The organism is Pseudomonas sp. UBA1879 (assembly GCF_002338065.1).
Taxonomy (GTDB): domain Bacteria; phylum Pseudomonadota; class Gammaproteobacteria; order Pseudomonadales; family Pseudomonadaceae; genus Aquipseudomonas.
In genome coordinates, this window is sequence record NZ_DDHJ01000004.1 from 813,073 (window position 1) to 870,743 (window position 57,671).

Genomic DNA, 57,671 nt, shown 5'->3' on the forward strand with positions numbered 1-57,671 from the left:
GTTGATTTGGCTGACGCCTTCGCTGATGCGCTCCAGCGCAAGACCGGCTTCCGTGGCGAGTGTCTGAGTGCTGGTCGCGATGGCCTGGCTCTTGCCCATGGCCCGCACCGCTTCATCGGCGCCGTTGCGCACCAGCGTGATCATCGACTCGATCTCACCCGTGGAGGCTTGGGTGCGGGCAGCGAGGGCGCGGACTTCGTCGGCGACCACGGCAAACCCGCGGCCCTGCTCACCGGCGCGAGCTGCTTCGATGGCCGCGTTCAACGCCAGCAGGTTGGTCTGTTCGGCGATGCCACGGATCACGTCCAGCACTTTGGTGATGTCGCGGATCTGCCCGGCCAGTGCTTCGACGCGTTGAGTCGAATCGTTGATCTCGACGGTCATGGTGTTCATCGCCGTCACCGCTTGCTGCACTTGCTGTTGCCCTTTGACGGCGTCGTCGGCGGTCTGCGTCGACACTTGCGACGCGCTGGCGGCGTTGCGCGCGACCTCTTCGACCGCCGCCGTCATCTGGTTCACCGCCGTCGCCGCCTGTTGGATTTCATCGTTCTGGCGCTGCAAACCCCGGGTGCTGTCGTCGGTGACCGCCGTCAGTTCTTCGGCCGCTGAGGCGAGTTGATCCGACGCGCTGGCGATCTGCTGCACCGTGCCTTTCAGGCTGCCTTGCATGTCGCCCAAGGCCTTGAGCAGTTGCCCGGTTTCGTCCTTGCTGCCAGAAACGATGGCGTGAGTCAGGTCACCACCGGCGACGCGAGACGCACTTTCCACGGACTGATAAATCGGCCGGGTGATCATGCGGGTCACGGCCAGCCCGAGCAAAATGGCGCAAATGACGGCGATGATCGAGCCGCCGATCAGCAACCCGGTCACCTGGCGATCGGCGTCGACGCCTTCCTGGGTCGATTCGGCGGCTTGCCGTGCGTTGGACTCGATGATGACTTTCAGCTCACCCATGGTTTTGCGGTAGGTCGGGGTCACGCTGGTGGCCGACAACTTGGACGCTTGTTCGATATCACCGCTCTGGACCACGCTCAGCACGTTTTGAACGGCCGCCATGTAGGCCGGCCAGTCGCGCATGAATTCATCGCCCGCCGCCTTTTCGTCCGGTTCCATTGGCGTTGTGCGGTAGATCGCGAAGTCGCTGTCTGCCTGCGCCTGATTGTCTTTGAGCGATTGCAGCGCAGCATTGATTTCATCGGCAGGAGCCTTCAGCGCGCTCAAACCGAGGATTTTGAAAAAATCCCGATTGGTCGCGATGACGTTAGCCTTTACTGAATCGACTTTGGTAATGGACAGCATGTTGTTGGTGACCGTGTCCTGAAACAGGTCATACAGTCGGGATATACCGTTCTGTCCCAAAACGCCCACCACAATTGTGATGACGGCGCACAGGCCAAACGCGAGTAACAGCTTGGACTTCAATTTCAGATCAGTCAGCCAGGACATGGAGAGGCACTCGGGCGAAAAAGGGAGTTGCGGTTGGGTCACCGTCTGTAATAGCTATCGGCTAACGCGCGAGGGACTTTACATATCTTGTAACAGGTAACCGTCTGTTTATATTCGTCGGCGTTCGCAGTTGCCGGATCCATTATGGGCTTGAATGCACCTCGAAAAGGCCACGTCGTCCCAGCAGACCCGCGTCACAAAATGAGGGCTCCGACGCGACGAAGCCCGGCTGAAACGCGCTTTTTATCGCTGCATCCGCCTAAGCTTTGAGCGTGCACCGCCGATAACCCGAACGAACGGCAGATTGCCCCCCGATACGTTGTCATTGCGTGTGCGAGATAGATTGATGGCAAAATGATGTTGGCTATCATCGGCTTCCCGGGACGGGTGCTCCAATGTTGATCGCTGTGTCATTGTCTTTAAGCTCATTTCTCCCGCTACAGGAATCTCGATGCTGGCCTGGAACCAAAAAACCTTTCTGATCGTCGATGATTTCTCCGATTTTCGCAGCTCGGTCCGCTCGATGTTGCGCGAGTTGGGCGTCAAGGAAGTGGACACCGCTGATACCGGCGAACAGGCGATCAAGGCCTGTTCGCAAAAGCGCTATGACTTCATCCTGCACGACTTCAACCTGGGCGATGGCAAGAAAAACGGCCAGCAGGTGCTCGAAGATCTGATGACGGACCGGCTGATCAGCCACGAAAGCGTGTTCGTCATGGTCACTGCCGAGAACAGTCAGGCGATGGTCATGAGCGCGCTGGAATGGGAGCCCGATGCTTACCTGACGAAGCCGTTCAACCGGGCGAGCCTGGCGCAGCGGCTGGAAAAGATCGTCCAGCGCAAAAACCTGCTCAAGCCGATTCTCCAAGCCTTGGATCGTGGCAAGCCCGCCGAAGTGCTGGCCGCTTGCGTGAACCTGACCCAACAGGACCCGCGTTTCGCGCCGCTCTGCTTGCGCTACAAGGCCGACGCGCTGCGCGATCTGAACCAGCACGAACCACTGGAAGCGTTTCTCAAATCCATCCTCGCCGACCGCCCGCAACCTTGGGCGTATTCGGCGCTGGGCAAGTTGCTGTTCAAGCGCAATCGCAATGCCGAAGCGCAAACGGTCTATGAAGAAGCGATTCGTGCCTTTAATGCGATGCCGGTGCTGTTCGACGGGCTGGCCGACGTGTTGATTGCCACGGGTGACAACCGTCGGGCGCAAAAAATGCTCGAAGAAGCGGTGCGCCTGTCGCCCTATGCCGTGCGCCGCCAGCGGCTGTTGGGCAAGCTTTCGCTGGAAAACCAGGACTTCGATGGCGCCTCCCGCGCGTTCCGCCAGGCGGTGTCTCAAGGCCAGTTTTCTCGCTTCAAAGACCCGGAAACCAATCTGGGGTTGGCGCAGGCACTGATCAGCAAAGGCGGCGATCGCGGTCTGGACGCGCGAACCCGCGTGGAAATCAACCAGACGCTGGGCGACGTCGCCAAGGAGCATGCCAACGACGCTGGTTTGCAGGTGCGCGCGCGTTTGATGAAAGCCACCAGTGTCGCCAGTTCCGACCCGGAAATGGCCGCCAAACTGACCGAACAGGCCATGGCGCGCCTGGACGGCATGGAGCAGTTTTTGAGCGCCGATGCCGCTCTGGCCGTGGCATCCCAGCTCAAGCAGCTGGGTCAGGAAGCGGCCGGCGCTGGCATTCTGAAAAGCTGCGCGGAAATCTATGGCGACGATCCGGCCGTCATGCAGAACATCGCCAGACAGACCGACGACCCGGAAATCCTTGGCGCGGGCAAAGCCGCCATTGACCTGAACCTGCAAGGCATTCGCAGTTATCGCGCGGGCAAGCTGGGCGAGGCTCAAGACCTGTTCCGTCAGGGGCTGGCGCTGCAGCCCAAAAACATCAGTATCGCGCTGAACATGGCGCAATCGTTGCTGCACATGGGCGTGCAAAACCTCGATGCGGCAAGCCTCAAGGAGTGCCAGAACAGTCTGAAAATGGTGGGCAAGATGCCCGAGACCGACCCGCGATACGAGCGGTATCAGAAACTGCGACTCAAGGCGTTTGGTGAATGACGGACGAGGATTCGGGGCTGGATTTTTCCATGGTGATCGCCTCCACCGTGCACGACATGAAGAACTCGCTGGCCTCGCTGATCCAGGCCCACGGGCAATGGGTCAAGCAATTGCCCGAGGCTCATCGCGACACGCCGGAACAAGGCGTGATCGATTACGAATTTGCCCACCTCAACGGCATGCTCGTGCAACTGCTGGGGCTCTACAAACTGGGCGTGAATCAGCTGCCCTTGCGACCGGATTATCACGAGCTGGATGACTTCATCGAGGCGCAGTTGGCGTTCCATCAGGAAGTGCTCGACAGCCGTGGCATCGAGGCGCGGTATGAGATTGAAGACTTTGGCCTGCCCGGTTTTTTCGACCGCGAGCTGATCGGCTCGGTGGTGTCGAACGTGGTGATCAATGCCATTCGCTTTGCCCGCAAGGAGGTGCTGATCACCGCGGCGCAGGTGGGCGAGCAACTGGTCATCAGCGTCAACGACGACGGCCCGGGGTTCCCTGAACACATGGTGGAAAAGCAGACGGATTATGTCCTCGGTATCAATCAGAACAGCGGCAGCACCGGCCTCGGTCTTTATTTCGCCGCCAACATCGCTCGCCAGCATCAACGCCAGGGCGTGCCGGGGCATATCGAAATTGCCAACGGTGGGGCGTTGGGCGGTGGGGTGTTCAGGATTTATTTGCCCTGATTGAACGCCAGACGTTCTGTTGTCGATGCTGGCCGTAGGAGCGTCGCTTGCGAACGGCTGCGTAGCCGTCGTGAAACCTGACGGCTCGGACAATCTGATACACCGCATGTCCAGAGTGTGCCGCCGCTTCGGTCGGACGCGACCCCAGGCCGATCGCGAGCCAGCAACGCGCCTTCGGCATAAGCCGCTGTTTGCCTACAGCTTCACGCCTTTCCCCAACACCACATTCAGCGCGTTGCGCGCATCGTCCAATTGCACCAGCGTCGCGTGATGGGCGCCGAGGGCGTCGCGGTTTTCGATGGCGGTGAGGATGGCCTTGTGTCGTGGCAGCGCCAGTTCATGCAAGTTCGGGCGTTTGTTGGAGTGTTTCAACGCTTCGCGCAACGCCAGCGACAGCATGTTACACAGGTGCGCGAGCAGATCGTTGTGGGTGGCGTCGGCGATGCGGCTGTGAAAATCCAGGTCCGGCTGCAGCACGTCTTCCACCGTAGGCGCGGCGGCCATGCGTTCGTAAGCCTCGCCGATGCTGGCGAGCTCATCCGGCGTAGCGTGTTGTGCGGCAAGGGCCGCGGCGGCGGGTTCGATGATGCTGCGCACGCTGGTCAGCAGCGCGAAGAATTCATTCTGCGGCGAGCTCTGCATCAGCCAGTGCAGCACGTCCGGGTCGAGCATGTGCCACTCGCGACGGGGCTTCACCACGGTGCCCACGCGTGGCCGCGAATACACCAGACCCTTGGCCACCAACACCCGGGTTGCCTCCCGGAGCACCGGTCGGCTGACCGCATATTCTTCACAGAGCAGCGCTTCGGCGGGGAGTTTGTCGTCAGGCTTGAAACGGCCCGAAACGATCTGCATGCCGATGTCCTGGACAATGCGCGAATGCATGCTTTTGCGGTCGGAGGGCTTACGGTAATCCATGGGGCGCGGGGCGATCCTGAGCGATGAATGCGGCGCATCATAGCATTGGCAGGAAGGAGGGCGCGGGTGCGAAAGTCAGGTAGTTTCACGGACACAGGTGACGGCACGCGTTCTCGCGATCCTGTGGGAGCCGGCTCGCTGGCGAAAGCGGAAGGTCAGGCAATATCTCTGTCACTGATCCATCGCCTTCGCCAGCAAGCCGGCTCCCACAGTTCATCCGATCAATGCGAATGCCGCGGCACTTCGGAGCCGCGCATGCCTACCAGAAAATCGAAATCGCAGCCTTGATCCGCCTGCATCACATGGTCGATGTACAACTGACGATAGCCACCGATCAGCGTGTTTTGCGGCGCTTGCCAGTCAGCCAGGCGCGCGTCGAGTTCTGCCTGGGGAATGTCCAGGTGCAAGCGCCCGGTCGCGCAGTCCAGCTCGATGAAATCGCCTTCCTGCACCACTGCCAGTGGCCCGCCCGCTGCCGCTTCCGGCGCCACGTGCAAGACCACCGTGCCGTACGCCGTGCCGCTCATGCGCGCATCGGAAATCCGCACCATGTCGGTGACGCCTTGGGCCAACAATTTGGCCGGCAGACCCATGTTGCCGACCTCGGCCATGCCCGGATAACCCTTCGGCCCGCAATTTTTCATCACCAGGATGCTGTTGGCATCGACGTCCAGATCGGGATCGTTGATCCGCGCCTTGTACATGTCGAAGTTCTCGAAAACCACTGCACGGCCGCGATGCTTCATCAGCGCAGGCGTGGCGGCAGAGGGCTTGAGTACGGCACCCAATGGCGCGAGATTGCCGCGCAGCACGCAGATCCCGCCGTCGGCCACCAGTGGGTTGTCGATGGCTCGGATGACTTCGTCATCGCCATAGATCGGCGAATGCTTCACGTTTTCCCACAATGACTTGCCGTTCACCGTCAACGCTTCCGGGTTGGGAATCAGGTTGTTCTCGCCCAGACGACGCAGCACCGCAGGCAGGCCGCCCGCGTAATAAAACTCTTCCATCAGAAAGCGCCCGGATGGTTGGAGGTCCACCAGCGTGGGCGTGCCGCGGCCGATGCGCGTCCAGTCGTCCAGTTCCAGATCGACGCCGATGCGACCGGCGATGGCCTTCAGGTGAATCACCGCGTTGGTCGAACCACCAATTGCAGCGTTGACGCGAATGGCGTTCTCGAAGGCCTCCCGAGTGAGAATTTTCGACAGGCGCAGGTCTTCATTGACCATCTGCACCGCGCGCATGCCGGACATGTGCGCCAACACGTAACGGCGTGAGTCAACGGCCGGAATCGCCGCGTTGTGCGGCAGCGAGGTGCCCAGTGCTTCAGCCATGCAGGCCATGGTCGACGCCGTGCCCATGGTGTTGCACGTACCCGCCGAGCGGGACATGCCGGCTTCGGCGGAGAGAAATTCGTCGAGGCTGATCTGGCCCGCCTTATACGACTCGTGCATCTGCCAGACGATGGTTCCGGCGCCGATGTCCTTGCCCTTGTGCTTGCCGTTCAACATCGGCCCGCCGGTGACGACGATCGCCGGCACGTCACAACTCGCTGCGCCCATCAGCAGGGCAGGGGTGGTCTTGTCGCAACCGGTCAGCAGCACCACGCCGTCGATAGGGTTGCCGCGAATCGCCTCCTCCACATCCATGCTCGCCAGGTTGCGCGTGAGCATTGCCGTCGGACGCAGGTTCGATTCGCCATTGGAGAACACCGGGAACTCAACCGGGAAACCACCGGCCTCGATGACGCCCCGTTTGACGTGCTCGGCGATGGTACGAAAGTGGGCGTTGCAGGGGGTGAGTTCAGACCAAGTGTTGCAGATGCCAATGATTGGCTTGCCCTGAAACTGATGGTCGGCAATGCCCTGGTTCTTCATCCAGCTGCGGTACATGAAGCCGTTCTTGTCAGCGGTCCCGAACCATTGGGCCGAACGCAGGGTAGGTTTTTTCTGGGTATTGGACGGGGAATCAGACATAAATCAGCACTCTTATTGTAAGACTTAAAACGTCATGTGCTGATTAAAATAGGCCTAAAAACCCCTGAGTGGAAGTGTTGTAACGCTAAATAGTAATACTATATAGTCAGCGTCATCCGAGGGACGACCCTGCCTGCCGCGTACTCAACCACCTGGCACACACGAAGGCAGAGGCGATCTCCGTTGCTTCCATAACAAAAACAATCGTGGAGACCGCATACATGAGCCAGGAACTCAGGCTTATCCGTCGCATCACCTTGAAACTCATCCCGTTTCTGATCCTCCTGTACCTGATCGCCTATGTGGACCGCTCCGCCGTGGGCTTCGCCAAACTGCACATGGGTGCCGACGTTGGTATCGGTGATGCGGCGTATGGTCTGGGTGCCGGGCTGTTCTTCATCGGCTACTTCCTGCTGGAAATCCCCAGCAACCTCATGCTCGAACGCTTCGGCGCTCGGCGCTGGTTCGCGCGGATCATGATCACGTGGGGCGTGATCACCATGGGCATGGCGTTCATTCAGGGCCCGACCAGCTTCTACGTGATGCGTTTTCTCCTCGGCGCGGCAGAAGCGGGTTTCTTCCCCGGCGTTCTCTACTACATCACCCAATGGTTCCCGGTGCGCCATCGCGGCAAGATCCTCGGCCTGTTCATCCTCTCGCAACCTATCGCCATGATGATCACTGGCCCGATTTCCGGCGGCCTGCTGGGCATGGAAGGCGTGGGCGGTCTACACGGCTGGCAATGGCTGTTCCTGTGCATCGGTGCTCCGGCGATCCTGCTGACCTGGCCGGTGCTGCGCTGGTTGCCGGACGGACCGAAAGACGTGAAGTGGATGGACCCGGTCGAAAAAGAATGGTTGACCGGCGAGCTGAAAAAAGACCTCGAAGCCTACGGCCAGACTCGCCACGGCAATCCGCTGCACGCGCTCAAGGACAAACGGGTCCTGCTCCTGGCGCTGTTCTATCTGCCCGTGACGTTGAGCATTTACGGTTTGGGACTGTGGTTGCCTACGTTGATCAAACAATTCGGTGGCAGCGATTTGGTCACCGGGTTCGTGTCGGCCGTCCCGTATATTTTCGGCATCGTCGGTTTGCTCATCGTCCCGCGCAGTTCGGACCGTTTGAATGACCGCTACGGCCACCTGGCGGTTCTGTATGTGATCGGTGCGATCGGTCTGTTCCTGAGCGCCTTCCTCAGCGTGCCGGTGCTGCAATTGGCCGCGCTGTGTCTGGTGGCGTTCTCCCTGTTTTCCTGCACCGCGGTGTTCTGGACCTTGCCCGGCCGTTTCTTCGCCGGAGCCAGCGCGGCAGCCGGTATTGCGTTGATCAACTCGGTGGGCAACCTCGGCGGCTACATCGGTCCGTTCGTCATTGGCTGGTTGAAAGAACTCACCGGCAATCTCGCCAGCGGTCTGTACTTTCTCTCGGGGGTGATGATTGTCGGCTTGATTCTGACCGGCGTGGTGTATCGCGTGCTCGAACGCAAACATGTGTTGCCGACGTCCGAGTTTGCGGCCAGCGCCCGCGGTTCTCGTTAATGACGCGCTTGTATTTCTGACGTACGCCGCACCTGTAGGCGTGTGGCTTGTCCCGCGATCGACTGCGAAGCGCTCGCAAAGTCTGCGACCTCGGTGGACCCGAAACACCGCATGCATTGGTGTTACGACGACTGCGTCGTCGATCGCGGGACAAGCCACGCTCCTACAAGGGGCGGCTGCGCTCAACGTAAAGGAGAAACTCATGCATTTGGTTCAATTCGAATTGGGTAACGGTCAGCGTCGAGTCGGTCTGGTGGACGGCGGCCTGGTGCGGGAAGTGCAGGGTGCGACCAGCACCCGTGAACTCGCGCTGGCGGCCATTGACAAGCACATTTCCCTTGCCGAACAGGTCGACAGCCACGGCCTCGGCGACAGCCACGACTACTCGCAACTGCGCGCCGATCTGCGCATTCTGCCGCCGCTGGATCATCCGGACCCCGCGCACTTGCTGGTTAGCGGCACTGGCCTCACGCATCTGGGCAGCGCCTCGGCGCGGGACAAAATGCACCAGCATGGCAATGACGAAGCGGCCATGACCGACACCATGCGCATCTTCAAATGGGGCATCGAAGGTGGCAAACCCGATGCTGGTCAGGCGGGGGTGCAACCAGAGTGGTTCTACAAGGGCGACGGCAGCATCGTCATCCGCCCAGGCGAAGCGTTTCCGCAGCCGCCGTTCTCCGAGGACGCGGGCGAGGAGCCCGAATTGAGCGGTCTCTACGTAATCGGCAACGACGGCAAGCCATACCGACTCGGGTTTGCCATCGGCAACGAATTCTCCGACCACGTCATGGAGCGCAAGAATTACCTGTACCTCGCCCATTCGAAACTGCGCGCCTGTTCGTTCGGCCCCGAGCTGCGCGTCGGCGATTTGCCGCAGCACCTGTCAGGCACCAGCCGTATCCTGCGCGACGGCCAGGTGTTGTGGGAGAAGGAGTTCCTGAGCGGCGAGGCCAACATGTGCCATAGCCTGGAAAACCTCGAATACCACCACTTCAAATACCGTCAGTTTCTGCGTCCGGGAGACGTGCACGTGCACTTCTTCGGCACCGCGACCCTGTCCTTCGCCGATGGCATCGAGACCCAACCGGGCGACCATTTCGAGATCAGCCAACGCGAATTTGGCGCGCCATTGATCAACGGCATTGCGCCGACGGACGCAGTGTTTCAGCCGGGTGGCATCAAGCAGCTCTAAAGAACAACGCAATGTCGCTTCTGCCCGAAGGACGTGGGAGCCGGCTTGCTGGCGAATGCGGTTTACCCGTCACCCCTGTGGTGTCTGAAAGGACGCCTTCGCCAGCAAGCCGGCTCCCACAGGAATGCGGTTTACCTGACAGACCCGATTAACAGGACCCGACTCATGCCCCAGATTCTCGGCCACAACTTCATCGGCGGTAGCCGCAGCGCCGCCGGCGCCATCGTCGTCCACAGCGTCGATGCCAGCACGGGCGAAAACCTGCCCTACGACTTCTATCAGGCCACGGTCGAAGAAGTCGACGCCGCCGCCAACGCCGCTGCGTCCGCCTATCCCGTTTATCGCACCCTGAGCGCAGAGCGGCGGGCGCAATTTCTCGATGCCATCGCCGAGGAAATCGACGCACTGGACGACGACTTCATCGCCACCGTTTGCTGCGAAACGGCGCTGCCGACCGCGCGCATTCAAGGCGAACGTGGACGAGTGACAGGCCAGATGCGTCTGTTTGCCAAGGTCCTGCGCCGCGGCGATTTCTACGGCGCGCGCATCGACCTGCCGCGGCCGGAGCGCAAACCCGCGCCGCGTCCGGACCTGCGTCAGTATCGCATCGGCGTCGGCCCGGTGGGCGTGTTCGGCGCCAGCAATTTTCCGCTGGCCTTCTCCACGGCGGGCGGCGACACCGCCTCCGCGCTGGCTGCCGGTTGCCCGGTGGTGTTCAAGGCCCACAGCGGCCACATGGCCACCGCCGAACTCGTTGCCGAAGCCATCCTGCGCGCTGCCGACAAGACCGACATGCCCAAGGGTGTGTTCAACATGATCTATGGCGGCGGAGTCGGCGAGTGGCTGGTCAAGCACCCGGCGATTCAGGCTGTCGGCTTCACTGGCTCCCTCAAAGGGGGGCGCGCGCTGTGCAACATGGCAGCCGCACGCCCGCAACCGATCCCGGTGTTCGCCGAAATGTCGAGCATCAATCCGGTGATTGTGCTGCCCCAAGCGTTGGGCCTGCGCGGCGAACGCATCGCCTCGGAATTGGCCGCCTCTATCGTTCAGGGTTGCGGCCAATTCTGCACCAACCCGGGCTTGATCATCGGTCTGAGCTCGCCGACGTTCACTGAGTTTCAGAAACGTCTAGCGGGGCAAATCAACGATCAGCCGCCCCAGACCATGCTCAATATCGGCACGCTGGGCAGCTACGGCCGTGGCCTGAAAGCCCTGCACGCCCACGCCGGCATCACTCACCTGGCGGGCAGTGAGCAACAGGGCGATCAAGCTCATCCGCAGCTGTTCAAGGCGGACGTCAGCCTGTTGCTCGACGGCGATGAGCTGCTGCAAGAAGAGGTGTTCGGGCCGACGTCAATCGTGGTCGAAGTCGCTGATCAGTCGCAGCTCGACCAGGCCCTGCGCAGCCTTCACGGCCAACTCACCGCCACCCTGCTAGTGGACGGCGACGACCTTCAGCGCTTCAGCGAACTGACGGCGTTGCTGGAACAGAAAGTCGGACGGATTCTTATCAATGGCTATCCGACCGGCGTGGAAGTGGTGGACTCGATGGTCCATGGCGGGCCGTACCCCGCGACGTCCGATGCACGCGGCACTTCGGTCGGCACCCTGGCGATCGATCGCTACCTGCGCCCGGTGTGCTTCCAGAACTACCCCGACAGCGCCTTGCCCGACGCTCTGAAAAACGCCAATCCGCTGGGCATTCAGCGCTTGGTGGATGGAGTGGCCACGACCTCCGCCATCACCGCATAACCCCTGTAGGCCTGCGCATGCTCGCGCTGCGTCAGATCACACGCTGCTGTGGTGCCAGTAAAAATGGCATCGCGAGCAAGCTCACGCCTACAGGGCCTGTGCAGGACCGAGTGCCTGTTCAGGCGCAGCACTCTGTAGGAGCGCGCTTGCTCGCGCTGCGTCAGATCACACGCTGCTGTGGTGCCAGTAAAAATGGCATCGCGTGCATGCTCACGCCCACAGGGTCTGTGCAGGACCGAGTGCCTGTTCAGGCGCAGCACTCTGTAGGAGTGAGCTTGCTCGCGATGACGGTATGTCTGCGAAGTCTTTGGTGGCGGGTACATGCAGTCGTTCAGATACGGCCCGGACCCAGCACCCTTCTGGAACAGAATTGTGCAACGCAGGATCAACGCAACACACCCGACACCCTATAAAAACAAACGAGGTGCGCCCCATGACCGCTAACGCTATCCCGCTGGACCAACTCGACACTGACGCGCTGGAGGACAGTATTTATCGCAAAGTCAGTTGGCGCATCGTGCCGCTGTTCATCTGCTGCTTTCTGTTCGCCTATCTGGACCGGGTCAATATCAGCTTCGCCAAGCTACAGATGGCCAGCGACCTCGGGTTCAGCGAAACTGTCTACGGCTTGGGGGCGAGTCTGTTTTTCGTTGGCTATTTCCTGTTTGAAGTCCCCAGTAACGTGCTGCTGCATAAAATCGGCGCGCGCATCTGGATTGCCCGGATCATGGTGTCCTGGGGCATCGCCTCGGCCTGCATGATGTTCGTGCAGACCGAATTCTGGTTCTACACCCTGCGTTTTCTGATTGGCGTAATGGAAGCCGGCTTCGTCCCTGGCGTGCTGTATTTCTTTACCCAGTGGTACCCCGGCACGCGACGGGCACGGGTCAATTCCTACTTCAAAAGCTCCATTTGCTTATGCGGCATTGTCGGCGGTCCGATTGCAGGACTGATCCTCGGCCACTTCGACGGCGTCATGGGGCTGGCCGGCTGGCGCTGGCTCTTCCTGCTGGAAGGCATTCCGTCAGTGATCCTCGGCGGCGTGGTGTTCTGGCTGGTCAAGGATCGCATCGAAGATGCGCCCTGGCTGACTGCGCAGGAGAAAGACGTTGTCTTGTCGCGCATGGCCAAAGAGCCTAAGCCTGCGGTGTCGCAGAAGGTCAAGGACATCTGGAAACACCCGACCACCTATGTCATGTCGGCGATCTACCTGTGCCTGGTCATGGCCCTGACCGGTCTGCTGTTCTGGATGCCCCAGCTGATCAAAAGCGCGGGCGTGCTGGACACGATGAACATCGGATGGCTAACGGTCATCCCGTACGTCGTGGCGGTTGTCGGCAATTTGCTGATCGGCGCCAGCTCGGACCGTCATCGCGAACGTCGTTGGCACATGGCTGGCTGCGCGACCCTGACCGCTGTGGGCTATCTGGTCTGCGCGCTGTTTCCCGGTCAACTGCTGCCGCTGATGATCGGCATGAGCCTGATCATGACCGGCATCATCGCCTGGATGCCGATCTTCTGGACCCTTCCGCCGCGCTTCCTGAGCGGCATTGCGGCCGCGGCGGGGATCGCCCTCATCAACTCCATTGGCCAGCTGGGCGGCGTTATTGCGCCATTCATGGTCGGCCGGATCAAAGACCTCACCGGCACCGCCACGCCGGCCTTGTTCGCACTGTTTGCCGTGAGCGTGCTGGCCATCGCGCTGATCGTCTGGGGCATTCCGGCGCGGTATTACACCAAGGACGCAGCGCAGGACTGATTGCCCGGTCGACCTTAGAGGCGGCGTTTGCTCCCGGACGTCGCCTTTTGGCCTATCATTCGCGCTTTAATCCGATGCGAACGCTGCCATGACCACCACACCGCAAACCCTTCGTGCCGCTCTGCAATCAGCCCTCACGTCCCACGCCATGCTCGAAATCGACGGCCTGCACGCTTTTGAATTCACGCTCGATGAAATGCTGCAGATCGAAAGCATGGATGGCCGCGAGCGCAAGGTCTGGCGCTTTTCCCTTGCTCAGGTCGACGCCGCCGAATTCGACGCCGCCCTGCAAAGCTGGGTGATCAACGACGGCAACGCCGACCACCGCATGTTGGTGCTCGAAGCGTTCGCGGCCAGCGATGACGATGAAGAAGACGTCGAGTAAACGTCCCCCCAGCAGAAGCACGCTTGCCCGCGCTGGGGAGTAGACCTGTGCCGGTAAATTTATCTGACCCGACGCATTCGCGGGCAAGCGCGCTCCTACCGTGATCAGCGGCCTGCCATAAAGCAACTACCCCCATCGAACCGCTGTCATAGAGCTGATTCTCGCGTAAACCACGCGCCAATAACGCCAACAAGAGATCAGCCCAAATGACACCCAGAATCCTGCCCTGGCTGGCCCTCGCCAGCAGCCTCACCGTTTTTTCCGCTCAGGCCAAATCCGTGACCGACTATGACGTGCTGGTCGGGGCCTACACCGCCGGTGCCAGTGAAGGCATCTATCGTTACGGCTTCAACACCCAGACCGGTCAATTCGAAGCCAAGCCTCGGCAGGTGATCACCAGCGAAAACCCTTCTTGGCTGACCCTTTCCAAAAACCAGCGTCACCTGTTCGCCGTGAACGAAAACGGCCCCGGCCAGACCGACGTGGTCGGCAAGGTCAGCAGTTTCGCCATCGACCCGAAGACCCACGCGGTGTCATTCATCAATCAGATCGACAGCAAAGGCGACGAGCCGACTCACTCCAACCTCAGCGCCGATGGCCGCTTCCTGTTCGTTGCCAATTACGCCGTGCACCCTGATCCGGGCGGCTCCCTTGCGGTCGTTCCGGTCGGCAAAGACGGCACGTTGTCCCCCGTGGTGCAGACCGCTACCCATGCCGCCAGCAAGGTCAACCCCGAGCGTCAGGCTTCATCCCACGTTCACTCGGCGGTGCCGTCCCCTGATGGCAAATACCTGATCGCGATGGACCTGGGCGCCGACAAAATCTTCGTCTTCAACTACGACGGTAAGCAGACCCAACCACTGAAACCTGCCAAAACCCCTTCCGTCGATCTGCCACCCGGCAGCGGCCCGCGTCACTTGCTGTTCAGCAAAGACGGCAAACACGCTTGGCTGACCCTCGAAATGAGCGGGCAGGTCGCGGCGTTCGATTATCACGACGGCGTCTTCAAACGTACCCAACTGGTTGACCTTGCCAACAAGGACGGCCAGCAATACCGCGCCGCTGGCGGCCTGCACACATCGCCGGACGGCAAGTTTCTTTACGTAGCCAACCGGGGCGACGCCAATGAATTGTTGGTCTTCTCCGTCAACGCCGGTAATGGCCAGCTCAAGGAGGTGCAACGTCGGTCCGTGGAAGGCAAAGAACCCCGCGAGTTCGCCTTCGATCCCAGCGGCCACTTCGTGTTGATCGCCAACCAGAAAAGCAACCAGATCGTCACCGTGCGTGTCGACCCGAAAACCGGTGTTCTGGGTGACACCGTCCAGAAAGTTGACTTCGATTCCCCCTCTGATTTTCGCTTTCTAACTCATTGACCTTGCGCAAGTGACACCTTGACGCACCCTCCAGCCCTTTGAAATCAAGGGCTGGGGCTATCTATTAATTGAATTGATAAGGGCTAGTGGCAGAAAAGATTTTTTCTGAAAGGTCCTCGGGCGTAACTTTCATTCCACGGCCACGACGGTCAAGACTTGAAACGAAACATCAACACCGAGGTACCTATCATGAACTTCAATCTCTTCTCCATCATCGCCGCGTCTGCCATCTCCGCCACCGTTGCATTGCCAGCCAGTGCCAGTGCCGAAGTGGCAGAAAAAAAGATCAGCGCCACCCAGAGCTACACCCCGAAATACCTGCAACAAAGCGCCAACTTCTATGCGGCTCTGGATCATAAGACCCAGCAATGAATAGAAAACATGCAGTGAATCCATTCCCCGTTAACGAAACGAATGTTCAATAACGGGGAATGGATTTTTAACAAGCCACGCGCTATTGCTTCTAAAGCTCCGAACATCAAAGAACGCTTTCGCGAGCAACTTCGCCGTTACCAGGTTGAGGCGACCCACTGACCATCGCGTGTCAGACCCTGCTTCAAATGCCGGCGAGCTTGTTCGCGAAAGCGTTTAATTCCCTCCCTTGTTCCCCGTCTGCTGGATAAGCGATGGGGATTTTTTTATGCGTGAGCGTTATCAGAAGTCCAGTGCATAACTGATTCCTACGGTTCGGCCCTGTGCGTACGAAAAAGGCGCGCGTGCGGTGGCCTGGCTGAACAGTGCGTGGTACTGACGATTGTTCACGTTATAGATGCCGCCCTCCATACGTCCCACGGACAGTCGTCTCGAGCCCAGAAGATCAAACAATGTGTAGCCCTTGATAGGACGACCATTATTGTCTTTGGCCGCGGCATCGTAGCTGGCGAGATGTAATGCCTGGAGACGGATGGAGTAACTATCGGGTGCATATTCGGCAAAAACGGTGGTTTTGGCCGGCGACACGCGCGTTGCAGGCAGGTCGATCCATTTGCCGGCCTGGCGTGTTTCCCCTTTTACCCAAGAATAGGTCCCTCCCGCGCTCCAGACGTCACTCAGGCGATAGGCCACATCGGTTTCGAATCCTCGCGCCCGTTCTTTCTGGTTGATCAGCCGCAGCACGCGGTCTTGTGCGTCGTAGAACTGGGTCACGTCAGAAGTGTTTTCATAAACCGCTATCTGGCCCTGCCAGTTATTCCCATTCACCCGCCAACCCAGTTCATGGCTGTCGACCTTCAACGCTTGGGCATTGAGCTGACTAATGTCATAGGTGCTGCTGACGTCGCGCAAATAACGCTGAATGTCGGGCAATGAAAAGCCTTGGCTGAAGTTGGCAAAGATCTCATGGGTCTCGCTCAAACGGTAAACAGCGCCCAAGTTGTAGAGCGTGGCATCGTACTTAAGCGTTTCACCCGGCAAGGGCGACCAGCGCCCGGTCCGAACGATCTCGCCATAGGCGATGCTGTCACTGACCTCGCTTTCGATCCACGCTCGGCGCGTGCCTCCTCGCACGGTCCAGTCGCCCAGATCGAAGGACACTTGGCCGAACAGCGCCTTGGTGGTGGTTTCGAGATCGGGCCCCAGTTCAAAAGTGGTGCCGGTCTTGCGGTAGGTCAGACCCTCGACGTTGTACTGGTCACCCCGCTGTCGGGACCGTTCGTGATCGTAGTCAGCGCCCCACACCAGATTGCCGGTAGCGTTGCCGATGGAGGGCAGGGGAGTTTGAATAGCGGCACGCAAACCGTACACATTCTGCACGCTGTTGTTGTTGGAAACGCCAGCCTTGCCACGGCGCAGGTCAGGGAAGAACAGGGCATCGGCGCGCCGCCAGTAGCTTTCCAGCTGCAGACTCTGTTCGAAAAAGTCGCTATCGCTGTAGTCCAGATTGATCGCTTGATTGCGCGTATGAGGTTGATCTCCCAGGATCAGCGCTCTGATCGCCACGGCCTCGTCCCGGGTTTTTGGGTCCTTGCTATAACGGCTTTTTTGTTGGTCCTTATAGTCCTGCAGCGACAGCCTCAACGCGCGTTCGGCATCCAGCTCATAGCCAAATCTGGCCTGCAGATCATAGGTTTCGGTGTCCATATTGCTGCCCTGCGACGTGTCCTGCGCAATGCGCTTGCCGTTGCCGTCGAACTGATCGTTGCGCTGCGTCAGTGCAGCCGAGAGATACCCGTCCCACGGGCCGGTACGGGCTGTCACGCTCTGAAAGGCCTCGTAGGCAAAACCCTGAGACTGCATGTTATTGGCTGCGCTGATACCCACCTTGCTGCGCAATCCGAGCGTCTCGCCCTGATTGCGTTTGGTAATGATGTTGATGATCCCGCCCGACGCCCCTGCACCGTAGATGCTGCTGGCGCCAGAGATCACCTCGATTCGTTCGATGCTTTCGGGAGAAATGCTGTTCAGTTGCCGGAAATTGTCCCGCGTCGCGTTTTGCGACACCCCATCGATCAGTAACAGCAGGCTGCGACCCCGTAATGTTTGACCGAAATTGCTCATGCCTCCAGTGCCTGGCGCAAGCCCTGGCACCAATTGCCCGACGATGTCCGACACCCGACGCCCGGCAATGCTCTGCTTGCGAATCTGTGCAGCATCGATGACCTGTATGGACCCTGGAATCGACGCGATGCTTTCCCGGGTCCGCGTCGCGGAAACCACGACGTCGGAAAGATTCAAGGTGCCCGATGGCTCGGTGTTTTCGTTTTGCTCGGCAGCCGCAGGCAGGGTCACAGAGCCAAATAAAGGCAGCAGAAAGGTGAGTCGGGGTTTTGTCATTGTTGGGTTTGTCCAGGTGTTGAAGAATAAGAAGAGCAGATACCAACGGTGTGGGTGGCGCGAATGGCTCGGACCACCAAGGCGGCGATCACGTAGGTCGATGCAACGAGCCAGAAGCTGTTGGGCAGGCCTATGAAGCTCATGCCTATGCCGCCGATGAGCACACCTGCAAGAGCGCCGGCCTTGGCAGCGCTGTTTCCCAGGCCCAAGGCAAAGCCATGGCGTGGTTGTGGCAGGACGTCATCTAGGACAGCTAGCCCTCACGCCAGAAGTTCTGAAGGCAGGGTGATGGGGGAGGCAGGCTGCCCCTCGTGATGAATGAGTACCCTGCCGCCTAATGACCAGGCACTCATTCGGTGCTCAGTCAGATCTTCGAATATAAGTTTGCTAGTAGAACTTAGCCGCAGTGAGCGATTGCCATCTGACAGCAGGTTGAGTGCAGTCGCCGGAATTATTTCTTCCCTTAACAAAGCCTGCGTCAAACGTTGCAAGGCCCGTTGCGATGACTTTTGCATCGCGTGAGTTACGTTATTTTCGTTGATGTGGTGTTTCGTGAAATTGTAAGAGTTGAGCGCATCCCTCAACTGGGGCGTTATGTTATTAAGCATTAAAGCGTGTGCCGTGCTCACATCCGAGTCCTTCGGTGATCACAATCAATACCTCCTAATGTTACCAAGGACGATAATGATTATTGTTGCCTCTGAGAGCGCGCAATTTATGCCGATGAGTAGTAATTTTCTGTCATCTCTGTCCACTCAGGTTTGAAGGGCATTTCTGACAAGGTTGTGGGATATGATCAGGCCGATATCTGACGGGTATCAATCGCCTGTTAGTAACGCGCTATCGCTGTTATTGAGGAACTCAATAATCAACCTAATTGATCTTCTGAATCGCTTCACATCGTTTTCCTTAGATAGTCGGCCCGGGCATTCTGAGCGCCAGAAAAGAAACATCCCGGAGCTTACTGTCATGGCCACTGCCATTCTTCATTCACTTAAACTAGGCGCTTATACCGCCATCGCGTTGTATGTCGTATTCATCGCAGTGGTCACTATTGTCAGCCTGAATCATCAACTGAGCGCGTCCACCTCGGCGTCCGCACACACGTCTGTCGTTGCGCTTGACCGTGCGGCGGATCAGGCGAAGGGGCGTGCGTCGTGAGAGGGGCGAACTTCTGGGTGATCGTGTTCTTCGCCGTGATCAACAACGGCTGCTCGTTGCTGGGGTTCGGCGACGGGTCGGTGGGCGGCGTCGCACGGAGCATCGAGTTCAGGACCGAAGTCGCGCAGGACATCGAAATGCTGCGCTCGCAAAAGCTCAACGCAGGCAACCCGCCGCCAAAGCAGGGTGAGTTGTTTTCGACGATTTTCGAGTGGTCGGTGGTGTGATTCGCCGTACCACACATTTCTGTGCGAGTGGCTGGCTCACAAAGGCTGACGTTCTGCCGCACATCAGAGTAGGGCGAACCTGCCTCTTCGTGAGCAAGCTCACTCCCACAGGTCTAGCAAAACACGTTTATTTGCGCATGACTCGTTCGAACAACGCCGAATCCAAAAACCGCTTCAACCACCCCTGCAGCTTCGGATACGGGCTTTGCCAGAACCAGTCCGGGTCGACAAAGCAGAACTGCCGCACGAACGGCGCGAGAGCGGTGTCGGCCAAGGTCAGGCGGTCGATGATCAGAAAGTCCCGCGCACTCAATAACCCTTCTAGCTTCGCCAAAAACACTTGCCCCCGCGCGCGGTATTCGGCCTGAGTGAATTCGGGATGACGCACCGCATATTTGTAGCGGTCCAGATCGGTCTTGAAGGGCCCGTCGTTTTCCGCGATCAGCTCGGCGATCTGTCGCTGCGCCGCGGGATTGGACGCCATGGACCAGTCGTCCGGGTCATGCTGCGCCAGCGCCCAGCGCATGATGTCCAGGCTCTGTTCCAGTACCTGATCGTCCAGCACCAGAACCGGCACGGTGCCTTTTGGCGAGCGTTCGAGCATTTCCGGTGGCTTGGCCTTGAGGCTGACTTCCACAATGTCGATCTTCACCCCCGCATACGCCACGGCCATGCGCGCTCGCATGGCGTAGGGGCAGCGGCGGAAGGAGTAGAGCAGCGCGGCCATCAGGTGACTTCCAGGGTGCTGAGGCCGTTGCCTTGGCGACGCACTTGAATCTGCACCGGAATCCGCTCGTGCATTTCCTGAACGTGGGAAATCACCCCGACCTTGCGGCCCTGCGCTTGTAGGCCGTCAAGGGCGTCCATCGCCAGTTGCAGCGATTCCGGGTCCAGGCTGCCGAAGCCTTCGTCGATGAACAATGATTCGATCTTCAATGTACTCGACGCCATGGACGCCAGCCCCAGGGCCAGCGCCAGTGAGACCAGGAACGTTTCGCCTCCCGACAACGAATGCACGGAGCGCAGTTCGTCCCCCATTTCCGTGTCCATCACCAGCAGGCCGAGCATGCTGCCGCCGCGCTTGAGGCGGTAGCGGCGCACCAGTTGTTTGAGCTGGGCGTTGGCGTGATGGACCAGCAAATCGAGGTTGTAGGCCTGGGCAATCTTGCGGAATTTGTCGCCTTCGGCCGAGCCGATCAGCGCCGCCAGACGTCCCCAGCGCAGGTATTCGTCGTGAGCAGCCTTGATGCGTGCCTGCAATTCACTGTTGGCAGTACGGCGGCGCTCGTCTTCGCTGATCTGCGCACGAAGGTCGGCGCACAGTTGGTCATGGGTCGCGGCTTGAGACTGCGCTTCAGCGAGTGCCGACGCCAGTTGCTCGGCATCGCTGATGTCGCTGTGCTGCGCCTGATGTTGCTGCCACTGCGTTTCGCGCTCCTGCACCAGCACCTTACCCTGTTCCAGCGCTTTCTCGCTCTGCTGCATGCGTTGGCGTAATTGGCTGACCGCCTCGTCGCTCAGCCCCAGCAGGCTGTCGAGCGCTGCATCGTCGAGTTCGCTGTGCTGATTGCGCCACTCGCCGATCTGCCGATCGAGGTCGCCCACTTCCTGCTCCAATCCCTGCAAACGCTGACGCTCGCCCTCCAGTTCGGCCGTCAGCTTGATCAGACCAGCGCGCGCCTGCTGCAAGGCGTCAGCGGTGGTCGCTTGGGCCTGGCGCGCCTGTTCGACGGCCTGTTCCAGATGCTGTTGCCACGCGTCGGCGCTGGTCTGTTCACCGAGGAGGTCCTGCAAACGTTGCTGGATGGCCTGCTGTTGCTGCTGGCTGGCGTCGAGCCGTTGTTGCAGCTGTTGATGCTGTTGCAGCCGGCCCTGTTGCGCGAACTGTTCGCGCTCGATTTTCTGCGTGCGTTCGCTGTGTTCCTGCTGCTCGTCCTTTTGCTGGTCGAGTTGCTGGACGCGCAAGGCGATGTCGTTGTCCAGCTGCATGAAGGATTCGGTCGCGGATTCACGCCACAGCGGCAGACTTTCGGCGGGCAGCAGCGGTTCGAACTCCTGCAATGCGGTTTCGAAGGTCTGGTTGTCCAGCGAGAGATTCCGTTGTTGATCGTCCAGCAGTTTCATCGCTTGTTGGCTGGCCTCCCGCGCTTCCTGCACCTGACGTTGAAGGGATTCGGCGTCGCGCTGCACTTTCAGCAACCGTGCCTGGCGCTGCTCGGCGGCGAGGATGTCCTGTGCCAGTTGATGCAACCGCTCACTGAGCCAATCGCTGCGCTGGTCCTCGGGTTGCTCAAGCAGACGCGGATACAGCGGGTGGGCTTCCAGCTCGGGTGCCAGTTTTTGAAGTTGCTCGCCGAGCTGATCCAGCTGGGGCTTGGACTGCTTGAGCTGGTTGTTCAGCGCCAGCACTTCGGCGCGCAGTTCGGCCAGGGTTTCACTGAGCTGGCTGACCTTCAGACGCGCCGCCGCTTCTTCGCCATCGTCATGACCGGACAGCGCTTGCAGCAAGGCATCGGATTGGTGATACGGGTGATCTTCGCTGCCGCACACCGGGCAGGGCTGCTGATCGACCAGTTGATCGCGCAGTTGTTCGACGCTGGCACTGCGGGCCAAACGCTGCCGCTGCAACAGCTCGACCGTGACGTTCAACGCCTGTTGCGCGGCTTCGTGTTCGCCCTTCAGTTCCAGGCCTTTGGCGATGCTCTGCGCGCGACGTTCGGTGGCGTGCTGCTGTTGGGTCTGCACGTCCCGCAGGCGACTGGCGATGTCCTGATGCCGCTGCCACAGGCGTTCCAATGAATCGCTGGCGCTGTGCTGCTGGCGGTTGTCCTGCAACAGTTGCCCGAGGCGTTCGATCTCTTGGCCCACCGCGTCAGCCTTGACCTCGGCGTCGTCATACAGCGCCTGCAACGCACTTCGGCGCTCGCTCAATGCTTGCTCGGCACGGGTCGAGGCTTGTTCCAGCGCGGGCAATTCCTCGCGGCCTTTGCTCAGACGAGAACTGACCAACACCAGCTGTTGCAGTCGCGGACGATAGGCCGTCCACGACTGGCTCAACGCATCCAGCACTGCGCTGTTTTGCAGTTGCTCGGCGATGGATTGCAAGCGGGTTTCGCCTTGGCGCTGCTGTTCAATCCATTGATCCAGCGCTGCCTGACCTTCGTTGCTGGCCAGTCGGGCGACCTGCGCCTGTTCGCTGATCTGTTGCAACTCGGTATTCAGATGGTTGAGCTGTACCTGTTGCTGGAAGGCCTCGTTGAGGGCGGGTTTGGCATTCTGTTGCGCATCTTGTGCCTGTTGCAGAGCCGCTTGCGCAGTGGTCAGTTGCGCGTCCAGATCCGTCAACGTCGCTTGCGTCTGATTCAGCTGCTCGGTCTGCGTCTGAATGCGCGTCGCCAGCGGCGCCAGTTGGCCGTCGAGTTTTTTGCGCTGAGCGAACAGGTGCCGCTGCGGCGCCAATCGCTCCAGTTGGCCCATTTGCAGACGTTCGCTGGCGCGTTGATCCCATGCCTGTTGTGCGCTGGCCAACTGTTCGCTTGCGGCCAGGTGACTGTCGCGCAGGCGGTTCAACTCGGTGAACCACTGCTGTTTGAGTTCCAGCTGACGCAACTGCGCCTGGGCCAGCTTCAGCGCTTGCTGCGCGTCGGCGAAACGCTGTTCCAGATCGGCGCGCGGCTCGGGTTCGAGGGGCGTCAGGTTCCCGGCTTGGGCGTTGAGGGTTTTCAGCGCCTCTTCGGCCTCTTTGCTTTTGGCGTAGGCGCGACGGCCCAACTGGCTGTAAATCGCCGTGTCGGTGAGTTTTTCCAGCAGCTCACTGCGCTCTTTGTCGTCGGCTTTGAGGAAGGCACTGAACTCGCTTTGCGCCAGCATCACGGCGCGGGTGAACTGTTCGAAATTCAGGCCCAGTCGGGCTTCGAGCAGGGTCTTGTATTCGGTCTTGTTCTGGCTGCTGAGAATCTGTTCGCTGTCCAGATCGGTCAGGGTCTGACGGCTGTGTTGCAGCTTTTTCGTGGCGTTGTCGCGGGCGCGGTTGGTCTCCCAGCGGGCGCGATAGCGGCGCTTGTCGATGCCGACGAAGTCCACCTCGGCGTAACCGCTGCCGGTGCCACGGCGCAGCAGATTGCGCGGGTCACCGGTGCTGATATCGCCGTCGACTTCCGGAACACGCGACTGGCCGACATTGTTCAGCCGGGGAATCGCGCCGAACAGCGCCAGGCACAGCGCGTCCAGTAGCGTGCTTTTGCCTGCGCCGGTAGGCCCGGTGATTGCGAACAGGCCTGCGCTGGCCAGCGGTTCAGCGGTGAAATCCAGCTCGAACGGGCCGGCCAGCGAGGCGAGATTTTTCAGGCGAATGGCGAGAATTTTCACGGATGTTCGCTCTCCAGTTGCACGTCCTGAAGCAGGGTGGCGAAGTCCTGCAACGTTTGTTCATCGACCTCGCTGCCATAGCTGTCACGCCACGCACGGCTGAACAATTCCTGTGGGCTCAGTTGGTCCAGCTCGATCAGGTCGCGCTCTTCTTCGTCGTCTCGCGCACCTTTACCCGCGTATTCGGCAGCGATACGCACCAGTCGCACAGCCTTATTTTCCAGCGCCGATTCGATCTGGTTGCGCAGGTCCGGCTGCGGCTCGTCGAGCTTCACCCGTACTTCCAGCCAGGGCTGGCGGTCGACATCGGCCAACAGGTCAACGTCCGGCAAGTCCCTGAGTTGCAGCAGCAGTTCGGCCAACGGCGCCGGGCCCACACGTTGCAGATTGACGGCGCGCGGGATCAGCAGCGGCGTGACGCTGACCAACTGGCTGCCTTCGCACTCGATTTCGAGGATTTGATGCTGATAGCCGATTTCCGAGAAAGACAGCGGGATGGGTGAGCCGCTGTAGCGAATGCGGTTTTCCCCGTTGACCTTCTGCGGCTTGTGCAGATGGCCGAGGGCAACGTAGGTGATGCTTTCTCCGAAGAGGCTGGCGGGCAGGGCTTCGGCGTTGCCGATGATCAGGCTGCGCTCGGAGTCTTCAGAGACCGAGCCCCCGGCCATGTGCGCGTGGCTGATGGCGATCAGTGCCTGGCCCTTCTTGCGTTTCTGGTTGGCGGCGGCGATGAGCATTTCATGCACCTGACCGATGCCGCGCAGGTAGTTGTCGCCCAGTGCCAGGCCGGTGACTTCGGCGGGGCGCAGGAACGGCAGCGCCAGGCACCAGCCCAGGACTTTGCCTTTGGCGTTGGTCAGGGGCAGCAACAGGCGGTCGACGTCGAGCACGCCGTCGTCAAGCCACAACACGCGGCCCAGCGCGTGGGTGCGCAAACGCCGCATCAGCGGCGCGGGGAGTTCGATGCGCGAGCCGGAGTCGTGGTTGCCGGCGATCATCACGATGGTCAGTTGCGGGCTTTGATCGTGGGCGCTGACGATGAAATCGTAGAGCTGCTCCTGGGCTTTGACCGACGGGTTGACGGTGTCGAAGATATCGCCGGCGATCAGCAGTACATCAGGTTTGCGCTCGGCGAGACGGGCCAGCAGCCATTGGAGAAAACGCTGGTGTTCGAAGTCCCGCTCCTGGCCATGGAGGTTCTGGCCGAGGTGCCAGTCGGAGGTGTGGAACAGACGCATGGGGGTACCTTGGTTTAGCGGGGTTTATGGCCCCTGTGTAGGAGCGTGGCTTGTCCCGCGATCGGCGGGGAACCCGTCGTAAAACCGGCAAACGCAGTGTGTCTGGCACGACCAACGCGTCTGATTTCACGACGACTGCGTCGCCGATCGCGGGACAAGCCGCGCTCCTACAGTGTGATTGTGAATGACGTCATCATTTCGGATACAACGGCGGCAGGCTGTCTGCGCCGTTCGGGTCAATCGGTTTTTCAATGGCCGGCAATGCGCGCACGGCCTTCCACAAATCTTCGCCCAGCCACAGTTTGCCGGTTTCGCTGTAAAGCGCGCCGTTCAGGCCGTCCAGCGCATCGGACAGCGGCACGAAGCGCGCTGCCATGTCAGCCAGGGTTTCCGGCTGCTGGCGGGCCCAGGCATCCAGCGCCTGGCGGGTCGCGTGGGGGTCGTTGGCCAGGCTGGCGCGTTTCAAGTCGTCGAGCACTGTGCGGGGGCTCGGTCCGGCCTGCGCCACCCGTGTCAGCGCCGGTTGCCAACGACCGCGCCACCACAGGCCAAAGCCCAGCAACGTGGTAAAGCTCAGCAACACCGTACTCAGCTGCCACGGCCAGACTGGCGGACCGATCACCGTCACACCCGTGTTATCGCTGACCGGCGTGTCCACGGACAGCGCCGGGTTGGTGCTGACCTGCAACGTCCGGGCGGGCAGGGCGCTGTGCTCAAGATGGTCTTCCAGCGTGTTCCACCACACCAGGTCCACTGCCGGAATGTCGATGGCCCCTGGACGGCTCGGCACCAGCGCTTCGCGCTCCTCGCGGCTGCCCACCAGACCACGTTCGTTGACCTGATTGCTCAATTGCGGCTGATCGGGATAGCGCCGCAACGCGCTGACATCGGTGGCGGGCAGCGGCGGCAATTGCGCGCTGGACAGGCCCTCGGCCTTGATCACCAGCGTGCGGGTCAGCGAGTCGCCGATCTGCGTATGCGCGGGATCAGGGCTCCAGTTTTCGCTCAGGCTGATGCTGCGTGCCGGCAGCCAAGGCGTATTGGCCGGGTAATCGGCCGGTTGCGGTTTGACCTTCAGCGGCAGCGGGTCGGACGTCACGCGCATCAGTTTGCCCGGTTTCGGACTGGTGGCAACGGCCGGTTGGCGGGTCGCGTCGGCGGTGCTGACCTCAGGAATGTCTTGCACCATTGTCGCGCTGAACTCCTGCGCCGGGATGGTCAGGTCGCCACTCTGTTGGGGATACAGCGCATAGCGCATTTCAATCACGCCATGCCGGATGCCGTTGATCTGCTTTTCATAGGTGCGGGTGTCGCCAAGTTTTTCGATCCGCGCATCCGGCACTTGCAGCGGGGTCAGGTTGCTGTCGTCGAACAGCGACACCGAATGGTAAATGCGCACCGTCAGCACGGCCTGCGCCTGCACGTAGACGGTGTCTTGATCGAGGCTCGCTTCCATGAACACCGGGGCGAGTTTCTGTTCCTGGGCCTGCGCCGAGGGTTCAACCTCGACCACCTGCAGCGCAATGGGCTGGCTGATCAGTTCGCCCAATTGAAGAGGCGGAATTTCAATCGATCCGCTGTGGCGCGGCATCAGCGTGATCAGCCAGCGAGTGGTGGCGTGAACGTTGCCTTCGAGGGTGGTCAGGCTATTGAGCTGGCGGGTGTCGCGAACTTCGAAATCAGCGGCCAGCGCGCTCATGTCGGGCTTGCCGAACAGCGTGGCGTCGTCGGACTCCAGCGTCAGCTCGACGGTTTCCCCGGTGTTCACGCGCGTACGATCGACGCTGGCCTGCAACGTCGCGGCAGACGTCTCGGCCTGTGCCACGAGGGCGAACAGGCACAGCAGCCAGGCGATTACCACAGTGTGCACACGACTCATCGAGCTTTTTCCTGATGCTGCTGTTGTTCGTACCAGAATTTGCGCCGCAACAGCTCGCCGGGATCGTCCGGGATTTGCCGCAGCCACTGTTCGAGCGCCTGACGCTGCTCGCCGTTGATCGGGCCGTCGGTGGCTCGGCTGGGGGCGTGGGCCGGTTCATCGTCGTCAGGTGAAGGGGCGTTGTTGTCACTGGCCCCGGCCATCGATTGCCCGCTGTCGCTCTGATTGTCCTCGTCGCCGGGCGTCGATGACTGCGGATTCGACGCTTGCTGTTCGGCGCTGCCCGTCTGAGCCTTGTCGGCGTTGTCCGCGCCGTCGTTCTTGCCTTCGCTGGCGTCCTCGGCTGCCGCCTGCTTGTTCTGTGCCTGCATCTGTTCAATGAGCGCCTTGTTGGCGGCGGCAGCGGGGAAATCGGGCTGGCGCTCCAGCGCCTGTTCGTAGGCGTCCAGCGCTGCGTCCAGTTCCCCACTCTTGGCCAGTGCGTTACCGCGATTGTAGTGGTCAGCGGCGGTGTTGCCCTGAGCGAAGCGCTGAGCGGCGCCAGCGTAATCCCCGGCTTCGTAGAGCGCGATGCCTTGCCACCGAATGTCCTCGAAACGTTGCGCGGCCTCGGCGGGGTGATGGCGCTGGAGCAAGTGCTGTCCCTGTTGATCGGGACGTTGGAACAGGTCTTTGAAATCGAACGCGTAGCTGTGTTGCGGCATGAGCATCAGCAGCGGCAGGCACAGCACCCAGCCACGACGCCCGGCGCAGGCGGCGAGCAGCAACAACGGCAGCAACAGCCAGTAACCCTGATCCGCCCAGCTGTCGAGCTGCACGGTCTGGCCCTGACTGCGCAGGTCACGGGGCGCGTCCAGTAAGCCCAGCTCGCGCAGGTCATCGTCGGTCAGACGTAGCGAGGTGAAATGCCCCCCCAGTTCATCGGCGAAATCCTTGAGGCTGGCGCTGTCCAGGCGTGGTACCAGGATTCCGCCTTGGGCGTCCTTGAGGAAGCCGCCTTTCTCTTGCGCGACTGGCGCACCTTCGGCGGTACCGACACCGAGCAGCAGGAGCGGCGGTGCGTGCCCGGTCATGGCCTGACGAATGCCCATGCGCTCGCCGTCATTCAGCGACGAGCCGATCCACAACAGACGCCCGACGCCTAAATCGCCCTGCTTGAGCAGGTCCAGCGCCTTGCCGACGGCCAGGTCGGCGCGCTGACCGCTCTCGGGCATGATCGACGGCTTGAGGGCGTCCAGCAGGTTTTTGCTGGTACCTAGGTCGTCGGACAGCGGCACCAACGTGTGAGCGCTGCCGGCATAGACGATGATCGCGGTTTGCGAATCGCCACGGGCTTGCAGCAGGTCGAGCAGCTTGCGCCGGGCCTGTTCGAGGCGGGTGGGCGGGCTGTCGGCGGCGAGCATTTCAGGAGTCAGTTCGAGCAACACCACCAGCGGGTCCACAGGTTTCTGGCTGGTCTGTTCGACCCGCTGCCAACTGGGACCGAGCAGCGCAAGCAACGCCAGCAGCCAGCCGACGCTCAACGCGATCCACGGCAGCTTGCTTTCACGACCACTGCCGCCGCGCAGCAAGGTGGAATGAAAGGCGCTCGGCAAAATCATCTGCCAGCGGCCGACGCGTTTCTGTCGGTTCCACAGGCGCCAGATCAGCCAGCCGAGCACCGGCAGCAGCAACAGCCACCACGGCCGCAGCCAGTGAGGCCAGAGGGCGAGGAGCGAGAGGATCATCGGCGCCTCCGCAAACGCTTGAAGCGCTGTCGCCATTGCGGGCCCTGATTCAGACTCGGTTGGCGGGCCAGAAAGCGGTACAAGGGGTTTTGCGGCCAGCGTTCGTGAATCACCAGTAGCACACTCAGCACCAACGCGAACGCCAGCGGCCAGTGATATAACGCATGGGCAGGGCGGGCTTGGGTCGGTTGCTGCGTCACGGGTTCAAGGGTGTCGAGGGCCTTGCCGATCTTTTCCAACTGGAGGCCGTCGCGAGCGCGGAAATACTGGCCGCCGGTGATGTCGGCGATTTCCCGCAGGGCAGGCTCGTCGAGGTCCAGGCTCGGGTTGAGGCCAAGAATGCTGGTGGCGCCTTTGTCCGGGTCGGCGCCGATGCCGATGGGGTAAATCTTCACGCCTTCGCCTGCGGCCAGTCGGGCAGCGGTGGCCGGGTCGATCTGACCGGCGTTGTTAGCCCCGTCGGTGACGAGAATCAGCACCCGACTCTGGGCCGGACGCAATCGCAGGCGTTTCAACGCCAGGCCGATGGCATCGCCGATGGCAGTGTTCTTGCCTGCAATGCCGATGCGCGCTTCGTCGAGCCAGACGCGCACGGTCTTGCGGTCGAACGTCAGCGGCGCCTGCATGTAGGCCTGACTGCCGAAGAGAATGAGTCCCACCCGGTCGCCCTTGCGGTGTTCGAGAAAGTCCCCCAGCAGCTGTTTGACCAGTGTCAGTCGGCTTACTTCGTCGTTCTGCCAGACCATGTCCGGGTAGTCCATCGAACCGGATACGTCCACGGCCACCAGCAAATCCCGGCCACTGGCAGCGACTGGCAACGGGTCACCCAGCCATTGCGGGCGCGCTGCGGCCAATAACAGCAACAGCCAGAGCAATACGAACGGCAACTGCCGACGCCAGCCAGGCAAGTGGGCACGCGCACGGCGACCGGCCAGGCCTTCCAGCTCACTGAGAAAACTCACCTTGAGCGCTGCTTCGCCGCTGTCCGCCACCGGCAGCAAGAGGCGCAACACCCACGGCAGCGGCAGCAGGGCGAAGACCCAGGGCCAGGCGAGTTCAAACATGCTTGCGAATCCAGGTGTCGACCGACTGGGTCAGCCCGTTGATCGCCTTGTCGTCGAGCTTGCATTCGGGCTTGTAGGCGCCTTCCACCAGAATCATCCAGCGGGTGAGACCCGCCGCCGGGCAGCGGTTGTCGAGAAACGCCAGCCATTTGCGGCCGTTGAGGGTGTGGCTCTGGCTGTAGGGATAGTCGTTGCGACACAGGCGTTTGAGCAGGCCGTTGATCTGTTGCAGCCAGGCGCCTGCGGGCGCGCCGTCGTAAGGTTTGGGCATCTGCGCCAGTTCGATGAGCGCGGCTTGACGGAGCGGATCCAGCGGTTGCTCGGCGGCGTCACTGGGGGCTCGTTTGGGCAGGAACACCCGCGCCCGCCACAGGGCGTAACCCAATGCGGGCACCAAGGCCAGCACGATCCACCAACCGGGCGCGGGTGGCCAGGCACTGATCGGCGCGGGCAGGATCACCGGTTGCAGTTGGTCCAGCAGGCTCATTTCTGTTTCACCGGCTGATTGGCGTTCAGGTAATCGCGCAGTTGTTCGACCATTTCCTGTTGCGTGCTCAGCGGGATCATCAGCACCCGCAGCTTTTTCGCCAGCAGCGCCCAGCGTGCCTGCCGGGCTTCGCCTTGGGCGCGGTAGGTCTGGCGCAGGTCGGGGTTGAGCGTGTCGAGTTCCAGTTGCGCGCCACGATCGGCGAAACGCAACAGTCCTGCTGCAGGGAGCGCATGGTCCAGGGGGTCGGAGAGCGGCAGCAGCAAGAGGTCGCAATGACGTGACAGCAGCGCCAGTTGCTGTTCGGCGGATTCGGACAGGGCGCGCTCGTCACACAGGATGAACACCAGACTGCCCGGCCGCAGCACTTCCCGCGCCCGGCGCAGCGCCACGCCGAAGGTGTCACGGTCGGCCACGGCTTCCGCGTGCAGCGATTGATTGACCCGCACCAGCCGGTTGAGCAGTTGCAGCAGGCTTTGTTTGCTGCGTCGCGGCTTGATTTCATAGTGTTCGTTGTCGCCGAACACCAGCCCGCCGACCCGGTCGTTGTGACCCAGCGCGGCCCAGCCGATCAACGCCGCCGCCTGCGCCGCCAGTACGGACTTGAACATCAGGCCCGAGCCGAAAAACAGCCGGCGGCTCTGCTCGACCATGATGAAAATCGGCCGCTCACGTTCTTCATGAAACAGCTTGGTGTGAGGTTCCTGGGTCCGCGCCGTCACGCGCCAGTCGATGGTTCGCACGTCGTCGCCAGCCTGGTAGACCCGCACCTGATCGAAGTCCACGCCGCGCCCGCGCAGCTTGGAATGGTGCAGACCAATGAGCGGGCTGCGCCGGCCGGGAGAGGAAAACAGCTGGACTTCCCGCACGCGATGACGCATTTCGATCAGCTCGGCAAGGCTGATCCGGATGCCCGGTTGGGAAATCAGGTAGGGCTGCATGGGTCAGGCAACGGCGACGACGTCAAGAATGCGCTGGATCACGCGGTCCTGATCGATGCCCGCCGCCTCGGCTTCGAACGACAGAATGATGCGATGGCGCAGCACGTCGAACACCATCGCCTGAATGTCTTCGGGGCTGACGAAATCGCGACCCGCCAGCCAGGCGTGGGCGCGGGCGCAGCGGTCCAGGGAAATCGAACCGCGAGGGCTGGCGCCGTAGCCGATCCACTCGGCGAGTTCTGCGTCGAACTTGGCCGGGGTGCGGGTCGCCATGACCAGTTGCACGAGGTATTCCTCCACCGCGTCAGCCATGTACAGCCCGAGGATTTCCTTGCGCGCGGCGAAAATCGCTTGCTGAGTGACCCGTCGTTCAGGTTTGGTTTCGCCATTCAACGCCTCGCCCCGCGCCTGCTGGAGAATCTTGCGTTCGACGTTGGCGTCCGGGAAGCCGATCTTTACGTGCATCAGAAAGCGGTCGAGCTGGGCTTCCGGCAGGGGATAGGTGCCTTCCTGCTCGATAGGGTTCTGCGTGGCCATCACCAGAAACAGCGGCGACAGATCGTACGTGCTGCGTCCGACGCTGACCTGACGCTCGGCCATGGCCTCCAGTAGCGCCGATTGCACCTTGGCCGGCGCGCGGTTGATTTCGTCCGCCAGCACCAGGTTGTGGAAGATCGGACCCTGTTGGAAGACGAAGCTGCCGGTTTCCGGGCGATAGATCTCGGTGCCGGTGATGTCGGCGGGCAGCAGGTCGGGGGTGAACTGAATGCGATGAAATTCGGCTTCGATGCCTTCGGCCAGCTCCTTGATCGCCTTGGTCTTGGCCAGACCTGGCGCGCCCTCGACCAACATGTGGCCATCGGCAAGCAGAGCGATCAGCAAGCGCTCGACCAGTTTCTCCTGCCCGAGAATCTGGGTGGAAAGAAAGGTTCGCAGCGCGATCAACGCTTCACGATGTTCCATCGATGACGGTTCCTGGCAGGGTAGGCGCAGCGCCAAGACGGCGCTGAAGCTGGGGGCGTTACTTTAAAGCATCGGAGGGTTGCCGACTAACCAGCCAAAGGGTTTTTTCAGCGTTTCGAGACGTTTACCGGGTAAAAACGAGAAGTGTCTGACAGTTGCGGGCTTTCCGCCTGCCGCCGCGCGGCTGACCCGTAGTGACGTGAATCGAGGGGCCTCGTTCGAGTGGGCCGCTGGTCCGATGTGCTCCGCAGGTTTCCCTGAGCCGTGCTTAGCTTTTCACAGGGCCTTGTGCAGTGACCCATTCAAGGAAGCATCACCTCAGGATGAGTCACTGCCATGGCCAAAAAAACCGGTAAACCTGCGTCCAAGTCCGTTTCCGCGCTGGATATTCTGCTCAAGGGTGCTCGGCAGACCGTCAGCACGTCTACGTTATCCGAACAGTTCAGCTCGGTCATGAGCCTGGCCAACGCCGGCATCCCCAGGTTGATGGAGCAGAACCCGCAGATGCACATCAGCGAGGCGCGCGATCTGCACGCCCGGGCCCAGGCCATGTCCGTGGTCATTGCCCGGCAGTTCCGCGAGCAACGCCTGACTGCATCGGTGCGTCAGGCCAACCGGCCACCGACCGGCATCAAGGGGCTGGTGGACGGCCCGACCTACACCGACATGTTCAACCCGGACTGGGCCAATCATTGCCCGCCGGATGCCATAGAGGCCACGACCTCGCCAGTCGCCTATCTGGCCGATCTGTACCGTTACGCCAAAGACCTGGAGGCTACCGGCAAAAAAGACGAAGTTATCACGCTCGATCAGCGTCGGCCCGACCTCAAGGATCTGGTGCTGGACCACACCGCGCTGAACCGGGTCGAGCCGACCATCGTGCTCGTCAACGAGATCCTGGAGAAGTCGATTCGCACGCATCTGGACGGAATCGGCCTCGATGAAAAATCCGTCGATGACGCGCTGCTCGAAGCCCGCTACCCCAATGCGCTGCCGTTCGAGCGCTACACCAGCCAGATCAATTACGCGCTGGGGCGCAAGGACAGAACGCTGGGTGATGTCATTCGAGTGGCCGATCCTGCGTATCCCTATTTCAAGGAGCCGGGTGTTCACTCGTTGCTCTCCGACACGGCATTGATTCAGGACACCGGCCTGGGCCCCGTTCAGCAAGGTTTGCTGCTGGAGGCGCCTTACTTCCCTGCTGCCGATGGCGCCGGGCATCCGCTGGGCACCACGGACTGGCGCATCGACCCGCGTACGCACTTGATGACCAAAGCCGATGCTGACGCACCCACGACGTTCTACCTCGACAATTTCGGCGTGGGCGGTTTCATCGAGCTGGAGGACACCCAGACCTTTTGCCTGCGCACGGGCTTGAGCACTGAGGAGCTGGAAGCGCTACTGAGTGTGGGCGCATTTGCCCCCAGCCGGTCCGCGAACGTCACAGGCGAGGGAGAGGTCGACGCCAGTCAGTCAGGCTCGGTCTATATCAACGCAGGCCAGTCGCCGGCCATGGGCATCGAAACCCTGCCTGCCGATGCCGAAAAATCCACAGGCGCGCAGCACCGCATCACCCACCTGACCCCGGATCGCGTCGACCGCATGAACCGCATGATCCGCCTGGCACGGTGGTTGGAACTGCCCTTCGATGAAGTCGATCAACTGCTGGTGGCGTCGATGCAAGGGGAGCGGCATGCGGCACAGGCCACCCGTCGAGTGAATGCTGAAACGGTCAATCCTTGGCTGATTACGGAAAATACTCTGCGCGCGCTGGGATTGTTCCAGATCCTGCGCCAGCAGTATGACGTGGCTGCCGAGGACTTTGCGGCGCTGTTGTACGGGCTCAACGTCCACGGACGTGGCAAGACAGCCTCGCAATTCGATCGTGTGTTCAATAGCCAGGCGCTGTTTTCCATCCCGCTCAGTCTCGACGGTGAGCCGTTCACAGCACTCCCCGGGACCGAAGCCGAGCGGCAGAAAATCGATCACCTCTGCGCCGCATTGGGCATGACCTTTGAAACCTGGCGTTACGTCGCCAGGGTCGTGGAGCAAACTTACGCTGGCGGATCTTTGCGCTGGTCGCGAGAGGTGGTGTCGGCGTTTTACCGGCTGGTACGCCTACCGCGTTATGTGGGTCTGAGCACCATTGAAGCGCTGGCGCTGCTGGAGCTGTTGGACGACGGCGGCAGCCGATTGGTGGCCAAACTGGCCGGTACCACACAGATTGCCTCGCATCACGCGTCCGCCAACACCGATACCCTGAGCGTGATTCATGCGCTGGTGGACGCCTCCCATTGGGTAACGGAACACCGCTGGTCGGTCGCGCAGCTGTGCCGGCTGGTGCTGCCCTCTGCAACTCAGCCTGTGGCCACAGACGCCGAACTGGGGCTTTTGCAACAGATACAGACTCGCCTGAGGTCCGCACTTGTCACAGAAAGCAGTTTTGCGCAGGTGGGTGCTCCGGATGTATCGGTGACGCTGGAACATGATTCAGAGGGGGTAGAGCGTTATGCGAGTCAGGTCATCGACTGGATCGACGAGCTGAATAATTTCATCGACAGCGGGAACTCTGAGACCAATGCTAGAGGGCTAGTGAAATACCTGCCCGGGGAAACGGAGGAGAGCTTCGAGAGTGCACTGAGCCGCAGGGTCGAGCTAGTCATCGAAGCCAAGGGGCTGTCAGTGGCGGAACTGCACCCTAAAATCACAAATATGATCATGCGCGCTCGGGGTGCTCAAGAGGCGCTATTGATGGAAGAGCTTGCGGGCTACTTGAGCACCTCTCCGGATATCGCCAAGGCCCTGTTGTTCTGGACGGATGGCGACCGCTTTCAGTTGCTCAAGGAGGTGCTGCGGGTCTTTGGCGTGAATGCCGCTGGAACAGTGGAGATTGGCGATGACGTGTTGTTGGTGCTTGATGCGCTTTCGAAGCGGAGTGTACTTGCCAATCATCTGCAACTGAGCCCGACGTTCATCACACAGGTGATCAATCACCCAGACTGGTTCGGCGTGACCAGCACGCAGTTGTCGCTACCCTTGGTTTATTTCACCAGCCAGTACGCCACCTTGCTGCAGCTGAGCGACCAAAACGAAGACACGTTGCTCGATTACTTCCGCCTGATCCACTCGCTCTGGGGTGGTGCTACGGACGCAGACAAACGCCTGATCCGTGACAGCGCCGCCAGCAAGTTGGGTGGTCTCCTGCGCTGGGGCGTGCGCGAAGTGTTGGAAGTTGTATTTGCCCTTAACACGGAAGGGGTAGTTTCCACGCTCAAAGAGTTCGATACCCTGGCGCGGATTTGCCTGCTGGGGCTGCACACCGGCCTCGATGCCAAGTCGCTGCTAGTATTGGGTCATCTGACGCCGATCAGCCCCAAAGAGGCCTATCAACAGGCTGCGGAGATGGCCCTCGTGTGCCTTGCTCAGCCACTGCCAACTATTGGTGCGGGAGAAGTGGGACAAAGCATTTCCAGCGTGATCAATGTGCAGCCGGATTATTTGGTCGCCAATCGCCCTGAGGATTCAGCCACGTTCACCATTTCCCTGCGCGATTCAATGGACGAGCCCTTCGAGGGCATCACGGTTCGTTGGAGTTCCAATCTGGGTGAGCTGGACGTTTCGCAGACCCTTACAGATCAAGACGGGCTCAGCAGTGTCGTGCTGCATAGCGGCACCACGATGGGGGTCGCTAATGTCGAGGCCCGTTACGGGCTTGGAGAGCTGCTCAAGGCGCCTGTCGTCGCTATTGATTGCGATGAGGACAGTATTCATTTCATCGAAGGGGCTTACGAGCCCTCCAGCGCGCTGTCCAATAAATTGGAGCCGATCTACTTCTCGGTATCGATGGTCGACGATTATGGAAACAAGGCGAATGATCGAATGGTGGAATGGGTGGCGAGCTTGGGTGAGTTTCAGCGCTATCAAACTATTACGGATGGGTCCGGGTTCACAAGGGCCGAATTACGCAGCAAGCCAGCCGGAACGGCTCATGTGATAGCGCACTATAGAAATCATTCGCCTTGGGTGTTTCGCCCTGTTGAATTCATCAGCAAGCCTTATTTTCAGTACGTTAGATTCCTGAATACCGTGCTAGTGGGCGAAGAGGTTGATATCGAATGCCGACTTGTCGAGCTGGACGGTTCGCCGGTTGCCGAAGGGACTGAAGTCAAGTGGTCAGCAGATAAAAATTCATTACTCACGTCTGCCTCGGCGACCGATAGCGAGGGCCGAGCGGTGGCGGTGTTCAAAGCCTCAGTTTCGGGGGTGGTGGTCATTACCGCCAAAAGCGAGGGTGTCGAAGATAAGAGCAGTGAACAAACGCAGATGTATGAACAGGTGAAGATCGTTAGAGCTGAGCTTTCAAGTGATCGATATACCGTGGGGAGTCCGGACCCGATTGTCTTCTCCGTGTTTCTTGAGGTCGATGGACAGATCCCCCCCAGGACACCGGTCCAGTGGAGTATCGATGGTGTTCAAAAAGCGGAGACTTATTCTGCTGGCATCACCGGGAAAGCTGAATACAGTTCGAAGTTTGCTTTGGGTGAGCATGAAATCATTGCACGGGTCGGTAAGGCTGAGAAGAGTTTCACCATATTCGCTGGCCCGTGGTGCACGTTGGTCGGCACATTGGAAGGCCCTCGGGATGAGCTTGTGCCTGACCTTCTCACCTACGGTGCAGAGTACAAGCTGCATATCAAAGCCTTGGATGATGGCGGGAACCCTATTCCGGACACCGTCGTCATGTTGGAAAGTATAGGTGCTGCTCCTGAACTGATTGGCGTCAACATCAATGACATTGATCAGTGGGTTTCGATCCCTTCGGAGGGAAAAGACTTTGTCATTTCAACCGGCAGCTTCCATTCAGTTGCCTGGACCATGGGTAAGTTTGGGAAGCTTGACTTGAGGGTGAAGTCATTAAATGGAGAGCCTTTGGAAGTCAATTACCGAAAAGGCGTGGTCATGACCTTAGGGCGAGCGTGGCATTGGCGGGCCCAAACTGATTTGTTAGGGCAGTTGTGGTATGTGCCGTTAGGGTTTCCTTCGGTAATTTCTGGCTATGATTCGGAAAGAATTGCCGTTGAACGCACCAACCGGATTACTGTTCCGGCGGTAGGGTTCTCTGTAGAGAAAGATATAAGCCATGTCCTCGAGCCTACGAGCACTTACCGTATGGGGATGGGATACAACATTAACTATGGCCCGCCTAAAGGTGCTGGAGGGATCATAAGTAGTGGTGATCTCGTCAATGCAGAACGCGTCATTTCCGCTGACGGTTATATTGTGATCCAAGAAGTTGTCGATGCGGTCATTCTCTTTTAGTGAGTCATCGACTGTTATAAAAACTGCGAAGGTGCACCTCACGTCAAGGATGAACTTATCATGCCCGGCATTGTTATTCGCGAGTTGTCCGAAGCCCACCGCGACGCCCTCGTCGCCTATTACCTCGGCCAACTCGTCCCCAACGAAGACTCCAGCGCGCCCGAGAACATCATCACCCCTGACGACCTCTACGAATACCTGCTGATCGACAATCAGGTCAGCGCCGAGGTCGACACCAGTCGCGTGGCTCAGGGCATTGCCAGTGTTCAGCAGCACATCCATGCCATCTACAACGGCATGGAGCCCGGTTTCGGGGAGCTGGGGGATACCGCGCAGCATCAGCAGTCGATGCAGCAGTGGCATGAGGCGATGAGCCAATACAGCAGCTGGGCGGGGTATCAGATGCTGGTCGACTACCCGGAAAACTACCTTGACCCTTCGTTGCGCCTGGGCAAGACCGAGGCGTTCGAGGCGTTCGAGAGTGAGCTGGCGCAGGCTCGGTTGACGCCGGATAACGTGCAGAAGGCGTTGGGCAATTACCTGACCCGGTTCGAAGACGTCAGCAATCTGGACACCGTGTGCTGCTACATCGACGGGGAAAACTTTCGCCGGGCCGATTATTACTTCATCGGCCGTTCTCCTACCGATCCGTCGCAGTATTACTGGCGCAAGGCGGCGCTGGACCTGGGCGACAACAGCACCCATGTCCCGCCCTCGGCCTGGGCCGAGTGGAAGAAAATCGATGTAAAAGCCGCGGGTACGGTGACCCATGTGCGAGCCGCCGTGGTGGCGGGGCGGTTGCATCTGGTGTGGCTGGAGCAGGTGCGCGAAGCGCTGGACGCAAATGACAAACCGATCGCGGACACCTTTGTGTACCGGCTGAACGTCAGCTATTTGAGGGCCGATGGGCAGTGGAGTTCATCGATCTGTCTACGTGAACAAACCATGGGGGCGCTCGCAAACCTTGAACACAGCGGTTATGTGCTGATCGCCACCCGCGACGATCGACCAGGCTCGAAACGAGGGTTGGTGGTGGCATTCATACAGCCGGAGCAGTCCCCCGACAAGCCGGTGTACGCGCCAGGGTTCGTGCTGCAACTGAATCCGCACTGGAACCCATTTTCCGATCCTGAAGGGGCAGAGCTTAAGACGCTGATGCGTTCTCTGGTCGCTCAATCGAAAGGAGGCGCAAGGGGCGCGCAGTATCTTACGGTGGGAACCGATGCCGGTGGGAAGGTCTGGACGCTCAAGAGCGTCACGTTCAATCCCGAGGGCAATAACCTGGAAGGACGTTTGAGTCGGTATCTTGAGTTCGACGTCAAACTCAGGATGACGACGGGGTCTTTGATACTGCATGGCGAGGGCCGGTGCGAGCACCGGTTTTACATCCCAGGCGAGTTCGGTCTGGTGCCTTTGAAGGCAGAACTCGGCATCTGGAGAAATGGTCCTCGCACCGAATTTTCCATGACGTTCAACGGTTCGGCTCGCGGTCATTCGAAGAACGGGATGGATTGGGGTAACTACGCCGAGAATACAGATCCCCTGCATCTGGGTAATCCGGATGAGAGTACCGGCCTGGGTTATAGCCAGTTCATCAGCGTTCGCCAACAACGTTCCGAGGTAATCCCCACCCTCATCAAGACGGCTGACGGCGGCCTGTTCCTCGACCTCGCCGGCCTTGAACTTCCCAACCTGCGCTACGTGCGCCTCAACACCACGTTCGCTGGCGAGCTGGTGCGCAAGGCCGAACGCTCGCTGGCGGGTGTGCTGGGCTGGGAAACCCAGCACACCCAGGAGCCGCCGATCCCAGGCAGCACCGCGCCAGTCAACGTCGATTTCAATGGCGCCAATGGCCTTTATTTCTGGGAAATCTTCTTCCATGTGCCGCACCTGGCGGCCTGGCGCCTGCATCAGTCATTCGACTATTCGGGCGCCGAACAGTGGCTCAATTACCTGTTCAACCCTCAGGTGCGCGTGGCGCCGTTGTATCCGCCGCCCGAAGAGGTGCAATGGCAGCCTTACTGGACCAGCCGCCCGTTGGGGTTTGCTGACGACCCGCTGCGTGATGTCGCCGCGCCGCGCGATCCCGACGCAATCGCCTATGGCGCGCCGTCGCACTATCGCAAAGCGATTTTCATGCTCTATGTGGACAACCTCATTGCCATGGGCGATTCGCTGTATCGGCAGGTCACCCGTGACACGTTGAACGAGGCGAAGCTGCATTACGTGCGCGCGCTGTCGTTGCTGGGGCCGTTGTCCAAGGGGCGCAGCATCAGCCAGTGGGCACCGATGTCGCTGGAGGACGCAGCCAGTTATCAGGATCAGACGTTCAACGGGTTTGAAGCCTCTGCTTTTGAAGGGCTGCAACGCGACACCCCGCGCAGGGTTGAAGAGGCGCCCTGGTTGAACCTGATCGACGCTCCGTGGTTTCGCTTGCCGGTCAATACGCGGTTGCTGGACCTGTGGGATCAACTCGATGAGCGCCTGTTCAATCTGCGCAACAACCTGTCGCTCGATGGTCAGCCGCTGTCACTGGCCCTGTATGAAACCCCGGCCAATCCGCTGGACTTGTTGCGTGCCCAACTGGCCGGGAGTGCGACATCGCTGCGGCGTCTGGGCGGGCAGGGCAGCGTACCGCCTTACCGGTTCTCAACCCTGCTGCCGCGCGCCCGCGATGCCGTGGAAATCCTCATCCGCACCGGGGATCAGGTGCGTCAGGCCATGCAGTCGCAGGAGCGGGCTGATCAGGAAGCGCTCTCGCAGAGTCATGTCATCGAGCTGGCGGCTTTTGTCGAGCAGCTGGATGCACTGGCGATCGAGCAGGCCCGCAAGGCGCTGGACGTCGCCTCCGCCAACGGCGATCAGATCCAGACCCAGATCGACTATTACGATCAGTTGCTTGCCCGTGACGTCAGCGATGCCGAGCGCATCGCGGAGGGTCTGCTGCTGGACGCGACGCTGGCGCGTATGGCCGCTGCCGGGTTTCGAGCCACGGGACATGCCTTGGGCACGGCGCCCAACACCATCACTTTCACACCGGGCCCTGTACCGGTGCCGGTCCCGGGTGGCTGGAACTGGAGCGGTCCGTTCTGGAGCGTGGCGTCGGTGTTCGAGGCCATGGGGACTTTGTACTCGGACAATGCCGAACGAGCCCTGCGGGCCGACGCTCACGCCCGACGCCGTGACGAGTGGGCGATGCTCAAGGGGCAGGCGCAGCATCAGCTCGAATCGGTGCAGCGGCAAATCGAGCAGCATCAGATGCTGATCAAAACGGCGCAGACCAAACGCGAGCGCTCGTTGAAGATGCGCGAACAGGCCCAGACCCTGTACGCCTTCATGCAGAACCGTGCCACGAATGCGGCCTTGTATCGCTGGTTGCTGGGGCAGTTGTCGACGCTGTATTTCCAGGCGTACGACGCGGTGCTGTCGTTGTGTCTGGCCACTGAATCGACCTGGCAGCACGAGATCGGCGACCCTCAGACCACGTTCATCCCGGTGAACGCCTGGGTCGATAACCGTCACGGCCTGACTGCTGGCGAGAGCCTGAGTCTGGGCCTGTTGCAGATGGAGTCGGCGTACCTGGTGCGCAACGAGCGGCGCCTGTCGCTGGTCAAGACCGTCTCGTTGCGGCGGCTGCTGCAGGACTATCAGAGCGAAGACGCTTCCACGGGCTGGGCGGCGGTCATTGCCACCTTGCGCAGCAGCGGTGCGATCGAGTTCACGCTCAAGCCTTCGTTGTTCGATCAGGACTACCCCGGTCATTACCTGCGCCAGCTCGCTCAGGTGTCGGTGTCGTTGCCTGGCGTGCTCGGCCCTTATGAAAACGCTCGAGTGATGCTCACCCAGACGGCCAGCAGCTACCTGCTCAAGCCAGATCTTGGCGGCAGCAAGTACATGTATCAGCAGGCTCAGGAGTTGGACGACGGGCAGGACGATGTCGATCCGCGCTATGTGATCAGCAACCCGCGCATCAGTCAGCAGATGGCAATCTCTGGCGACCTTGAAGACGCCGGCATGTCCGGACTCAGGCCAGGCGATGAGCGCTATCTGCCGTTCGAAGGCACAGGTGCGGTATCAGGCTGGACGCTGGCGTTTCCCCGCCATGCAAGCGCCGCACAGCAGTCGTTGCTGGAGGGTCTGCAGGACATCATCGTGCACGTGCGCTATTACGCGACCGACGGTGGCAAGCCGTTTGCCGAGCAGATCAAGGGTCTGATCCCGGGCCGACGTCAGCAGACCCGCAGCCAACCGGTACAGACCAGGTCATTGCCTGCTTCCTGAGCCTGATCACACACATCAATGGACGATGAGGAATGCACCATGGACCAGTCAATCATTGGGGTTCTGGAACAACAACGGCGCGATGCGCTGGTCGCCTGGTACCTGGGGCAACTGGTGCCTCAGGCCGAGCGGCAAACGCGGGTGCTGACTGAAAACGATCTGTATGAGTACCTGCTGATCGACAACCAGGTCACCGCTCAGGTCGATACCAGTCGCGTCGCGCAGGGCATCGCGAGCGTGCAGCAGCACATTCATGCGATCTACAACGGCATGGAACCGGGCTACGGCAGCGTCGGCCAGGACACCCTGACGTTGTGGCGCGACGGCATGTCCCAGTATAGCCAGTGGGCCGGTTACCAGATGCTGGAGGACTACCCGGAGAACTACCTGCAACCAGCTCTGCGGCTGGACAAGACGTCGATGTTCAAGACCTTCGAATCCGAACTTTCCCAGGCACGTTTGAGCGAAGACACCGTGCAGAAGGCGCTGGGTAATTATCTGCAGGCGTTCGAGACGGTGAGCAACCTGGAAACGGTCGCGTGCTACGTCAACGACACGAAGTTCATCAACGCCGATTATTACTTCCTCGGTCGACAACGCACCGAGCCGTTCGCGTTCTACTGGCGCAAATCCCATCTGTATAAAAGTGAGGGGGCCGATAAAGCGCAGATGGCGGGCTGGACCGAATGGAAACCTGTCGACGCGATTACCGGGGCGCAGGTCAAGCACTGCCGGCCAGTGGTCATGGATGGCCGGCTGTATGTGGTGTGGGCGCAAAGTGGCAAGGCGGTGGTGGATAAGGAAGGCAAAAAGACCGGAACCTTCGAGTATGTCATCAACCTGGCGTATCGCCGGCTGGATGACAGCTGGAGTGTGCCGATAGAGCTGCACAGGGGCCAGGCGCCGGATGAGCTATTCGCCAACGAGCTTGACAGTATGTTCCATGTGACCAAAGGCTATCGCATGATGGCCAGCGTCGATCATCGTGACAATGACGGCGCCCGGCTGTTGGTGAATTTCGAAGCGAAAGGTTTTGCCGAATCATTGAACACTGTTCTGGTATTTGATCGCTTCATAAAGCCGCTCGACAACACCGAAGGCCTGTCAGGCATTCTCAACTACATGGCCGGGCCGGATGTCAGGCGAGTTCAGTATTGTGCGGATTTGATTGAACCTGCAGATATCAAAAGCTGGAAAATCGCTTCGGTGGTGTGGGACAGAGCCAACCCGCCAACGACCCCCGGCAACGGTGAACAGGTTATTAACAACTATTTAGAATTAGGTGCGCAATGGCTCAATGGTCGTTTGGTATTGGAGGGTTTCTGCAAAAAGCCAGTCTTGGAAAAAAAGATAAGGGGTTTTACGTTTACCTATAGCCTAATAACCCAAACAACGCCGTTTACGTGGACCGTCCATACCGCGAGCTCTGGAACGTATTGGGAAGTGGAGACAGTTATAGACAATTTTCAAACGGTTATTATGGATAGTGTAGATCTTTATTATCGCGATCAGAAAATTCATTCGTTTTCTCATGGCGACCTTAGTCTGGTTGAGAGCGGTTTTTGGGCGAATCGTTATTTTACGAGCGCGTTCATCGGGGCGGCAGGTGAGTTTGATCCATCGGATACTCCCTTTGTTTTGAAGTGGCCGAGTGGTAGGAGGGACGACGAGCGGCTTAAGGAGGAGTTTAGTGACGTCGATTACGAACCCGCAGTGATGTCGTCGGGGTTCGCGCATTACACCCATGAATGGCTTCGCCGAGCTGAGAAACTTGTGCTCAATGGTGGAGCAAGGACTGCCCCCCTTTATCACGAGTGGCCAAGCGATGCGTCACTTCAAAGGACCTATCAATGGGGTGGGGATGACGATTCAGGTGACAGGGAGAAGTTTGGTATGAACGGTTTCACCGTCATTCGCGAACCGCTGACGGAGCCGGCTCCCTGGATACCGACGAATGACGCAGGCGCCCAATACCTGGACCTGACAAATAAATCTGTCGGCGCGGGAGATGTCCGCGTGCGCCTGAATACGCTCTGCGCCAACGCCCTGAGCCGCCAGGCCAGCCTGTCACTGCAAGGCGCGCTGTCATGGGAAACCCAGCACACCCAAGAGCCGCCGCTGCCGGGCCAGACCGCACCGGTGTACCTCGACTTTTCCGGCGCCAATGGCCTGTATTTCTGGGAAATCTTCTTTCACGCGCCCCACCTGATCGCGACCCGCCTGCAACAGGAGTTTGACTACGCCAGTGCACAGCAGTGGCTGGAGTTGCTGTTCAACCCGCAGATGCGCGTGGCGCCGCTGTTTCCGCCGCCCGCCGACACCGACTGGCTGCCTTACTGGTCGTGCCGCCCACTGGGGCTGCCGGATAACCCAGCCGTGGAACTCGAAGGCCTGACCAACCCCGATGCCATCGCCCGGGGGGCGCCGTCGCACTACCGCAAGGCTATTTTCATGCTGTACGTGAACAACCTGATTGCCTGGGGCGACATGCTCTACCGTCAGGTGACGCGCGACACCCTGAACGAAGCCAAGCTGCTCTATGTTCGCGCGCTCTCGCTGCTCGGGCCGCTGACCAAGGGGCGCAGCATAAGCCGTTGGGAGCCGGTGACGCTGGATGATGCCGCTGCCGAGGAGACTCAGACATTTACCTCGCTGGAGGCGTCAATGGCCGAACGCCTCACCGGTCTGATTCCGTTACAAGGCGGTGATGCGTCTTGGTTGCGGCTGCTGGATCAGTCGATTTTTCGTCTGCCGGTCAACACCCAGTTGCTTGACCTGTGGGACAGCCTCGATCTGCGCCTGAGCAACCTGCGCCACAACCTGACGCTGGATGGCAAACCGATGCATCTGGCGCTGTATGAGGTGCCTGCCAATCCGCTGGACCTGCTGCGCGCCCAGCAAAATGGCAGCAGCTTGAGCCAGCGTCGTCTGGGCTCACTGGCCATCGTGCCGCCGTATCGTTTCCGCGCCATGCTGCCGCGGGCGCAGAATGCCGTCGAAATCCTGATCCGTTTCTCCCAGCAGGTGCTCAGCCACATGGAATCCCGAAGCCGGGCAGAGCAGGAAGAACTGCAACAGGGGCATGTGCTGGACGATCTGGCGACCTTCGCCGAACAGCTTCAAGAGAACGCCATCGACGAAGCCTCCAAGGGTATTGAAATACTCCAGGCGAACCGGCAGGGGGTCGTTGCGCGCAAACAGTATTACGACGAGCAGATCCGTCGTGATGTCAGTGAGCTGGAAGCCTCCGCTCACAGGGATCGCAATGCCGCACTGGGCAGCAACCTGATGGCGCGGACGATGGGCGTCGGAGGACACCTGGCCAACCTGGCGCCCAATCTGTTTGGCGGCGCAACGGGAGGCATGCACTGGGGCGGGCCAGCGTTCGCCGAATCCGAGGTGATGGAGGGCGCCGCCGCGGTGCTGTCCGAACTCGCTCAGCAGAAGCTGACCGGTGACATGCAGACCCGTCGCCGTGAAGAGTGGCAACACCAGGCCCGGCAGGCCGAACTTGAACTGGAGGTGCTGGATCGGCAGATCGAAGCGCAACAGGTGGCGCTGCAGTCTGCGCAGACCAGCCTGGCCCAGGCAACCAAATCCCGCGAGCAAGCTCAGTCGCTGTATGCCTTCATTAAGGGGCGCGCGACCAATGCGGGCTTGTACCAGTGGTTACTCAGCCAAATGTCCACGCTGTACTTCCAGGCCTATGACGCCGTGTTGTCCCTGTGCCTGAGCACCGAAGCCTGCTGGCAGTATGAGATCGGCGATCGCGACACCCGGTTCATTTCAGCATCGGCGTGGGTGGATAACCGTTTCGGGTTGACAGCGGGTGAGTCGCTGAAGCTTGGGTTGATGCAAATGGAATCGGCGTTCCTGAGCCGTCATGAGCGCCGCCTCGAAATCACCAAGACCCTGTCGCTCAAAGCGCTGCTCAAGGATTACGACCCCAACGCAGGCCTGGCGCCCGACGCGGCCACCGGTTGGGACGCCGTGCTCGACACCTTGCGCACCCAAGGCGAAATCGACTTTGAGCTCAAGTCCTCGACCTTCGACGCGGATTATCCAGGGCACTACCTGCGTCAATTGGTCCGGGTATCGGTATCGCTGCCGGTGGTGCTCAAGCCGTATCAGGACATTCACGCGACGCTGAGCCAGCAGACCAGCACGTACCTGCTGAAACCGCAGATCGGTAACGTGAAGTACCTGTATCAGCAGGCGGGCGAGCTGCCGGAAGGGGGCGATGATGACGTTCGCCAGGACCAGTTGGTGATCAATCCACGGGCCAATCAGCAGATCGGGCTTTCCACAGGGGTGGACGATCACGGCATGTTTCAGCTCGATTTCGGCGATGAGCGCTACTTCCCGTTCGAGGGCACGGGGGCGATCTCACGCTGGACGTTAAGCTTTCCCCATCACGAAGCGGAGGATCAACAAGCCATGCTCGACACCCTCACCGACGTGATTCTGCACATCCGCTACCTGGCAGTGGACGGCGGCAAGGCATTCGCCGCCGACGTGGAAAAACTGGTGGCGGCCGTCGAAAGTGGCGAAGTCTGGGGTCAGGCCACTTCGCTCACGTAAGTGCCGACATCCTTGAGGATGATCTTCAGTGTGGCGTCCAGCTCGGCCAGTTCGCTGGCCGGGGTGGTGTGGGCGATGTCATACGTAGTGTCCCCACCGAAGGGCTTGGCATCCTCGGCGTCTATTTCGACCTTGAGTTGCGTGGCGCTCAAACTCACTTTCAGATTCGAATCGACGTGGATGGTGTCGTCGCGGAACGTGATATCGACTTCATCCTCATCCGGAAACCGCGCAAGGAGGAACAAATCGCCGTTGCTGGCATGGCAGCACGCCAGCGCCATGTCATCTTCTTCCTCGTCGCAGGGGTTGTAGATGAAGCTGTCAGTGGTCAAGTGCATGGCGTGAGTCCTCTGGTTTGGCGCGGGGGCAGGGGAGGGATTTTGCCAGTGTTTTGCGCGGTTTGTCTGATTGGTGTTGGCTTGAGGGGTTCCCAGCCTACCTGACCAACCCCAATCCCCCTCCGAAACATTTCCCTACAACCCGATGTCCGAATATGTCGCAGCGTCGCAAGCAGGCCAGGCCCCGCTCTCGTTAAGCTGCGCAGCAGATGAACGGACATGGGCCGAGCCTGCCTGGGCAGACGCCCATCGACCGTCATTCGGGTCAATCGAATGTGACGACGCACACACGACGAGCGTTACTACTAGGGCATGTGGTCACGAACGGCGCCTTGTCACGATCTGCCGACTATCATCGAACAGGCGCAAGCGTGGCATACACATGCAGCACGACCCTGACACACGCATCTCTCCTATATAAAAGCCAAGCCAAGCGGAGTACCACAGATGGCGTTCTTCACCGCAGCCAGCAAGTCCGACTTTCAGCATCAACTGCGAGCGGCACTGGCTCAGCACATCAGTGAACAGGCACTGCCACAAGTGGCGCTGTTCGCCGATCAATTCTTCGGCATCATTTCCCTCGACGAACTGACCCAGCGCAGGCTGTCCGACCTGGCCGGATGCACGCTGTCAGCATGGCGTCTGCTCGAACGCTTCGAACACAGCGCCCCTCAGGTGCGCGTCTACAACCCCGATTACGAGCGTCACGGCTGGCAATCCACCCACACCGCCGTCGAGGTGTTGCACCACGACCTGCCGTTCCTCGTCGATTCGGTCCGCACTGAACTGAATCGCCGCGGTTACAGCATCCACACGCTGCAAACCACCGTCTTGAGCGTGCGCCGGGACGAAAAGGGCCAACTGGTCGAACTGCTGCCAAAAGGCACGACCGGTGACGACGTCCTGCAAGAATCGTTGATGTACCTGGAAATCGACCGCTGTGCCAACGCGGCCGAGCTGAACGTGCTGGCCCGCGAGCTGGAGCAAGTGCTGGGCGAAGTGCGGGTTGCCGTCGAAGACTTCGAACCGATGAAAGCCAAGCTGCATGAGCTGCTGGCCGGCGTCGATGCCATCGACTACAACGTCGATCCGGACGAGAAGGCCGAGGTCAAAGTGTTCCTCGAATGGCTGGTGAACAACCACTTCACCTTCCTCGGCTACGAAGAGTTCACGGTCGAGGGTGGCGCCGAAGGCGGCCAACTGACCTACGATCCGTCGTCCTTTCTTGGCCTGACCAAACTGCTGCGTGCCGGGCTCACCACCGAAGAGCTGCACATCGAAGGCTATGCAGTGAACTACCTGCAGGAGCCGACCCTGCTGTCGTTCGCCAAGGCCGCCGCGCCAAGCCGCGTGCACCGTCCGGCGTATCCGGATTACGTGTCGATCCGCCAGATCGATGCCAGCGGCAAGGTCACCAAGGAATGCCGCTTCATGGGCCTTTACACGTCGTCGGTGTATGGCGAAAGCGTGCGCGCGATCCCGTACATCCGCCGCAAGGTCGCCGAAGTCGAGCGTCGTTCCGGCTTCGACGCCAAGGCCCACTTGGGCAAAGAGCTGGCGCAAGTCGTTGAAGTGCTGCCCCGCGACGATCTGTTCCAGACCCCTGTGGATGAATTGTTCACCACCGTCATGTCCATCGTGCAGATCCAGGAACGCAACAAAATCCGCGTGTTCCTGCGCAAAGACCCGTATGGCCGCTTCTGCTACTGCCTGGCTTACGTGCCGCGTGACGTCTATTCCACCGAAGTGCGCCAGAAGATCCAGCAGGTGCTGATGGAGCGCCTGAAGGCCAGCGATTGTGAGTTCTGGACCTTCTTCTCCGAGTCGGTGCTGGCCCGTGTGCAGTTGATCCTGCGTGTGGACCCGAAAGTCACCCTCGACATCGACCCGCAACAACTGGAAAACGAAGTCATCCAGGCCTGCCGTTCGTGGAAGGACGACTACGCCAGTCTGGTCATCGAAAGCTTTGGCGAAGCTCAGGGCACCAACGTGCTGGCTGACTTCCCGAAAGGCTTCCCGGCCGGTTACCGCGAGCGTTTCGCCGCGCATTCCGCTGTGGTCGACATGCAGCACCTGTTGAATCTGTCCGAGACCAACCCGCTGGTCATGAGCTTCTATCAGCCGCTGTCGGGCGACAAGGCACAGCTGCATTGCAAGCTGTACCACGCCGACACCCCGCTGGCGCTGTCCGACGTGCTGCCGATTCTGGAAAACCTCGGCCTGCGTGTGCTGGGTGAATTCCCGTATCGTCTGCGTCACACCAACGGTCGCGAGTTCTGGATACATGACTTCGCTTTCACCTACGGCGAAGGCCTGAAGCTGGACCTGCAACAGCTCAACGACACGCTGCAGGACGCCTTCGTCCACATCGTCCGCGGGGAAGCGGAGAACGACGCGTTCAACCGTCTGGTGCTGACCGCCGGGCTGCCATGGCGTGACGTGGCGCTGCTGCGCGCCTATGCCCGCTACCTGAAACAGATCCGTCTGGGCTTCGACCTGGGCTACATCGCCAGCACGCTGAACAACCACGCCGACATTGCCCGTGAGCTGACCCGGCTTTTCAAGACCCGTTTCTACCTGGCGCGCAAGCTGTCCGGTGGCGATCTGGACGACATGCAGCAGCGTCTGGAAACCGCGATCCTCTCGGCCCTGGACGACGTTCAGGTGCTCAACGAAGACCGCATCCTGCGTCGCTACCTTGACCTGATCAAGGCGACCATGCGCACCAACTTCTACCAGACCGACGCCAACGGCCAGAACAAGAGCTACTTCAGCTTTAAGTTCAATCCGCGGCTGATCCCCGAGCTGCCGAAGCCGGTACCGAAGTTCGAAATCTTCGTCTACTCGCCACGCGTCGAAGGCGTTCACCTGCGCTTCGGCAACGTCGCCCGTGGTGGCCTGCGCTGGTCGGACCGCGAAGAAGACTTCCGCACCGAAGTCCTGGGTCTGGTCAAAGCCCAGCAAGTGAAGAACTCGGTGATTGTGCCCGTGGGCGCGAAAGGCGGGTTCCTGCCCCGTCGTCTGCCGACCACCGGCACCCGCGACGAGATTCAGGCTGAAGCGATCGCCTGCTACCGCATCTTCATTTCGGGCCTGTTGGACATCACCGACAACCTCAAAGAGGGCGCGCTGGTTCCGCCTGCCAACGTCGTGCGCCATGACGACGATGACCCGTATCTGGTGGTCGCGGCGGACAAGGGCACCGCCACCTTCTCCGACATCGCCAACGGCATCGCCATCGACTACGGCTTCTGGCTGGGCGACGCATTCGCTTCCGGTGGTTCGGCAGGTTACGACCACAAAAAAATGGGCATCACCGCCAAGGGTGCGTGGGTCGGCGTTCAGCGCCACTTCCGCGAGCGCGGCATCAATGTCCAGCAGGACAGCATCAGCGTGATTGGTGTCGGCGATATGGCCGGTGACGTGTTCGGTAACGGCCTGTTGATGTCCGACAAACTGCAGCTGGTGGCGGCATTCAACCACCTGCATATCTTCATCGATCCGAATCCGGACCCGGCCAGCAGCTTCGCCGAGCGTCAGCGTCTGTTCGACCTGCCGCGTTCGGCCTGGACCGACTACGACACCAGCATCATGTCCGAAGGTGGCGGTATCTTCCCGCGCAGCCTGAAGAGCATCACCATCACCCCGCAGATGAAAGCGCGTTTCGATATCAGCGCCGACAAACTGACCCCGACCGAGCTGATGCACGCATTGCTCAAGGCGCCGGTTGACCTGCTGTGGAACGGCGGCATCGGCACCTACGTCAAGGCCAGCACCGAGAGCCACGCCGACGTGGGCGACAAGGCCAACGACGCCCTGCGCGTGAACGGCAACCAGCTGCGCTGCAAGGTGGTGGGCGAGGGCGGTAACCTGGGCATGACCCAACTGGGCCGCGTCGAATTCGGCCTGCTGGGCGGTGCGACCAACACCGACTTCATCGACAACGCCGGTGGCGTGGACTGCTCCGACCACGAAGTGAACATCAAGATCCTGCTCAATGAAGTGGTGCAGGCCGGTGACATGACCGAGAAGCAGCGCAACCTGCTGCTCGAAAGCATGACCGACGAAGTCGGCAATCTGGTGCTCGGCAACAACTACAAGCAGACGCAAGCCCTGTCGCTGGCGGCCCGTCGTGCCTATGAGCGCATTGCCGAGTACAAGCGCCTGATGAGCGACCTGGAATCCCGTGGCAAGCTGGACCGCGCCATCGAGTTCCTGCCCGCCGAAGATCAGATCGCCGAGCGCGTCGCCGAGAAGCAAGGCCTGACCCGCGCCGAGCTGTCGGTGCTGATCTCGTACAGCAAGATCGACCTCAAGGAAGCGCTGCTGGAGTCCCGCGTCCCGGACGATGATTACCTGGCCCGCGACATGGAAACCGCCTTCCCGCCGTCCCTCGGCGCGAAGTTCTCGGACTCCATGCGGCACCACCGTTTGAAACGTGAAATCGTCAGCACCCAGATCGCCAACGACCTGGTCAACCACATGGGCATCACCTTCGTGCAGCGACTCAAAGAGTCGACCGGCATGAGTGCGGCCAACGTGGCCGGTGCCTACGTGATCGTGCGTGACATCTTCCACCTCCCGCACTGGTTCCGTCAGATCGAGGCGCTGGACTACAAGGTTCCGGCCGAAATCCAACTGGCGCTGATGGACGAACTGATGCGCCTGGGCCGTCGCGCCACCCGCTGGTTCCTGCGCAGCCGTCGCAACGAACTGGACGCCGGCCGCGACGTCGCGCACTTCGGGCCGCACCTTGCAGCGCTAGGCCTGAAGCTGGACGAGCTGCTCGAAGGTCCGCCGCGCGAAGTGTGGCAGGCGCGTTATCAGGAATACGTCGAAGCGGGCGTACCTGAGCTGCTGGCACGGATGGTCGCGGGCACCACGCACCTGTACACGCTGCTCCCGATCATCGAAGCCTCCGACGTCACCGGCCAAAATGCGGCAGACGTGGCGAAGGTGTACTTCGCGGTCGGTGGCTCGCTGGACGTGACCTGGTACTTGCAGCAGATCAGCGCATTGCCGGTGGAGAACAACTGGCAGGCCCTGGCGCGTGAAGCGTTCCGGGATGACATCGACTGGCAGCAGCGGGCGATCACGGTCTCCGTTCTGCAAATGCCTGACGGTCCTGCGGACGTGGAGGAGCGCCTCAATCTGTGGCTGGAGCAGCACGCCTCGATGGTCGAGCGCTGGCGCGCCATGCTGGTCGAACTGCGTGCAGCGAGTGGCAACGACTATGCGATGTATGCCGTGGCCAACCGTGAGCTGCTGGATTTGGCCATGAGTGGGCAGACGGCTGTGGTTTGAGCCGTTAGCTGAGTGGTAAAGAGAAGCCCCGGGTCGAGAGATTCGGGGCTTTTTTGTGCATGGCTTGATTACGTAAAAGATTCGCTTGATGGGCCACATGGATGCGCTTTACGCCATTCGTGAGCAAGCTCACCCCCACATTTTTTGCAACGTGCCATGGTCTGATAAACCGACTGGTGGGCTTTGATTCATGGCACTGGATCTTAAGCGAAAGCAACAAGCCGACAACGGGGTCTTTCAGGCTGCGGCACGATGCAAAAGATCCGGGAGTGAGCGTGCTCACGAAGGGCCCGCAGGGCATCTCTGTAGCGCCATCACGTCACCCATTTCTCCCTCCCAAGTCAGATCCTCAAACCCGCCTCTGTAGTCCCTTTCTGAAAACCTCGCAGTCCCCCCTTTTTGTGTTTCAGCGCCCAGACAGACGCGTTTCAACCCCCTAGATTCCGCGTTTTTTTAGCGCGGAACACGGAATGTCAGACGCCCTTTGGGCTGCCCGTCAGGGCGATGCCCTTGCTCACACCTCAGTCCTGGCCGACGTGTTTGGCGGTGCCCTCGAAGTGGTTGCCACCGTGGCAGTCGGTGCGCTGGTCACCTCCGCAATCGTGGCCGCTGCAGGGGTGACGGTTGCCACGGGAGGACTAGGCGCCTGCGTCCTGGCCGCAGTGGTGGGCGTGGCGGTGACCGTGGGCATGCAGGTCACGGGCGCGGACAGCCATCTGAGCGAACTCTGCCAGGGCCTCGCCAACGACCTGTTCCCGCCCACGGTCTGCGCGTACATCAGCAGCGGCTCCCCCGACGTGTTCATCAATGGCCTGCCCGCCGCACGGGCTGCGGGGGCTATTGCCGACGCGCCGCCTGATTTGCCCGAGGACGCAGCGCCCGAAGGCACGTTTCTCGACATGGCCGCTGGTTTCTTCTCCGAGCTGTGGCGACCCACCGTCGCGACCCCCGATCCCGCCGCCGTACCGCTGCCCAATGATCAGATCACCTGCGGCAAACACCCCGGCACCCCAGGCCAATACCTCGCCGAAGGGTCGAGCACAGTGTTCATCAACGGCCAGCCCGCCGTGCGCAGCGGCGACCGCAGCACCTGCGACGCCACGGTGGTGGCCTCCGGGCTGATTTCCCCCAACGTGCGCATTGGCGGCGGCAAGGCCGTGGTGCGGACCGTCCGCAGCGGCAAGACGCCGGGGATTGGGCTGGCCGTTTCGGCGTTGATGCTGCTGCGCGGACGACCTGTGAAATTCGTCAGCAACCTGCCGTGCCTGCTGATCGGCGGTGCCGCGGGGTATGCCGTTGGCGCGGTGGCCGGTGCGCTGGGCCGAGCGGTCTCAGGGTCGCCGAATCCGGTGCACGCCGGCACTGGCGCCAAGGTCCTGGGCGGTGCTGAAGAGCTGGACTTCGTGCTGCCAGGCGTGCTGCCGATCGAGTGGCAGCGCTTTTACAGCAGTCGGGATGCGCGGCGCGATGGGCTGTTCGGCGCCGGATGGAGCGTAGCGTTTGAAGTCGCTGTCGAGGTCGAGGCCCTCGCAGAAGGTGGCGAACGACTGACGTATGTCGACGAACAGGCACGGCGCATCGACATGGGCACGCTGGCGCCGGGGAGCGCAGTGTTCAGTCCGGGCGAAGGCTTGGCGGTCAAGCGGCATAACGATGGGCGGGTGCTGATCGAGAGCGAAGACGGGGTGTATCGGCTGTTCGAGCCCAACCTCGTCCATCCCCCTCGCCTGCGCCTGAGCCAACTCGGCGACCGCAACGACAACCGTATTCATCTGCTGTACGACGCCGACGGACGTCTTGCACATCTGCACGACACCCTCGATGGGGTGCGCGTGAGGTTGGTCTATTCGCCGCAGTGGCCGACGCGGGTGGAACGTGTCGAGCGGGTGTTCGACGACGCCTCCTCAGAGGTATTGGCGTCGTACGCCTATGACGATCAAGGCGATCTGAGTCGGGTGCGCGACGCGCTGGGCAAGGTGCAGCGGCGGTTCAGGTATGACGCCCATCAGCGCATGGTCGAGCATCAGTTGCCCAGCGGGCTGCGATGTTTTTATGAATGGGCACTGGTCGAGGAGCGCGAGTGGCGCGTCGTGCATCACTGGACCGATGACGGGGATGAATACCGCTTCGCTTATGACCTGAGGGCTGGTGTCACTGTCATTACCGACGGTTTGAATCGCCGCAGCGTTCGACACTGGAACGCCCAACACCAGATCACCAGGTGCACCGATTCCCTTGGCCAAACGTGGCAGTTCTCCTGGAACGACGAGCGTCAGCTACTCAGCGCCACTGACCCGCAGCAAGGCCGGTGGACCTTTGCCTACGACGAAGCGGGCAACCTGACGTCAACCGAGGATCCCCTTGGGCGCATCGAGTCCACCCACTGGCTGGAACACTGGTCGCTGCCAAAGGTGGAGATCGACGCCGCCGGCCACTCGTGGCAGTACCGCTACGACGCACGGGGCAATCGCACCCACGAAGTCGATCCCCTGGGGCATGTCACCCGTTATCGCTTCGACGAGCGCGGGCGGGTCATCGAAATTCTTGATGCCAGCGGCAAACGCAAAACCCTGCGCTGGAACGAGTTCGGGCAACTGACCGATTACCTGGACTGCTCGGGTTACAAGACTGAATTTCGCTATGACCGGCGCGGGTTTCTCGACCGGCGCACCGATGCCCTCGGCGAGCGCACGCAGTACACGCATGACGCGCAGGGCCGTCTGCAACTGCGCGAATCACCGGTCGGCCGCGTCGAGCGTTTTCTGCATGACGGCAGCGGTTTGCTCATCGGTTATGTCAACGCCGCCGGGGAAATCACCCGCTACGGGTACGACCGACGCGGACGGTTGCGGCGGCGTCAGGATCCCCACGAGCGCTCGGTTGAGTATCGCTACGACGCCTATGGCCGACTCGAAACGCTGACCAACGAAAACGGCGAACGCTACGGGTTTGCCTGGGATGCGGCGGATCAGCTGATCGCCCAGCAGGAGCTGGACGGCAGCCAACGCCAGTATCGATACGACGCGCTGGGCAATGTGGTCGGCATCACCCACGTGGCGGGTCAGGACGCCATCGTTCACACCTTCGAGCGCGATGCCGTCGGGCGTTTGATCGCAAAAGTGACCGACGATGGCCGCACGGCGTATGCCTACGACGGGCTTGATCAGCTACTCAACGCCGAGTTTACGTCCCTCGACGGTGAGCAAAGCCACGTCAGCTTTGTCTATGACGCCCTTGGCCAACTGCTCAGCGAAACGACCGAATCGGGCACCGTCCTTCACCGCTACGACGAACTCGGCAACCTGATCCAGACCCAAACCCCCGACGGGCGCTGGATCAACCGCTTGCTCTACGGCAGCAGCGGCCACCTGCACCAACTCAACCTCGACGGCCAGGTGGTTTGCGATGTCGAGCGCGATCGCCTGCACCGCGAAGTGCTGCGCACCCAGGGCCAGCTCCACACCCGCAGCGCCTACGACCGCAGCGGCCGCCTGCATTCACGCGCCCGCCGACACGACAGCCGCCCGCGGCCTTTGCCCGCCGACAGCACAAAAACCTACGAATACGACCTGACCGACAACCTCATTGCCCGTGTCGAGCAGCAGCGGCATGGCGAACATCAGACCCTGTACGGCTACGACTCCAGCAGCCGGATCATGACCGCTCAGGACAGCGTCAGCCGGTTACTGGAGCGGTTTGCCTACGACCCCGCCGCCAACCTGGTGGGCGGCGAATCCGCCAAGACACGGGTCACCCATAACCGATTGCTGACCTGGCAGGACAAGCACTACCGCTACGACAGCTTCGGACGCCTGAGCGAAAAACGCAGTATCCGGCGCGGCCTGCAACGCTTCGTCTACGACGCCGAAAGCCGCCTCATCGAAGTGCAAAACCCCGACCGCCACGTCGTGCGCATGACCTACGACCCGCTGGGCCGGCGCATCGGCAAGACCCTGCACCACCCCAACGGCCAGATGCTTAGCGAAACGACATTCATCTGGGACGGCCTGCGTCTGCTGCACGAAGCGCAAAACGGCCTGCCCACCCTGTACCTCTACGCCGACGACAGCCACGAACCCCTGGCCCGCGTCGACGGCCGAGGCGAACACCAGACACTGCGCTACTACCACAACGACCTCAACGGCCTGCCCGAACAACTTACCGAACCCGACGGCCACCTCGTCTGGCACGCCCGCTACCTGGCTTGGGGCAACACCACACAAGAAACCCGCGAGCCTCACTTCCTCGAACAGCAGAACCTGCGCTTTCAGGGCCAATACCTTGATCGCGAGACCGGACTGCACTACAACACCTTCAGGTACTACGACCCGGACATAGGCCGCTTCACCACCCCCGATCCGATCGGATTGGCGGGCGGACTGAACCTGTACCAGTACGCGCCGAACCCGGTGGGGTGGGTAGATCCGTGGGGGTGGAGTTGTGTTCGGGTTCGGCATTACACGAGTCGAAATGGTCTAAAGGGAATTAAAGAGAGCGGATATATAAAAGCGAATGACAACAATAATGTCTACCTTGAACTCGCGAGTAGGAAACCTCTGAACGAAGTGGCCGTGAGAGACAAATACCAGCTCGACAAGAATAAGGGGCGTGACTATGTGGAAACTGACGCGCCCGAGGAATTACTCAAATGGGTGAGAAATCCCAGATATCACAGGCTCGAGTTAACTGTTAAAGGTGATTTGCGGCTAAGCAATCCTGAGTTTATTAAAAGGAAATGAAATGCTAGACAAAAATGAGATGATCGAACTTTCCGGTGGCGAAGCCATACTAATCATTAAAGAGGTTGAATATTTGTTAATCTCCTTAAATAAGATTGCTGAATATTACTATAACGACGAACGCACTATATCCATCGAGCAAACGGGGATTGACTACGCACTTGAAACGACACGCTTTATTGATCAAAGTCAAATAACGCGTCGATTGGCCAAGATTAGGCGGATAGTTTCGGAAAAGTTTGATAACACGCTGGGTAGCGATGATATGGATGACATTGAGCGGGAATTAGAGATAATGAAATACTGGGAGCGGCCTGGGGACTAGTTTTTAGGCATGGCGCGAAGATATATCTAAGCAAGAGGTTGCCAGGCAGTACAGAGGCACAATTGGATACAACTGCGGCCTGAATAATTTTGGAGTGCCAATATGGGCATGATAGACATTGTTTCCAGAAATTATTTCTTAAAGTATCTATATCCGAACGGCCTGATTGACGACCTGTTAATCGGAAGACTGGGATTCGATTGCGAAAATAAATTTTGTGTCAATTTTCATACGAAACAGCAGCCAGCCATTGAGGTAAAAAAATGGGGAATTTGGGGAAAAAACTATGACGTCATAGTGATCTGCCTACAGGGCCAATGGGTGAAAGATGTGGCCATTTCGAATTGGGAGCATATTGATTTCGCCCCGGTAACTTGGAGTATTGATGGAGATAATAAAACTTTTCGTAGCCGTGGAGATGGGTGGGAGGTATCTCTGACCTTCGGAGACTTGATTTTCCAGGGATGTCGAACTTACATTTGGTAAATCGACCTCACATAGGCCCAAGACCATTGCACTCTCCCAAAGGCTTATAAGTATAATAGACTTCATTTATCATGATATTTTTTGAGGAGATTATATTCTAAAGCGCTATCAAATAGAGTTAGCGTTGGACAATTCTGCTTGAAAGATGCTGGCAACTTGGGGCCGCGATTGGTTGCACTATTACGGTAGATAGGGTCGTGGAACAGATGATGGAGTTCCCCGTATCACCTCATGAAAACTCTCGACCCATTTGCTGGACAGTGGATGTGCTTTATTTATTGTGTATTCAATATTTCCCTATACGGGTGAAACGTTAGTCGCAATTGATAGTTTGATGCATCAACATATGAAAAAACGCAGGCGCTGTAGGTGTTTTCTATCGGG

The 57,671-nt window shown here is 60.2% G+C and carries 33 protein-coding genes and 1 pseudogene (1 of these 34 running past the window's edge); 18 read left to right on the forward strand and 16 right to left on the reverse strand.

The features are described from left to right. On the reverse strand, window positions 1-1,446 hold the 5' portion of the coding sequence (locus B3N48_RS06885) for a methyl-accepting chemotaxis protein (RefSeq protein ID WP_296181091.1). The gene continues 195 nt to the left of window position 1, outside the view; the window shows 1,446 of its 1,641 coding nt (coding positions 1-1,446); its start codon is at window positions 1,444-1,446; the stop codon falls past the left edge of the window. 451 nt (window positions 1,447-1,897) lie between these two features. On the opposite strand from B3N48_RS06885, the gene B3N48_RS06890 reads away from it, so the two are divergent. Both B3N48_RS06890 and B3N48_RS06895 read left to right on the forward strand, forming a co-directional pair. Then, entirely contained in the window at window positions 1,898-3,502 is a 1,605-nt protein-coding gene (locus B3N48_RS06890; RefSeq protein ID WP_296181092.1) for a tetratricopeptide repeat-containing response regulator, read from the forward strand. Beyond that, window positions 3,499-4,191, forward strand: a complete 693-nt coding sequence (locus B3N48_RS06895) for a sensor histidine kinase (protein WP_296181095.1) — start codon at window positions 3,499-3,501, stop codon at window positions 4,189-4,191. The genes B3N48_RS06890 and B3N48_RS06895 overlap by 4 nt, the downstream gene beginning before the upstream one ends. A 195-nt stretch (window positions 4,192-4,386) precedes the next feature. Here B3N48_RS06895 and B3N48_RS06900 read toward each other — a convergent pair whose 3' ends face one another. After that, window positions 4,387-5,109, reverse strand: coding sequence for a FadR/GntR family transcriptional regulator (locus B3N48_RS06900; protein WP_296181097.1), 723 nt, complete (start codon window positions 5,107-5,109; stop codon window positions 4,387-4,389). Between the two features lie 221 nt (window positions 5,110-5,330). Beyond that, entirely contained in the window at window positions 5,331-7,085 is a 1,755-nt protein-coding gene (locus B3N48_RS06905; protein ID WP_296181101.1) for an IlvD/Edd family dehydratase, read from the reverse strand. A 221-nt stretch (window positions 7,086-7,306) separates the two neighbouring features. Here B3N48_RS06905 and B3N48_RS06910 point away from each other — a divergent pair, with 221 nt between their 5' ends. The 7 genes from B3N48_RS06910 (at window position 7,307) to B3N48_RS06940 (ending at window position 15,459) form a co-directional block, all read left to right on the forward strand. Next, complete coding sequence (locus tag B3N48_RS06910) at window positions 7,307-8,623, forward strand: MFS transporter (RefSeq protein WP_296181104.1); 1,317 nt, start codon at window positions 7,307-7,309, stop codon at window positions 8,621-8,623. A 202-nt stretch (window positions 8,624-8,825) separates the two neighbouring features. Further along, window positions 8,826-9,818, forward strand: coding sequence for an AraD1 family protein (gene araD1 / locus B3N48_RS06915; RefSeq protein WP_296181107.1), 993 nt, complete (start codon window positions 8,826-8,828; stop codon window positions 9,816-9,818). Between the two features lie 165 nt (window positions 9,819-9,983). Next, window positions 9,984-11,570 carry an aldehyde dehydrogenase (NADP(+)) gene (locus B3N48_RS06920; protein ID WP_296181109.1) on the forward strand — a complete coding sequence of 529 codons (1,587 nt, stop codon included), beginning with the start codon at window positions 9,984-9,986 and terminating at the stop codon, window positions 11,568-11,570. Between the two features lie 433 nt (window positions 11,571-12,003). Continuing rightward, entirely contained in the window at window positions 12,004-13,329 is a 1,326-nt protein-coding gene (locus tag B3N48_RS06925; RefSeq protein WP_296181112.1) for an MFS transporter, read from the forward strand. Between the two features lie 88 nt (window positions 13,330-13,417). Further along, entirely contained in the window at window positions 13,418-13,714 is a 297-nt protein-coding gene (locus tag B3N48_RS06930; protein ID WP_296181114.1) for a DUF5629 family protein, read from the forward strand. A gap of 206 nt (window positions 13,715-13,920) precedes the next feature. After that, a complete protein-coding gene (locus B3N48_RS06935; protein ID WP_296181116.1) occupies window positions 13,921-15,087 on the forward strand; it encodes a lactonase family protein in 1,167 nt (388 codons plus the stop codon). 189 nt (window positions 15,088-15,276) lie between these two features. Then, window positions 15,277-15,459, forward strand: coding sequence for a hypothetical protein (locus B3N48_RS06940; RefSeq protein ID WP_296181118.1), 183 nt, complete (start codon window positions 15,277-15,279; stop codon window positions 15,457-15,459). Between the two features lie 282 nt (window positions 15,460-15,741). Here B3N48_RS06940 and B3N48_RS06945 read toward each other — a convergent pair whose 3' ends face one another. The 3 genes and pseudogenes from B3N48_RS06945 to B3N48_RS06955 form a co-directional block, all read right to left on the reverse strand. Further along, the gene (locus tag B3N48_RS06945; RefSeq protein WP_296181120.1) at window positions 15,742-17,859 is read right to left on the reverse strand and encodes a TonB-dependent receptor; all 2,118 of its coding nucleotides are present in this window, start codon (window positions 17,857-17,859) and stop codon (window positions 15,742-15,744) included. After that, a pseudogene (locus B3N48_RS06950) lies at window positions 17,856-18,080 on the reverse strand (hypothetical protein); the annotation flags it as partial. The pseudogene B3N48_RS06950 and the gene B3N48_RS06945, both read right to left, overlap by 4 nt. Window positions 18,081-18,119: 39 nt before the next feature. After that, window positions 18,120-18,488, reverse strand: a complete 369-nt coding sequence (locus B3N48_RS06955; protein ID WP_296181126.1) for a hypothetical protein — start codon at window positions 18,486-18,488, stop codon at window positions 18,120-18,122. A 340-nt stretch (window positions 18,489-18,828) separates the two neighbouring features. Here B3N48_RS06955 and B3N48_RS06960 point away from each other — a divergent pair, with 340 nt between their 5' ends. Continuing rightward, complete coding sequence (locus B3N48_RS06960; protein ID WP_296181128.1) at window positions 18,829-19,020, forward strand: hypothetical protein; 192 nt, start codon at window positions 18,829-18,831, stop codon at window positions 19,018-19,020. Further along, on the forward strand, window positions 19,017-19,247 hold the full coding sequence (locus B3N48_RS06965) for a hypothetical protein (protein WP_296181130.1): 231 nt from the start codon (window positions 19,017-19,019) through the stop codon (window positions 19,245-19,247). The genes B3N48_RS06960 and B3N48_RS06965 overlap by 4 nt, the downstream gene beginning before the upstream one ends. A gap of 127 nt (window positions 19,248-19,374) precedes the next feature. Here B3N48_RS06965 and B3N48_RS06970 read toward each other — a convergent pair whose 3' ends face one another. The 9 genes from B3N48_RS06970 to B3N48_RS07010 form a co-directional block, all read right to left on the reverse strand. Next, window positions 19,375-19,974 (reverse strand): glutathione S-transferase, encoded by a 600-nt coding sequence (locus tag B3N48_RS06970; protein WP_296181131.1) that lies wholly within the window; start codon window positions 19,972-19,974, stop codon window positions 19,375-19,377. Further along, entirely contained in the window at window positions 19,974-23,615 is a 3,642-nt protein-coding gene (locus B3N48_RS06975) for an AAA family ATPase (RefSeq protein WP_296181133.1), read from the reverse strand. Before B3N48_RS06975 ends, B3N48_RS06970 begins: the two co-directional genes overlap by 1 nt. After that, window positions 23,612-24,853 carry an exonuclease SbcCD subunit D C-terminal domain-containing protein gene (locus tag B3N48_RS06980; RefSeq protein ID WP_296181135.1) on the reverse strand — a complete coding sequence of 414 codons (1,242 nt, stop codon included), beginning with the start codon at window positions 24,851-24,853 and terminating at the stop codon, window positions 23,612-23,614. Before B3N48_RS06980 ends, B3N48_RS06975 begins: the two co-directional genes overlap by 4 nt. A 193-nt stretch (window positions 24,854-25,046) precedes the next feature. Continuing rightward, window positions 25,047-26,732: a BatD family protein gene (locus B3N48_RS06985; RefSeq protein WP_296181137.1), complete on the reverse strand. Its 1,686-nt coding sequence runs from the start codon at window positions 26,730-26,732 to the stop codon at window positions 25,047-25,049. Next, entirely contained in the window at window positions 26,729-28,459 is a 1,731-nt protein-coding gene (locus B3N48_RS06990) for a VWA domain-containing protein (protein ID WP_296181139.1), read from the reverse strand. Before B3N48_RS06990 ends, B3N48_RS06985 begins: the two co-directional genes overlap by 4 nt. After that, window positions 28,456-29,523 carry a vWA domain-containing protein gene (locus B3N48_RS06995; protein ID WP_296181142.1) on the reverse strand — a complete coding sequence of 356 codons (1,068 nt, stop codon included), beginning with the start codon at window positions 29,521-29,523 and terminating at the stop codon, window positions 28,456-28,458. The genes B3N48_RS06990 and B3N48_RS06995 overlap by 4 nt, the downstream gene beginning before the upstream one ends. Then, entirely contained in the window at window positions 29,516-30,010 is a 495-nt protein-coding gene (locus B3N48_RS07000) for a DUF4381 domain-containing protein (RefSeq protein WP_296181144.1), read from the reverse strand. The genes B3N48_RS06995 and B3N48_RS07000 overlap by 8 nt, the downstream gene beginning before the upstream one ends. Continuing rightward, window positions 30,007-30,951 carry a DUF58 domain-containing protein gene (locus B3N48_RS07005; protein WP_296181148.1) on the reverse strand — a complete coding sequence of 315 codons (945 nt, stop codon included), beginning with the start codon at window positions 30,949-30,951 and terminating at the stop codon, window positions 30,007-30,009. The genes B3N48_RS07000 and B3N48_RS07005 overlap by 4 nt, the downstream gene beginning before the upstream one ends. Before the next feature lie 3 nt (window positions 30,952-30,954). After that, entirely contained in the window at window positions 30,955-31,914 is a 960-nt protein-coding gene (locus B3N48_RS07010) for an AAA family ATPase (RefSeq protein ID WP_074757176.1), read from the reverse strand. 336 nt (window positions 31,915-32,250) lie between these two features. On the opposite strand from B3N48_RS07010, the gene B3N48_RS07015 reads away from it, so the two are divergent. Genes B3N48_RS07015 through B3N48_RS07025 form a run of 3 tightly spaced genes read left to right on the forward strand, consistent with a single transcriptional unit; the run spans window position 32,251 to window position 46,095 of the window. Then, on the forward strand, window positions 32,251-37,233 hold the full coding sequence (locus B3N48_RS07015; protein WP_296181152.1) for a Tc toxin subunit A: 4,983 nt from the start codon (window positions 32,251-32,253) through the stop codon (window positions 37,231-37,233). A 60-nt stretch (window positions 37,234-37,293) separates the two neighbouring features. Then, on the forward strand, window positions 37,294-41,514 hold the full coding sequence (locus tag B3N48_RS07020) for a neuraminidase-like domain-containing protein (protein ID WP_296181154.1): 4,221 nt from the start codon (window positions 37,294-37,296) through the stop codon (window positions 41,512-41,514). Window positions 41,515-41,553: 39 nt separating this feature from the next. Then, window positions 41,554-46,095: a neuraminidase-like domain-containing protein gene (locus B3N48_RS07025; protein WP_296181156.1), complete on the forward strand. Its 4,542-nt coding sequence runs from the start codon at window positions 41,554-41,556 to the stop codon at window positions 46,093-46,095. On the opposite strand, the gene B3N48_RS07030 is transcribed toward B3N48_RS07025, so the two are convergent. Next, window positions 46,074-46,433: a hypothetical protein gene (locus B3N48_RS07030; protein WP_296181159.1), complete on the reverse strand. Its 360-nt coding sequence runs from the start codon at window positions 46,431-46,433 to the stop codon at window positions 46,074-46,076. The genes B3N48_RS07025 and B3N48_RS07030 overlap by 22 nt on opposite strands. A gap of 447 nt (window positions 46,434-46,880) precedes the next feature. Between B3N48_RS07030 and B3N48_RS07035 the strand changes: the two genes are divergently transcribed. The 4 genes from B3N48_RS07035 to B3N48_RS07050 all read left to right on the forward strand — a co-directional run bounded on the left by B3N48_RS07035 (window position 46,881) and on the right by B3N48_RS07050 (window position 57,287). Further along, window positions 46,881-51,737 (forward strand): NAD-glutamate dehydrogenase, encoded by a 4,857-nt coding sequence (locus tag B3N48_RS07035; protein WP_296181161.1) that lies wholly within the window; start codon window positions 46,881-46,883, stop codon window positions 51,735-51,737. Window positions 51,738-52,207: 470 nt separating this feature from the next. Then, a complete protein-coding gene (locus B3N48_RS07040) occupies window positions 52,208-56,476 on the forward strand; it encodes an RHS repeat-associated core domain-containing protein (protein ID WP_296181164.1) in 4,269 nt (1,422 codons plus the stop codon). Between the two features lies 1 nt (window position 56,477). Beyond that, complete coding sequence (locus tag B3N48_RS07045) at window positions 56,478-56,801, forward strand: hypothetical protein (RefSeq protein ID WP_296181166.1); 324 nt, start codon at window positions 56,478-56,480, stop codon at window positions 56,799-56,801. A 102-nt stretch (window positions 56,802-56,903) separates the two neighbouring features. Further along, window positions 56,904-57,287 carry a hypothetical protein gene (locus B3N48_RS07050; protein ID WP_296181168.1) on the forward strand — a complete coding sequence of 128 codons (384 nt, stop codon included), beginning with the start codon at window positions 56,904-56,906 and terminating at the stop codon, window positions 57,285-57,287. Window positions 57,288-57,671: the final 384 nt, after the last annotated feature.

Coding starts and splice junctions, on each gene's coding strand:
- B3N48_RS06890 (WP_296181092.1), top strand. CDS start 1,898: ATGCTGGCCTGGAACCAAAAAACCTTTCTGATCGTCGATGATTTCTCC.
- B3N48_RS06895 (WP_296181095.1), top strand. CDS start 3,499: ATGACGGACGAGGATTCGGGGCTGGATTTTTCCATGGTGATCGCCTCC.
- B3N48_RS06900 (WP_296181097.1), bottom strand. CDS start 5,109: ATGGATTACCGTAAGCCCTCCGACCGCAAAAGCATGCATTCGCGCATT.
- B3N48_RS06905 (WP_296181101.1), bottom strand. CDS start 7,085: ATGTCTGATTCCCCGTCCAATACCCAGAAAAAACCTACCCTGCGTTCG.
- B3N48_RS06910 (WP_296181104.1), top strand. CDS start 7,307: ATGAGCCAGGAACTCAGGCTTATCCGTCGCATCACCTTGAAACTCATC.
- araD1 (WP_296181107.1), top strand. CDS start 8,826: ATGCATTTGGTTCAATTCGAATTGGGTAACGGTCAGCGTCGAGTCGGT.
- B3N48_RS06920 (WP_296181109.1), top strand. CDS start 9,984: ATGCCCCAGATTCTCGGCCACAACTTCATCGGCGGTAGCCGCAGCGCC.
- B3N48_RS06925 (WP_296181112.1), top strand. CDS start 12,004: ATGACCGCTAACGCTATCCCGCTGGACCAACTCGACACTGACGCGCTG.
- B3N48_RS06930 (WP_296181114.1), top strand. CDS start 13,418: ATGACCACCACACCGCAAACCCTTCGTGCCGCTCTGCAATCAGCCCTC.
- B3N48_RS06935 (WP_296181116.1), top strand. CDS start 13,921: ATGACACCCAGAATCCTGCCCTGGCTGGCCCTCGCCAGCAGCCTCACC.
- B3N48_RS06940 (WP_296181118.1), top strand. CDS start 15,277: ATGAACTTCAATCTCTTCTCCATCATCGCCGCGTCTGCCATCTCCGCC.
- B3N48_RS06945 (WP_296181120.1), bottom strand. CDS start 17,859: ATGACAAAACCCCGACTCACCTTTCTGCTGCCTTTATTTGGCTCTGTG.
- B3N48_RS06960 (WP_296181128.1), top strand. CDS start 18,829: ATGGCCACTGCCATTCTTCATTCACTTAAACTAGGCGCTTATACCGCC.
- B3N48_RS06970 (WP_296181131.1), bottom strand. CDS start 19,974: ATGGCCGCGCTGCTCTACTCCTTCCGCCGCTGCCCCTACGCCATGCGA.
- B3N48_RS06980 (WP_296181135.1), bottom strand. CDS start 24,853: ATGCGTCTGTTCCACACCTCCGACTGGCACCTCGGCCAGAACCTCCAT.
- B3N48_RS06985 (WP_296181137.1), bottom strand. CDS start 26,732: ATGAGTCGTGTGCACACTGTGGTAATCGCCTGGCTGCTGTGCCTGTTC.
- B3N48_RS06990 (WP_296181139.1), bottom strand. CDS start 28,459: ATGATCCTCTCGCTCCTCGCCCTCTGGCCTCACTGGCTGCGGCCGTGG.
- B3N48_RS06995 (WP_296181142.1), bottom strand. CDS start 29,523: ATGTTTGAACTCGCCTGGCCCTGGGTCTTCGCCCTGCTGCCGCTGCCG.
- B3N48_RS07000 (WP_296181144.1), bottom strand. CDS start 30,010: ATGAGCCTGCTGGACCAACTGCAACCGGTGATCCTGCCCGCGCCGATC.
- B3N48_RS07005 (WP_296181148.1), bottom strand. CDS start 30,951: ATGCAGCCCTACCTGATTTCCCAACCGGGCATCCGGATCAGCCTTGCC.
- B3N48_RS07010 (WP_074757176.1), bottom strand. CDS start 31,914: ATGGAACATCGTGAAGCGTTGATCGCGCTGCGAACCTTTCTTTCCACC.
- B3N48_RS07015 (WP_296181152.1), top strand. CDS start 32,251: ATGGCCAAAAAAACCGGTAAACCTGCGTCCAAGTCCGTTTCCGCGCTG.
- B3N48_RS07020 (WP_296181154.1), top strand. CDS start 37,294: ATGCCCGGCATTGTTATTCGCGAGTTGTCCGAAGCCCACCGCGACGCC.
- B3N48_RS07025 (WP_296181156.1), top strand. CDS start 41,554: ATGGACCAGTCAATCATTGGGGTTCTGGAACAACAACGGCGCGATGCG.
- B3N48_RS07030 (WP_296181159.1), bottom strand. CDS start 46,433: ATGCACTTGACCACTGACAGCTTCATCTACAACCCCTGCGACGAGGAA.
- B3N48_RS07035 (WP_296181161.1), top strand. CDS start 46,881: ATGGCGTTCTTCACCGCAGCCAGCAAGTCCGACTTTCAGCATCAACTG.
- B3N48_RS07040 (WP_296181164.1), top strand. CDS start 52,208: ATGTCAGACGCCCTTTGGGCTGCCCGTCAGGGCGATGCCCTTGCTCAC.
- B3N48_RS07045 (WP_296181166.1), top strand. CDS start 56,478: ATGCTAGACAAAAATGAGATGATCGAACTTTCCGGTGGCGAAGCCATA.
- B3N48_RS07050 (WP_296181168.1), top strand. CDS start 56,904: ATGGGCATGATAGACATTGTTTCCAGAAATTATTTCTTAAAGTATCTA.